Raw genomic sequence first — 55186 nt, forward strand, 5'->3', positions numbered from 1 at the left:
GGCCGGATCCTCTATACGATGCAGGGCGCGGCCGACCTGCCGGGCGACTATATCGAGACCGATCTGGCGGCTGAGGATCTGGGAGATCTAACCGGCTGGGCGGTGATCGGCGGCGCGCAGGTCCGGATCTCGCTGGAGCCGCTGCGGGAAGAAGCCCGGATGGCGCTGACGGCCTGGATCACCACGGCGCGCGCGCGCCTGATAACCGCGCTTCCGGGGCAGGATATGATCTATCTCGCCAAAGAGGCCGAGGCGCGGGCCTGGGTGGAGGCCAGTGCGCCGGACATGGCAGGTTTCCCGCTGCTCGCGGCCGAGATAGGGATCACGGCCCCCGATGCCGACCAGCTGGCGCAGCTCTGGCTCAATATGGCGGATCTCTGGCGATCTGCCGCCGCCGGCCTCGAGGCGCTCCGCCTCTAGACGCAGGCCGCCATCGCAGAAGCCACGACGCCCGAAGATATCACGGCGGCGCTCGCCGTGATCACCGCTTAACCCCGTGAAAGGAGACAATAATGGCCACGCCCAAAGACACCAACGCCCTCGACATCGCCCAACTTGACGCGCTGCGCGTCAACATCGAGGCGCTCCCGGCCGAGATCGACGGTATCGATCTTTCACAGCCCCGCCAGACTGCGCTGATCCAGCTCGATCAACTCGCAACTTCGGTCAAGATCCTTCGCAAACTCAGCACCTGAAGAGAAGAAACATGGCCCGCAAACCATCGTCCTCCACGAAGCCCGACCATCCCGTCCCTCCGGGCATCGCAATGCCGGCAGTCTATACCAACCATGCCCATGTCTCCTGGGCGGGCGGGGTGATCCGTCTCACCATGAGCGAGGCCATGGACGGCCAGATCATCCCCCGCTCTGCACTCCTGATCACCGTCGATCAGGCGCAGGAGCTGCAAAGCCTCATCGGACAGGCACTGTCGGCGCTGACGCCGAGGGCTGCCGAAGCAGTTTGTTCTGTCACTGAAGCTGGCTGAAAGGCCCAGCTGATGCACTGACCGGCCTCAAGGGAGGCCAGAGGGGGCGGCAACCCGTCGCTTTGAGCCCATAGCCGCCGTTCGTTCTATCTCAGGAACTGAGATAAGCGATGATCCTGGAGGAGAGCTGCATCGTACATTGCAAACACCGAGTTTGCGAATGGTGTGCCAATCACATCGCTCCTTTCAGCGATTATCTTTGCCAGACCGGTCGCAGCGGGACGTTGTTGCGCGTCAATCACCATGACAGCCGGTCCATTCTCACCTTGAAAGTGGATGAGTGCGACCGCACAGCGACTTAGCGGGCCCTCCTCCTCGTCCTCTCCCCAAGGCCCTACTATTAAATCGAAATTCGCAGGATGCGTCGCGAGTGGTGCGCCGGGCGTCCATTGCATGAAATATGACGCCAGGGTTCCGGCATCTTTCAGGTGTAGATAGCCCGAGACCTGACGACTAATGCCGCCACAGCATTCACATGTTGACATGTGTTCTTCCAAGGGCTCTGCGATGAGATCGCCTGCCTGGATGTGTAAATTATCAAAATACTGTCGTTGCTGCTCGTTCATGTGCTCTCTGGTCAAGAAGTTGCGTCTAACCTGCAAAGGTCAACGTAGCCGCACTCATCCTGAAGTAAAGGCGCCGACCGTCCACTTCGTCCCGCATAGCTGACACGCTACCCAACATGAACCGGGCTGACGCTGGGTGTTTAACCCTAGCTTTAAGAGGGCGTTCAACCCGTGCCGGGAAGGGCGCTCAGGCCTCGTTTTCAAAACTCGCCTGGTGCAAGTTCTGTTGTCAAACAGTGCAACTTTCGCTGTCACGCTACAGCTGTCACGCTACAACCCACATGCTGCACAAAGTGATTGATGAACCCGGATGACATCATTGCTTGACATGACAAAGTAAATCAGTCAGGAATGCCCGCAGATCAGCCAGGCTCTTCGCGAGCGCAGCCATAAACTCTCTTAGAGGCGATGGAGAAGACCATGACCCGACCTGCAACGGGCGACCGGCTTCCTTTGGCGGAGATGCTGCGCCAGGCGGCGGCCGGAACGGCCCCTTCGGCGGCGCTGGAAGCTCTGATCGAACGCGTAGGGGCAGTGAAATGAACGCCCATACCGAGACCGCTCTGACCCCATGGCTGCAAAATGACGCGACGCCGGTGCATGATGCGCGTGTGCTGACGGATGGTGGTTCGCTGGCAAAGATCGTGCTGGATGGCCAGGTTTACACCCTGCGCATCACGCGCCAGGGCAAGCTGATCCTGACCAAGTAACCTCCTGCTTTCCCGGGCAAAGTCTGCGGGCTTTGGCAGATCAGACATTTATCGAGCAACCAGTCCTGAATGGCGGGGGAATCCGCCTCAGACTTTCCCTCGTCCGGCAGCTCTCCCTCGTGCTGTCGAACGGGGGAATTTTATGTGTGGCAAAGGGATACCGGCGGGGACCTGGCTGGATCCCACCGGGTCAGCCGCCGGTATGGCTCATATGCCGGCTCATCTGGCCCCGGATCAGACCCTGGCCCGCCTCAGCGGAGGCACTGTCTGCCTGGCGGCCATAGTCGAAATCATGGCCTTTGGGCTTGCGGGCAATCGCCTCGCGGATCGCGGCCTCCAGCGGGGCCGGATCGTCCGGATGCAGCCGCAGCGGCGCGCGCAGATCGGCCATATCCTCCTGGCCGAGGCACATGTAAAGCTCGCCCGTGCAGGTCAGCCGCACCCGGTTGCAGCTTTCGCAGAAATTATGCGTAAGCGGGGTGATGAAGCCGATCTTTTGTCCGGTCTCATTGATCCGGACATAGCGCGCCGGGCCGCCGCTGCGTTCCAGCAGATCGGTGAGGGTAAAGCGTTCCGCCAGCCGGGCGCGCAGCGCACGCAGGCTCCAGTACTGATCGAGGCGGTTTTCCTCGCCCATCTCGCCCATCGGCATCACCTCGATGAAGGTGAGGTCATGGCCTTCGCGGGCGCACCAGTCGAGGAGCGGGAAAAGTTCGTCCTCGTTAAAGCCTTTCAGGGCCACGGTATTGATCTTGACCCGCATCCCGGCGGCCTTTGCGGCAGAGATGCCGTCAAGCACCTGGGCCAGCCGCCCCCAACGGGTGATGGCGGCGAATTTCTCAGGCACCAGAGTGTCGAGCGAGACATTGATCCGCTTCACCCCCAGATCGGCCAGAGGCTGCGCGAAACGGGCAAGCTGGCTGCCATTGGTGGTCAGCGTCAGCTCTTCCAGAGCGCCGCTTTGCAAATGCCGCGCCATCGCCTCGAAAAACGTCATGATGCCGCGACGGACCAGCGGCTCGCCGCCCGTCACCCGCAGTTTCGACACGCCAAGCCTGATAAAGCCCGAACAAAGCCGGTCCAGCTCTTCCAGCGACAGAAGCTCGGCCTTGGGCAGGAAGGTCATATGTTCCGCCATGCAATAGGTGCAGCGGAAATCACAGCGATCCGTCACCGAGACCCGCAGATAGCGGATGGCGCGCGCGAATGGGTCGATGAGCGGAGCCGTGTTGTTCATGTGATCAAAATAGGGGCGGCGGGCCTGTGCCACAAGCTGCAATCGCAGGCCAATCGGGGAGTTGCAGGCAAGGGGCGGGACGCCTATTCTGCCCTTATGATGAAACGCGCCCTTCTCCTCCTGTCGCTGTCCCTGGCTGTGCCGGGATGTTCCGTTTTCGAAGGGTTCGGCAAAGGGCGTGACGCCCCTGCGGCGAATCCGGGCCTTGCGACCGAATTCGCGCCCGCGGTCACGACCACCGCACTCGGGGCGAGCGGTCACAGCGCTGCGGCGCTGGACAAGACCTCGGATGCGGAAAAGGCGGCAGCGCTTGCCAAACCGGTCGCTTCGGGCGAACGCGAACTGGGCAAGGCGGTGGTGGCTCTCGGGCCGCCCGCTGAAACCGGCCTCTGGGTGCAAAGCGTGCTGGTCCAGACCAAAGGTCAGGGCCGGGTCGTGGCCCCTGGCGGGAAATCGCTCGCGGTCGAGCTGCGCCCGGGCAGTGGCGGCGCGCTGATGTCGCTTTCGGCCTATCAGGCGCTTGGCCTGCCGCTGACCGGCCTGCCCGAGCTGACGCTTTACGGCAACTGAGCCGCGCGGGCTTCAGTCGGCTATTTCATAGGGCAGCAGATCGCGGGTATTCGGATCGACCCTGAGCCGGCGTTCCAGCGGCGGAACCGAGCGCTGGTGGCAATTCATCCGCTCGCAGATCCGGCAGGAGATCCCGATCGGCTCGAACCGCCCGCGCGGGTCAAGTCCGTCGGAATAGACCAGCTCCGGCGCATGCTGGATCTCGCAGCCCAGGCCAATCGCATAACGGCGCACCGGCGCGAGGAAGGCGCCGGCGGGTTTTGAGACTTCGCGTGCGAGGTTCAGATAGCGCACCCCATCCGGCGTTTCGACAAATTGGCGCAGGAATTTCCCAGGCGTTTCAAAGGCCTGGTGTACGTTCCACAAGGGACAGGCGCCGCCGAACCGCGCGAATTGCAGCCGTGTCGCGGAATGACGCTTGGTGATGGTTCCGGCCTGATCGACGCGGACAAAGAAGAACGGGATGCCCTTGGAGCCCGGCCGCTGCAGGGTCGAGAGCCGATGCGCCACCTGCTCGATCGAGGCACCAAAGAGATCGGCAAGCCGCTCCAGATCATGGCGTGTCTCGCGCGCGGCCTGCAAAAATGCGCGGTAGGGCAAAAGTGCGGCCCCGGCAAAGTAATTCGCAAGCCCGATCTTGGCGATATCGCGCGCCTCGGGCGTCGAGAACCGCGCCAGATCCAGCGTCGCTTCCAGCAGATCATTCTGGGTGATCAGCGCCAGCTGGTGCAACAGCTGAAACCGCTGCGTCGCATCCTGGGCGTGGCCCGAGATCACCAGCCGCCGCGTTGACGGGTTGTAATGGCGGACAGGCACGCCGGCCTCATAATGCAGCGAGACGCCGCGCTGGCGCAGCAGATCCTGGGCCAGCCGCACCACATCGCGCTTTGGCTCTGCCGACCCGGCAAAGATCTCGGCGGCGCGGTCGACCGCATCAATATAGTTGTCGCAATAATGGAAGAAGTCGCGCACCTCTTCCCAGGGGCTGGGTTTCAGCCCGATATCTTCGCGCCCCAATGCCTCATCCAGCGAGGCCAGCCGCTCATGGCTTTGCCGGTAGGCACGGTGCAGGTCGAGAAACGCCCGGGCTAAGGCCGGCGCATTCGAGGCCGCAAGCCGCAGATCCGCCAGCGGCGGGTTAGAGGCGGTGAAAACCGGATCTGCCAGCGCCTCGCGCATATCGGATACCAGCCGCTCGCTCTCGCCCACCGTCAGCTCGGTGACATCGAGCCCGAATTCCTGCGCCAGCGCCAGCACCACCGCTGCCGAAACAGGGCGGTGATTGTTCTCCATCTGGTTCAGATAGGGCAGCGAGACGCCAAGCTTATCGGCAAAGGCCTTTTGCGTCAGGCTCAGCCGCCCGCGGATCTCGCGCAGCTTCACCCCGGCATAGAGTTTTTGCGTGGCCATATCGGGCTCCGTATTTGCAAATCGCAAGTTCTATTTGCAAAGATAGGTGGTCAAGCGGATTCGCGGCCTGCTGGCGCTATCATCTCGCAGAATCTGGTGCTGCCCATGGCCTGGCAGGCAGGGGCAGGGTGGTCAGGTGATTTCCATAAAGGACCCGCCCATGGCACAGATCGAAATCCGCCCGCTCCGCGCCTCGGATGAACCCGAATGGCGCCGCCTCTGGGCCGATTACCTGACCTTTTACGAAACCTCGGTGCCGGAAGGGGTGTACCGATCCAGCTTTGAGCGCCTCCTCGGCGACGATCCGCAGGATTTCTCGGGCCTGATCGCGCTGGTGGATGGCAGGCCGATGGGGCTCACGCATTTCCTCTTCCACCGCCATGGCTGGAAGATCGAGAATGTCTGCTATCTGCAGGATCTCTATGTCGCCCCCGAAGCGCGCGGCACCGGCCTCGGGCGAAAACTGATCGAAGCGGTCTACCGTATCGCCGATGAAAAAGGCGCCCCCGGCGTCTACTGGCTGACGCAGGAGTTCAATACCACCGCCCGCCAGCTTTATGACCGCATCGCAAAAGTGACGCCATTCATCCGCTATTCGCGCTGAAGAGCCTCATTTTCTGCCTCTGAATACTCCCGGGGGGCGGGGGCTGGCCCCCGCCTCTGCCATCATCCGGCAGCTCAGCCGTTGCCGCGCCGCGTGAACAGCCCGGCATCCTGCGCTGCACGCCGCAGGGCGTTGGATTTATTGACAGTTTCCTGGTATTCCGCCTCCGGGTCGCTGTCATAGACAACGCCGCCCCCGGCCTGGATGTAGAGCTTTTCATCCTTCAGCACCGCCGTGCGCAGGGCGATACAGAAATCCATCTCGCCATTGGCCGCGAAATAGCCGCAGCCGCCGCCATAGACGCCGCGCTTTTCCGGCTCCAGCTCGTCGATGATCTCCATCGCCCGCACTTTCGGTGCGCCCGAGACCGTGCCCGCAGGCAGCCCCGCCAGCAAGGCCGACAAAGCATCCTCGCCCTCGCGGATCTGTCCCACCACATTCGAGACGATATGCATCACATGCGAATAGCGTTCGATCACGAATTTCTCGGTCGGCCGCACGGTCCCCATCTGCGCCACACGGCCCACATCATTGCGCCCCAGATCCAGCAGCATCAGATGTTCGGCCAGCTCTTTCTGATCGGCCAGCAGATCGGCCTCCAGCGCATTATCCTCTTCCACCGTCGCGCCGCGCTTGCGGGTTCCGGCGATGGGACGGATCGTCACCTCGCCATCCCTGAGCCGCACCAGGATTTCGGGGCTGGCGCCGACCACCTGATAGGGGCCGAAATTGAAGAAGAACATGAAGGGCGACGGGTTTGTGCGCCGCAATGACCGGTAAAGCGCGAAGGGCGGCAGCGGGAAATCCATCGTCCAGCGCTGCGAAGGCACCACCTGGAAAATATCACCGGCGCGGATATAGTCCTTCGCTTTCGCGACCGCTGCCTTATAGCCGTCATGGCTGAAATTCGAGGTCAGCTCGCCGGAGATCGCCACACCGTCGATCTCGCGCTGCACTGCCGGCGCCCGGTCAAGATCGCGCAGCGCATCCATCACCCGCTCGGCCGCCTGGGCATAGGCTGCGCGGGCAGAGACGCCCTTTTCATACCAGGCCGGAGCCACCACGATCACTTCGCCGCGCACCCCGTCCAGCACCGCCACGACCGAGGGACGCATCAGAACCGCATCGGGCAGGCCAAGCGGATCAGGATTCACATCCGGCAGATGTTCCACCAGCCGGATCATGTCATAGCCAAGATAGCCGAACAGCCCGGCAGATGCCGCCGGCAGATCATCGGGCATGTCGATATGGCATTCGGCGATCAGGGCACGCAGCGTGTCGAGCGGATGGCCTTCAAGCGCGGTGAACCCATCCGGATCAAACCGCGCCGAGCGGTTGATCTCGGAAGATTCTCCCCGGCACCGCCAGATCAGATCGGGCTTCATGCCGATGATCGAATAGCGACCACGCACCTCGCCGCCGGTCACCGATTCCAGCATGAACGTGTCTTTGCGCGCCTCGCCTAGCTTGAGCATCAGCGAGACCGGCGTATCCAGATCCGCGGCAAGCCGGGCCCAGATCAGCTGGTTTTTCCCCTCTCCCCAGGCTTTCTCGAAGGCGTCGAAGGAGGGTTCCAGTTTCATTGCAGGCTCGAATTCACTTGGTTGATGGCGTTTTGATTGAGGGTCATGCCCGCTTTATCCGCCACGCTGGTCGTGAAGGCGGTGAAAGCATCCTGCGCGACCGCCTGTTCCAGCTGCGAGGAAATCGCGGCTTTCAGCGCTTCGGCCTCATCGCCGGTTTCCGCCGCAGCGGTCACGTGATCCAGCCGCAACAGGCCGATAAAGCTGCCGTCCTCGATCAGTCGGATATCACCGGCCTTCATCGCGAAGGCGGCTTCCAGCACCGAGGCCGGGATGTTTTCCGTCGTGGCCCCGTCGCGCGAGGTCTCGGCCACGGTCTCTACCGTGCCCAGCGTCGCGAAATCGGTGCCGCTTTCGGCGGCGGTTTTCAGCTCCAGCCCGCGCGCATCCAGTGCGGCGCGAAGGTTGCTTTGCTGCAGCGCCGCCAGCACTTCAGACCGCGCCTCGTCAAAGGGGATCGGCGTCGGCGGTACCATCTCGACGAATTCCAGCGCCACGACACCGCCGTCATCCAGCGTCACCGCCTCGGGGAAATCGCCTTTTTTCAGGGCACCGGCAGCCGCGCGGAAGGCCTGATAGCCTTCGAGCTTGTTGCCGGTCTGCGCGCCCGGACCGGTGGCGATATAATCGATCTGGCCCAGTTCCATCCCGGTCTGGGTGGCAAGCTCGTCAAGGCTGGCGCCGCCGGCAAGGAGGTCGTCGATCTCGTCGATCTTATGATTGATCTCAAGGCGTGCGGCTTCCAGCTTCACTTCCTGGGCAAGATCGTCATGCGCTTCTTCAAATGTGGTCTCTTCGCCCGGCAGCACGCCGTTGATGCGGAAGAGGGCCGGACCAAGCGATGTTTCTGCCGGAATAACCGCGCCTTCGGCTGCGGCAAAGACCTCGGCCCCCGCCGAACCGAGTTCGGTCTCCGAGACATCGCCCATATCGACCGCAACCATCGACAGGCCGCGTGCGGTGACGAGATCTTCGAACGTGGCCTCGCCGGCAGTCAGCCGCGCCAGCGCCGCTTCGCGCGCTGCGTCATCGGGATAGACCAGCCGCTCGACAAGGCGGCGTGGCGGGATCACGAATTCCGAAATCCGCGCGTCATACATCTTGCGGATCGCCGCCTCATCGACCGGCAGGCCAGTGGCGATGGTTTCCGGGAGCAGCACCGCATAGCGCAGCCGCTTTGATTCCCCGCGGGTGAAATCGGCGATATTGGCATCATACCAGGCTTTCAGCGCCGCCTCATCGGGATCGGTCAAGGGGGTGGTGAGACTGGTTTCCGTCAGCCGGATCAGCGAGAAGCCGCGCCGCTCTGCCACCCATTTATAGATCGCATCGGTGGTGGCCTCGGGGGCGGTAAAGCCGCCGGTCACCGCGCCGGACAAAAGCGCGCGGGCCGCATCACGACGCAGGCTTTCCTCGAAATCGGCCTCGCGCCAGCCGGCACGGCTCAGCGCCTCACGGTAGACGGTACGGTCAAAGCTGCCGGAACTGCCGATAAAGGCGCGTTCTTTCATGACTTCCTGCGCGACAGTCGCGTCGCCCACCGAAAGCCCTGCCGAAAGCGCCGCATTGTCCAGAGCTGCGCGGGTCACAAGGCCCGCAAGCGCCTGGCGGTCGATGCCAAAGCTGATCGCCTGCTGCACCTGGATTTGCGTGCCGAATTGCTGCGACAGCTTTGCCGCCTCGTCGCGCACGGCCTGGGCGTAATCGCGCACCGGAATGTCGATCTTGCCGACCGAACCGATGGAATTGATGGTGCCGCCGAAATTGCTGACACCAAAGCCGCCAAGCCCGAGGATCAGCATGCCGGTCATCAGCCAGGTCAGGGCCGAGGTGCCCTTGTTCTTCTTTTTCGGCTGATCATCAGGGCTTTTGGCCATGTCGCGGGCTCCGGTCAGAACATTTGCGCCTGTCTAAGGGCAAGCGGGGTGTGGGGCAAGGGCAGGGGCGTCACGCTTTCGCGGGAGGCGGGTGCGTCAGGGCCGGAAGTCTTGCAGCCGGCGGAACATTTCGGCAATGCCGTCGCAATCGATATTGGCGAAAGCGATGCGGATCTGGCGGCGGCCGGCCTCGGAGCCTTCGGGCGTAAAGAAGGTGCCGGGCAGCATCAGGATGGCGCAGTCATCCACAAGCCGGCGGCACAGATCATCCGAGGCGAGGTCGAACGGGTGTTCCACCCAGGCAAAATAGGCGCCACATCCCATCAGCGTCCAGTCGGGCAGCGCAGTGAAGCCCTCAACCATCGCCGCGCGCCGTTTCAGGATCTCCTGACGCTCGCCCTCGACCCAGGAGCCGAGGTTGCGCATGCCCCAAAGCGCCCCGGTCTGCCCCAGCTGGTTCGGGCAGATGGCGATGGTGTCGAGCACTTTCTCGATTTCCGTGAGAAGCGCGGCAGAGGCGACAATCGCCCCCACGCGGTGGCCGGTCATCCGGTAGGCTTTCGAAAAGCTGTAAAGCTGGATCACCGTCTCGCCCCAGGCGGGATCTTCGAAAAGATCATGCGGGCGCCCGCCGGTCTGCGGCGAGTGGCGACTGTCGAAATCGCGATAGGTTTCGTCGATTACAAGCGCTATGCCATGCGCGCGGGCAAGATCATAAAAGGCCCTGAGCGTGGCGGACGGATATTCGACACCGCCGGGATTGTTCGGCGTGACCAGCACGATGGCACGGGTCTTCGGCCCAATCAGCGCTGCCGCTGCTGCCGGGTCCGGGATCAGCGAGGCCCCGGTGTCCAGCACACGGGTGGTCACGCCGCTCATATCAAGCCACATTTTGTGATTGAAATACCAGGGCGTGGGCAGAATGACCTCATCGCCCGGGCCCGCAAGCGCGGCGAGCGTCGCGCAAAAGGCCTGGTTGCAGCCCTGGGTGACCGCAACCTGGTCCGGAGCAATCGTGCCGGAATAGGCGCGGGAAAACTGAGCCGCGATCTCTTCGCGCAGCGCCGTCATGCCCAGAACCGGCCCATAGAGATGCGCGTCAGGGTCATTCAGCGCGGCATCGGCGATGGCCTGGCGCAATTCCAGCGGCGGGATCTCCAGCGGCGCGGCCTGGCTTACATTGATCAGCGGACGGTTCGCAGGAAAGCTCTTGCCCTGGATCCAGCGCCGCGCCTCCATCACCGGAGGCAGTTCGGTCGCGCCAAGATTTGAATTGAGCGGAAGAGACATGGCCGGCTCCTGTGCCTGATGGCTGATGTGGAGCGGGGGGCTGCCCGCCCCCCGGGCCCGTTTCGGGCCGCCCCCTGATGTTCTCAGGGGGTAAACAGCGCCTTTGAGGCGCAGGAGGGAGGCAGAACGCCCCCGGTCCCGATCAGTCGGTGCCGCGATAGGGCTGCACATATTGCAGCGCCATATCCCAGGGGAAGAAGATCCAGGTGTCCTGGCTGACCTCGGTGACATAGGTGTCGACCTGCGGCTTGCCATGCGGCTTGGCATAGACGGTGGCGAAATGCGCTTTCGGGTAAAGTCTGCGCACCAGTTCCAGCGTTTTGCCGCTGTCGACAAGATCGTCGACGATCAGGATACCGGCACCGTCTTCCATCAGCTCGGGCTGGGGCGATTTGGTCACCACCGCCGAGGCCTGGGCCTGGTGATTGTAGCTTTTCACGCTGATCGTATCGATCACGCGGATATCGAGCTCGCGCGCCACGATCATGGCCGGCACCAGCCCGCCGCGTGTGATCGCCACCACGGCGCGCCACTGGCCGCCTGCGCCCGGCCCCTTGCCGTCCAGCCGCCAGGACAAAGCGCGTGCATCGCGGTGGATCTGGTCCCAGCTGATATGGAACCCTTTCTCATGTGGCAGGCGGTCAGCGGCCATTGGCGTCCTCTGGTCAGGTAGCGGCGATTTTAAAGCTGAGTAGGGCGAGTATGCCGCCGAAACACCGGTCGATTACGGTTTTCAGCCGGGCATAGGCGCGGCGGGTGCGTTCAAGCGAGAAGAGCCGCGCAATCATAAGATTGAAGAGAACCTCGTTAAGGAAGACAGCGATCAGAAGCGCGGTCAGCCAGGGCCAGGTGGTGCCCGGCGGCACGGTGCCGACAAAGATGGCCCCGAAAAACACCGCGGCCTTGGGATTGGAGAACTGGGTGGCAAGCCCGAGCCAGAGCGCGGCCAGCGCGCCGCGCGGCGGCTGACTGCTGTTATCGCCCAGGGGTTCGGGCGCGTGGCGCCACATATTGAACGCGATCCAGAGAAGGAACAGCGCGCCCATGATCTTGAAGCCCCAGAACAGCGCCGGGGCGAGTTTGAAAAGCACTGCCAGCCCGAAAAGCGCTGCCAGTGCCCAGAACACCGCCCCGAAGCCGATGCCGCAGGCGAGAAAGAAGCTCGTGCGCATGCCCTCGGTCACAGCCGTTCTCGCTGTCATCAGAACCGCCGGGCCCGGAGAGGCCGCGGCGATCAGATGCAGGAAATAGGCTGCAAGGAATGCGCTGAGGCCCATCTCAGTCCTTCTTGCCGGTCACAACGTCGATATCGGGGGCATCAATCGCCTTCATGCCGACGACATGATAGCCCGCATCGACATGCAGGTTCTCGCCCGTAGTGCCGCTGCCCAGATCCGACAACAGATAGAGCGCGGATTTCCCGACCTCTTCCTGGGTGACATTGCGGCGCAGGGGCGAATTCAGCTCGTTCCATTTCAGGATATAACGGAAATCGCCAATGCCGGAAGCCGCCAGCGTCTTGATCGGACCGGCCGAGATCGCATTGACGCGGATCCCGTCACGGCCGAAATCTTCGGCCAGATATTTCACCGATGCTTCCAGCGCCGCTTTGGCCACGCCCATCACATTGTAATGCGGCATCACCTTTTCGGCGCCGTAATAGGTGAGGGTCAGCATCGCGCCGCCCCGTCCCATCATTGCGCCTGCGCGCCGGGCCACAGCGGTAAAGCTGTAGACCGAAATATCCATCGACATTGCGAAATTGGCGCGGCTTGTATCGGCATAACGCCCGCGCAATTCGTTCTTGTCGGAAAAGCCAATGGCATGAACCACGAAATCAATCGTGCCCCATTTTGCCTTAAGCCCGTCGAACAAAGCATCGAGCGATTCTTCGCTTGCCACATCACATTCGAACAGAAGCGGCTCACCCAGGCTGGAAGCCAGTGGCTCAACCCGTTTTTTAAGCGCTTCACCCTGATAAGAGAAGGCAAGTTCGGCGCCCGCTCCTGCCAGTGCCTGGGCCACGCCCCAGGCAATCGATTTGTCATTGGCAAGGCCCATGATCAGCCCGCGTTTGCCAGCCATCAGTCCGGTTGACATTCCTGGTCCCTCGCACACCTTTACGGTTTGATAGCGTTGACGTTTAGGCGGAAAGGCGGCCTGCCGCAAGGGCGGGAGACCGTTACCGTTGACGTAAGAACAGGAGCGGGCATCGATGGAACGGACCGGAATTTTCAAAGGCGACGATCCTTTTGCGATCGCGCGCAGCTGGCTGGCCGAGGCTGAAGCGTCAGAAATGAATGATCCGAATGCGATTGCGCTGGCGACGGTGGACGAGGCGGGGCTTCCGGATGTGCGCATGGTGTTGCTGAAGGAAATCGCGGCCGAATCCTTTGTCTTTTATACAAATTATACTTCGGTGAAGGGGCGCGAGATCGAGGCTTCGGGCAAGGCGGCTTTCGTTCTGCACTGGAAAAGCCTGCGCCGGCAGATCCGCGTGCGCGGCACGGTCACGCGTGAGGAAGGCCGGGTGGCCGATGACTATTACCGGAGCCGCAGCCTGACGAGCCGGCTTGGCGCCTGGGCCAGCCGGCAATCACAGCCCTTGTCCTCGCGTGAGGCGCTGATGGCCGAAGTGGCAAAAGTTACCGTGACGAAAGGGCCGATTCCGTCGCGGCCGCCATTCTGGGGCGGATTTCGCATCACGCCGCTGGAGATCGAGTTCTGGGCAGATGGCGCTTTCCGCCTGCATGACCGGTTCCGCTGGAGCCGTATCGGGGGCAGTGATGCAGAGGGCAGCGAAAGGGTTGCAAGCGGTTCGGGCGATTGGACAGTCCTGCGGCTCAACCCCTGATAAGTGCAGAAAAAGGTAAACAATTCTGTCGGATCATACGATTTCCTCTTGATCAGGCGGGGTTAAGCCTTCATCAACCGAAAAGGGCTTAATCTGGGGAGATAGTCCTTGTTATGACTGAAGAAGAGAAGGCCACGCAGGTGTTGCAGGGCCGGGTGAAGTGGTTTGATCCGGCTAAAGGCTTTGGCTTCATCGTCAGCGATATTACCAATGCCGATATCCTGTTGCACGCGAATGTTCTGCGCAACTTCGGGCAGAGTTCAGTCGCGGATGGAGCAGGAGTCACCGTACGGATCCAGACTACACCACGCGGTGTACAAGCGGTTGAAGTTCTTGCGATTGAACCTCCGGAAGGGCCTGTTGTGCCCCTGGGGGAACTGGCGGGTGAGCTTTCGGCAGCGGATTTATCTGTTCTGCCGATGGAGCCTGCACGTGTAAAATGGTTCGATAAAGCCAAGGGATTTGGCTTCGCCAATGCTTTCGGGCGGGCGGAAGACATATTCATCCATGTCGAGGTCTTGCGGGTCTCGGGTTTTGCGGATCTGATGTCAGGCGAGGCGGTGGCGCTCAAGGTGATTGAGGGCCGGCGTGGCAGAATGGCAGTGCAGGTGCTGAGTTGGGAACGTGCAATCGTCGCCCAGACGGGCGAAGCCGAATGATGGCGCGGGCGGTGGCGGTGCTGCCGCCCTGCTGTCTGGTCTTGTCGCAAACTACACATAAATCCCTGGAAAATTCGGACGGCACTCTGGCTGCAGCGCCGGAGTACGGCCTGTCTGGTCGCAGGCCGCGCGGGAACGCTCGTGCGCTGCTTTCGGCCATCCTGGCCGGGGTGATCCTGAGCGGTGTGGCTGTGCCAGGCCTGCCCTTTGCCGGCGCGGCACAGGCGGCGCAAACCTGTTCCCTGTCACGCATCGACCTGCGCCCGCCCGCGAAAGCAGGGCAGGGGGAACCCGAGAGCTTTTCCGTCGAAATCGCCGATACGGCCGCCAGCCGCGCTCAGGGTCTGATGTATCGCGAAAGCCTCGCGCCCGAGGCCGGGATGCTCTTCATCTATGAGACACCGCGTCGCGCCGAGTTCTGGATGAAGAACACGCTGATCCCGCTGGACATCATTTTCGCCGATTCACGGGGGCGGGTGACGGTGGTGCATGAAAACGCCGTCCCGGGCGATGAGACGCCGATTCCGGGCGGTGACAATGTTCTCTACGTGCTCGAGATCAATGGCGGGCTGGCAAAGAAAACCGGAATCGTTCCGGGCAGCGAGATGCGCCATCCGCTGATCAGCGCGGGTGCCTGGCCCTGTCGCTGACCATGTCGCAGCCTCGGCCCCGTCTTTGCCTCGCGCGTAACGGCGCTATCTGCGGCCCTGCCTTGAAATCTGGGTGACGCTGCCGGCTTGCGTGCGAGATCCGCCCGATCCGGGCGGCGGAGTATTGCAGGTCCGGATCCGACCCCGAGCCACCAGCGGTCGCCCGTCGAAGCGGAGGCGATGAGGGCGCTGTTCTGTCGGTGCCGTGAAGCCGCGACCGGCGCGGGCTTTCCGCTGCAGGTCTGGAGCGTGAAGGCGCCCTCTGTTCGGGCCCGGTGGCGAAGGCAATTGTCAGAGCGCAGCACAGGCCCGCCCCCGGCGCTGCCAAACCCGGCAGCCGGGTCAGATGATCTGGCCGAATTTCTGACATAGTAAAAAACAACGTACTCAGCGCCGGACTGAATCGGTTGCCCGCCGGGGCTCCGGCAGCATGAAGAAGGCCCCGCGCGGGCGGTATTATTTTTTATATTCAGCATCTTATATGGCGATCTCGCTTGGTGGTGCGGGAAGTGAAGGTTTTCGCGTATTGCCGTATGAACAGGCGACCAACAGGTGCGTGCAGAGCTTTCTGTGCCGGTTATTTCGGGTGAAGAGGTGGGGCCGTCAGGCTTCCTGTTCCGTGATTTGCGCCACAGATCGGAAGCCGATGGTGCAAAGCGCATTTTTATTGCAAACGGGGCTTTCCCTGCCGGTGGGAAACAGCTATCTGACTGCCAGTTCGGGGCGTAGCGCAGTCTGGTAGCGCGACGGTTTTGGGTACCGTAGGTCGGGAGTTCGAATCTCTCCGCCCCGACCAGCACTTAGCAGATCTAAGGCTTGTCCGTTTTGCAGTTCATTTTGCAAAACTGTTCACGATCCCTTCCTCGCGGCTTCCAGTTTCTTCGCGATTCCATCTGACATTTCAGGGGACAGGGCGGCGTATCTGCTGATCACTTCTCCTGCGTGCCTGATGCTCCATCCCATGCAGGTGGCGATCTCCTTCAGGCTGGCATCAGCCAACAGAAGCCTGGTCGCTGCCGTTCCTCGCGCATCATAAAAGCGAAGCTCTGGCCGGATCCCGAGTCGGTCACGCCGCTGGCGGACGGCATCCCCTGGGTAGTTTTCGTGTTCGTAGGGTTGGCCGTCCTTGTTGACGATGAAGTGTGCTAGCTCTTTCGGCGTATTTTCGATCAGGGCCGCGCCATGCGAGGTGTGACTGGAATCGATGCAAGCCGCTTCCGTTTGGCTGTCCAGATGACGACCTTCTGGCCGCCTGGCGTGGGGTGGATATGGGCGCGGCTGAGAGCGGCCAGATCACCGGGGCGAAGGCCCGTTTCCATAGCGCGATCAGAATGCGCGCGATATGAGTCGGAGCGCCTGTCACGAACGCGTCAATCTCGGCTTCGGTCCAGAGGATTTCCGAGCGATTAGAGCGATACATGGCCTTAAGTTTGGTCAAATGGTTTTGACGAGGGGCTGTACGGTCATGCGCCCAACCGACAATCCGCTGAGGGTGCCGCATCCGGTCGTCTCCGACCTTCCCGCCGATTTTGTCACGCCACTTTAGAACTGCCCCCCGGACCCTGGGGGTATCAAATATCGTGCGAGGCCCTGATCCTCGCGCCGACCATCGAGATCGCGGGGAACAGCTTCAAGCCTGCCACCGCGAAGGTCAGGGCAGACCCTGAACTTGACGCGCTCCTGCATGTGCAGGACAACCTGCGGACGATAACGCTCCGCACGACAAAAGCCGCGCTGAAGGTGGTCGCGGCAACCCAAACATGGGGCGGTCAGTGTCGCGGGACCGGCTGGTCGGCTGATCAGCGCCCTGGAAGGACCTGCCTCTGTTGCGCATGGTCATGACATGAGGCGCCATGAGGGCGCTGTGGTTCGAGACACCTCATGCCCGCCCCCATTTCAGATCAGCTGGGTGATGAGGCCTTATTGCAGGCCGCAGGCTCAGGCGGCTTTCTTGTCGCCTTCTCCATCCACTGCCGGGGCTTGCTTTTGGCTCAAAAGACCGGCGGCAACGAATAATGCTGAGGCAATCTGTTGCGCCGTTTCTGCAGTCATGGTGATCGCGGTGTGTTCCATCCGGGCTGTGGCAGCCGAGAATTCCAGTGAACTGGCAAGATCAAGCAAGCTCTTCGCGGGCATTCGTAAACTCCGTACCTGAGTAAGGTTACAGATATAAGCGTCCGACTGATGTTCTGTGAATGGGCCGGTCTGCATAGCTGGTGTGCGTGAAAGAGCGATCAAACATTGGCGATTTCCAACAATATATCGCCATGGCAGGGCGATCCCTGCTTGCACCAACAGGCGAAACTGTGGCCGCGCAGCGCGGGCAGGCGGCCCAGAACGGCTGGGCCACATCGCCTCTGGTGCAGCCATCGTTGCGGGGCAGGGTGCGCCCCTGATCGGCCACTGCTGGGCCTGCCGCCCGATGCGCCTGGAGCGGGGGGCGGGACCTCGGGCGGTTCCGTGGCCTATCTGACCGGCTCTCTCGGTGCCGCCATATGCGAGGTGATTATCCAGCCTATCCGTGCAGGGAGGCTGCCCCGTGACAATCCGTGACCCTGGCCCCGTTGTTCTCTGCCCGGCACAGGGATCATCCGGATGCCCGGCAGGCGGTGCTGATATGACCCCGACCGCCCGCAAGCGCCCGGAATGGATCGGAAAAACGCCTGAAACGGCTGTGCCATCCTGGGTCAAGTCCCGGGTTCTCGATGCGCAGGATGATTGTTGTGCCGAATGCCGCAATGACTTCTGCGCCCACCCGGTCCGGCGCGATGGGCCATCGGTGATGACCTGCGGCGCGAGGACGAGATCGCCCTGCCGGGGCGAGCTGTGCCGAAGCCGCCGCCATCAGCACGCCCGATCCCGGGCAAGGGCGCGACCGACCCATTACAGCTTCACCGAGGCGTTCACCAGCAAGCTGCGGGCAGACTGCCTGAACGCCCACAGGTTCAGGGATATTGCGGATGCCCGCGAAAAGTTGGTCTCCTGGCGCAGGGGCTAAAACGAAGCCGATCCCCACAGCGCGTTCAGTGACAAAGTATCGGTCGACATGCACAGTCCCGGTGGTGCAGCCAGTCCGCCCCCGTGCGCGGTGCCGCGAAGCGCCAGGTCGCTGCGCTCAAGGGGCGCGAGCAGAACAAAGGCCGGACAGACGCTACATCGGACTGAGGGAATTTCCGGCTGAGGGGATTTCCGGGGCAGGTCAGATGCAGCTTCTCATCCAGGGGAGGGGGAGCTCATCCTGGCTTGGGGGAAATCTCTTCAGCGCTCCTCTCCGACCATCTCTAGTCCAGATCCAAGTCCGAGTCGAGCGCCGGAACCGCCGCAGTGATGTGCTTTGCACAGCGGTGATTTGCTAGGGTCAGGACCCATTGATTGCGTTTTATTGCTGTGATTCAGAGGGTCTGAGGAGCCCCTTCTGATGAGCAATTTATTCTGGCTAACAGACACGCAGATGTCGCGGCTCTCGCCCTTCTTTCCCAAGAGCCATGGCCGTCCCCGCGTAGATGACCGCCGTGTTTTGAGCGGCATAATCTTCATAAATCGCAATGGCTTGCGCTGGTGCGACGCGCCCCGTGAATACGGCCCGCCGAAGACGCTCTATAACCGTTGGAAGCGTTGGAGCCGGATGGGGGTGTTCACCCGAATGATGCACGGTCTGGCGTCGGAGGCTGCCGACGAGAAGACTATCATGATAGATGCGACCTATTTGAAAGCGCACCGGACGGCTTCCAGCCTGCGGGTGAAAAAGGGGGGCCCGAAGATCAACGGGGCCGCCTCATCGGCCGCACCAAAGGCGGGATGAACACCAAATTGCATGCCGTTGCCGATGCGCAAGGCCGCCCGATCAGCCTGTTTGTCACAGCCGGGCCAGTCAGCGACTACAGCGGAGCCGCCGCTCTGCTGCGCAGCTTTCCAAAGGCCGAGTGGATGCTGGCGGATCGGGGCTACGATGCTGATTGGTTCAGAGATGCGTTGAAAGACAAGGGCATAAGCGCCTGCATCCCGGGCCGGAAAACCCGCAAAAAGACAGTTCGATACGACGAGCGCCGCTACAAACGGCGAAACCGCATCGAGATCATGTTTGGAAGGCTCAAGGACTGGAGGCGCGTGGCTACCCGCTACGACAGATGTCCCATCGTATTTCTCTCAGCCATCGCTCTCGCTGCAACCGTCCTATTCTGGCTTTGATAACTAATGAGTCTGGAGCCTAGCCGATAACGCAGCGTTCCGGAACATCACAGTTAGTGCGGGGCGCTGTGGTCCCGGTCGCGGCCAGGATCTGGCCGCAGACCATGCCTGCTGTGTCATCAACGACGATGTGCTGCATGAGGCGGCGCTGGTAGCGCGCCAGATCGGCGGCATGTCGGCGTGGGGGAAAGGACCGCTGTCCCCGGCCTATCCCGGGAGGTCCAGGCTGGGGTCAGCAATCCGGAGAGAGAGGCCTCAGAAGTCCCAGTCTTCGTCTTCAGTGGCAACCGCCTTGCCGATCACATAGCTCGAACCAGAGCCCGAGAAGAAGTCATGGTTTTCACTGTCAGGCGACAGCGCCGCGAGAATCGCCGGATTGACCTCGCAGACCGAGGGCGGGAACAAGGCCTCATAGCCAAGGTTTTGCAGCGCCTTATTGGCGTTGTAATGCAGGAAGGCCTTCACATCCTCGGTCAGACCAATGCCGTCATAAAGCTCTTCGGTATAACGCTGTTCGATCTCGTAAAGGTCAAACATCAGGGCAAAGGCGAAATCCTTCAGCTCTTCGCGCTTGGCTTCGGTCAGCTTCTCCAGACCGCGCTGGTATTTGTAGCCGATATAATAGCCATGCACCGCCTCGTCGCGGATGATCAGGCGGATCAGGTCGGCGGTATTTGTCAGCTTCGCGCGGCTCGACCAGTACATCGGCAGGTAAAAGCCGGAATAGAACAGGAAGCTCTCGAGGAAAACGCTCGCGATCTTACGCTTCAGCGGATCTTCCCCGGCCTTGTATTTCTCCAGCACGATCCGGGCCTTGGCCTGAAGATGCGGGTTCTCTTCCGACCAGCGGAAGGCATCGTCAATCTCTTTGGTCGAGCACAAGGTCGAAAAGATCGAGGAATAGGACCGCGCATGGACCGATTCCATAAACGCGATATTCGTCAGGCAGGCCTCTTCATGCTGCGTCACCACATCGGGCATGAGCGAGATCGCCCCAACCGACGACTGCACCGTATCCAGCAGCGTCAGCCCGGTGAAAACCCGGATCGTCAGCTCCCGCTCTTCGGGCCTCAGCGTCGACCAGGACTGCACATCATTCGACAGCGGCACCTTCTCGGGCAGCCAGAAATTCACCGTCAGCCGGTTCCAGACCTCGAGGTCCTTTTCATCCTGCAACCGGTTCCAGTTGATCGCTTTCAATACCGTTTTCGGCATCACATGATCCTTCATCGGGGAAGAACCTTTCATCTGTCTAAAAATATCCCACGGGGGTCCGGGGGTGTGAAACCCCCGGCGCTCAGCCAGACCTCACAGGGTGCAGGAAACGCAGCCCTGCACTTCGGTCCCTTCCAGCGCGGTCTGGCGCAGGCGGATGTAGTAGATCGTCTTGATGCCCTTCTTCCAGGCATAGATCTGCGCTTTGTTGATGTCGCGCGTGGTGGCTTCGGCCGGGAAGAACAGCGTCAGCGACAGGCCCTGATCGACATGTTCCGTCGCCGCCGCATAGGTGTCGATGATCGCTTCCGGCCCGATGTCATAGGCATCGCGGTAATATTCCAGGTTCTCATTCGACATGAAGGCCGCCGGGTAATAGACGCGCCCGATCTTGCCTTCCTTGCGGATCTCAATTTTCGCCACGATCGGATGGATCGAAGAGGTCGAGTTGTTGATATAGGAAATCGACCCGGTCGGCGGCACGGCCTGGAGGTTGCGGTTGTAAAGCCCGCTCGCCATGACATCGGCTTTCAGCGCTTCCCAGTCTTCACGGGTCGGCAGCGTCACACCCTCAAACAGTTCGGTGACTTTCTCCGACACCGGCAGCCAGTCGCGGCCGGTATATTTGTCAAAGAAAGTGCCATCGGCATATTTCGACTTGTCGAAGTCTTTGAAACTCTGCCCATGCTCACGCGCCAGCAGGTTCGAAGTGCGGATCGCGTGATAGGCGACAGCGGCAAAATACACGCTGGTGAATTCGACACCTTCGGGCGAGCCGTAATGCACATGCTCGCGCGCCAGATAGCCATGCAGGTTCATCTGGCCCAGCCCGATGGCATGGCTTTCATCATTGCCGCGGCGGATCGACGGGACCGAGTCAATCGCCGACATTTCCGACACGGCGGTCAGGGCGCGCACGGCCGCTTCGACGGTCTTGCCCAGATCCGGGCCGTCCATTGCCGCCGCAATGTTCAGCGAGCCGAGATTGCAGGAAATATCCGTGCCGAGGTGATCATAGCTCAGATCCTCGTGGAAGGTGGACGCCTCGTTCACCTGCAGGATTTCCGAGCAGAGGTTCGACATGGTGATGCGCCCGTGGATCGGGTTCGCCTTGTTCACCGTGTCTTCGAACATGATGTAAGGGTAGCCGCTCTCGAACTGGATCTCGGCGATGGTCTGGAAGAATTCCCGCGCGTTGATCTTCTTCTTCTTGATCCGCTTGTCATCGACCATCTCGTCATATTTCTCGGTGACCGAGATCTCCGAGAAGGGGACGCCGTAGACCTTCTGCACATCATGCGGCGAGAAGAGATACATATCCTCGTTGTTCTTCGCGAGCTCGAACGTGACATCCGGGATCACCACGCCAAGCGACAGCGTCTTGATGCGGATTTTCTCGTCGGCATTCTCGCGCTTAGTGTCGAGGAAACGCAGGATATCGGGGTGGTGTGCGTTCAGATAGACCGCGCCCGCCCCCTGACGCGCGCCCAGCTGGTTCGCGTAGGAGAAGCTGTCTTCCAGAAGCTTCATCACCGGGATGACGCCGGAGGACTGGTTCTCGATCCCCTTGATCGGGGCGCCGGCCTCGCGCAGGTTCGTCAGCATCAAGGCCACGCCACCGCCGCGTTTCGACAGCTGCAGCGCCGAATTGATCGACCGCCCGATCGATTCCATATTGTCTTCCAGCCGCAGCAGGAAGCACGAGATCAGCTCGCCGCGCGACATTTTTCCTGCGTTCAGGAAGGTCGGCGTTGCGGGCTGGAAGCGGCCCGAAAGGATCTCGTCCATGAAGGACATCGCCAGTGCCTCATCGCCACGCGCGAGCGCGAGCGCGACCATGACCACGCGATCCTCGTAACGCTCAAGGAAGCGCTGACCGTCGCGGGTCTTCAGCGTGTAGCTGGTGTAATATTTGAACGCGCCGAGGAAGGTCGGGAAACGGAACTTCTTCTCATAGGCCGCATCCCAGATCTGGCGCTGGAAATTGCGCGAATACTGATCCAGCACGTCGGGCTCGTAATAGCCCTCATCGACCAGATAGCGCAGCTTTTCATCCAGGTTGTGGAAGAAGACCGTGTTCTGGTTCACATGTTGCAGGAAATATTGCTTCGCCGCCATGCGGTCGGCGTCGAAGCGGATTTTGCCTTCCCCGTCATAGAGGTTCAGCATTGCGTTCAGCGCATGGTAGTCCAGCGCCGGCTTCACGCCATTGTCGAGCATTCCATCCCCCAGAATAGATCAAGCCCGCGCCGGACGCGGGCGATGTCGGTTTCCGTGCCGGCCAGCTCGAAGCTGTAGAGAACCGGCACATTGCATTTGGCAGCTATAACCCGGCCCGCAAGGGCATAGGTCTGTCCGAAATTTCGGTTGCCCCCGGCGATCACTCCGCGCAGACCGGCGCGCCGCTCAGGGTCATTCAGAAAGCGGATCACCTGTTTCGGGACCGCGCCACGCCCCTCGCCATCGGCGAATGTCGGGCAGATCAGAACGAAATCCCCGCCCGGATCCGGCATAGGATCCTGCGGGGATATTGGGATACGCAGCGCCGTGCCATAGCGGCCAGCGCTGACTTCTTCCAGGCGCGTGACGAAACGCAGGGTATTGCCCGAGGCAGAAGAGAAAAAGACGAGCCCGGGCACGGAGACCCCCTCAGCTGGCGAGGCGGCCGATCATATCGGGACGAAAGCCAGCCCAATGGGCGTCACCGGCGATGACGACGGGGGCCTGGCGATAGCCGAGTGCCACGACGCGATTCATCGCATCGGCATCTTCGGTCAGATCGATGATGGAATAGGACAAGCCTTTGGCGTCGAGCGCACGGGTGGTTGCGGTGCACTGAACGCATGCGGGTTTGGAGTAAACGGTGATGGTCATTGCCTGATCCTTCTACTGTCCCATGTGGCTGCGGTTCACTGAGAAACGGCCAGCGGAAAACATCCGCCGGGTCATATTCTCGCGCCCGTCGCACGGTTTTGTTGCCTTCACTTTGCCCTGGGATCCTGCCGCGGCTATGGTCTTCCCGAAGGTTTCCCCCCGGAGTTTCCCCTGGCCGTTCCTGCCGCTGGCTGCGCCCGGAAATGCCCCGGTTTCCCCGGGTTTCGGACGCGTCGCAGGCTGCAGGTTTGCTCCCGGAACATCTGCATATTGATCCCCGATTTGCCCTGCTGTCAACATCTTGTGTTATTGAAATGCCAGCCGTGACCGGAACGACTCAGAGTTGAAAAGCCGCTGAAATCAGAGGAAATCGTTGCTTTGCCGTGGGCGCATGGCGGAAATGTGTGCCCCTAAACCCACAGAGCCGGGCTGCGCAATATTTCGCCTTGCACAATATCCAGGAGCAGGGGCGACCCCTGGTTGTGCCGCTTCGTGGACAGAATGGTGCACATCTCTGGGGATAAGCCGGTTGACCCAGCGGAAGGCACTGCAGCTGCCGGTCGCGCCCGCCGGGCCGTCACCAAATTGATTCGAAGCTCCTGGGGGCAGGTTCTGGTTCGCGGTATTTCAGGCTGCGGGGGCGGGCGGGATGGAATAGGTCATATTCGCCCGCGCCACCGGATCCTCGACCCCGTCCGAGAAAATCAGCGCATCCGCCACCGCCAGCACACGGCCAAGTTTCAAAAGCCGCACATCGCAGTAAAGCCCGCGCCCGGCGGCCGGCTTGCGCATGAAATCGATGGAACATCCCGTGGTGACCGCAAGCGCCACCGGCCCGATCCTCGACAGGATGGCAAGGTAGACTGCCACATCGGCAAGCGCGAACATCGTGGGGCCGGATACGGTGCCGCCCGGGCGCAGATGGCGTTCGGCCACTTGCAGCCGCAGCCGGATGCCCTGATCTGTCACCGCATCGACGGTGAAATCCGCCGCCACCTGGCCGAAATCGCGGGTGACAAAGTCGTTCAGCGCGGCTCTGTCCATCAGGATCGGTTTCGTCATCGGTGTTCTCCCATATCTGCGCGCGGTGCCCGGCGGGGAGAGTAGCTGTCTCAGACGCACCGGCAAGGCTGCCGATGCGTCATTTCTGTCAGGATTTCTGTCAGGCCGGGCTCTTCTCAGACCTCAACCGTGATCTTGCCCATCGGGTTCGAACAACAGGCGAGGATCCAGCCCTCGGCAATCTCGTCATCCGAGATGCCGCCATTATGGACCATATGCACATCACCTGCGGTTTTCTTCACCTTGCAGGTACCACAAAGGCCAAAGGTGCAGCCCGAGGGGATATTGAGCCCCGAGCGTTTCGCGACGGCCAGCACCGTATCGGTCTCGGCGCAGCGCGCGGTGACGTTCGACGCCGCAAAGGTGATCTGCGCGCCGGCATCCGCATCCGGGATCACATCTTCGATCACCGGCGCCTCGGCTTCGGAACTTACCGGGGCGCCAAAGCTCTCCTGATGGTAATGTTCCATATCGAAGCCAAGCGAGACCAGCATGTCGCGCACCGCCTGCATGAAGGGCTCCGGCCCGCAGCAGAAGACCTCGCGCTCCAGATAATCCGGCGCCATCAGGCCCAGCATGATCTGCGACAGGCGCCCCTGATAGCCGGACCAGGTCTGGAACGGGTCTGGCTCTTCAACCGTGAACCGGAGTTTCAGCCCCGGCACGCGGTCGGCAAAGCCTTCCAGCCGTTTCTTCAGCAGGATCTCTGACGGGCGTTTCGCGGCATGTACGAAGGTGATGTCGGGCATCTCGCCCGAATCCCAGGCCCAGGTCGTCATCGACATCATCGGCGTGATGCCTGATCCCGCCGAGATAAAGAGGTATTTCTTTGCGGGATGCCGGTGCGAGCTGAAAATCCCCGCCGGGCCGTAAGCTTTGATCTTCATCCCCGGCTTCAGGTGATCGAGCATCCAGCGCGTGCCGATGGATGTCGCCTGGGCTTTCACCGTGACCGAGATCGACAGCGGCCGCGACGGCGAAGACGAGATCGTATAGGTGCGCTGCACATTGCCCTTCGCGCCCTTTTTCGGATCAACCGGCAGGTCGAGCGTCACGAACTGGCCCGGCTGATAGTCAAACCAGGCGCCCGAGGGCGCGCGGAAGGTGAAGGTGGCAGTATCCGGCGTCTCGGGCACGACCATGGCGCATTCAAGATGCTCCGCATCGTCCCAGGGTTTCGCGGACCAGTTAAGCTGTTGCCTTCCCATGATTTATTCCGCCGCCAGTGCCGGGCCTGTGCCGGAAACAGGGCCAAGGCGTTGCGTCATGATGCCCGCATACCAGTCCACGAACTGCATCACCCCTTCTTCCTGGATCGGGGAATAGGGCCCTGGTTCATAGGCGGGCGAGAGAATGCCCTTCTGGTTTTCTTCGACCACCTGGCGGTCTTCGTCATTGGTGTTGAGCCAGACACGGGTCAGGGTTTCGAGATCATAATCAACGCCCTCGACCGCATCCTTATGGACCAGCCAGTTGGTGGTCACTTGCGTCTCGGTCGGGCTGATCGGCAGGATGCGGAAGACGATGGCGTGATCGCCAAGGAAATGGTTCCAGCTGTTCGGGTAGTGGAAGAACAGAAGGCTGCCGGCATCGTTGAAGGGCATGGTGCCCATGCGTTTCGCCACCGCCGCCTTTGTCGACATCGTATAGCTTTCGGCGCCGTTGAGCAGCGGGATGCGGGCGAGCCGCCATTGCATCTGCGGATGGTTGGTGAAGCGCGAGGGCAGGCCGGCCGCCTCGCAGCGTTTCCAGTGTTCGATGATGTCGGGCGAGGCCGAATCGGGTCCCTCCATTGCCGTCATGCGCGGGTTGTCGGAATAGGTCCGGCACAAAGACGGGTGCGCGCCGCCGCAATGATAGCATTCGCGGTTGTTCTCGATCACCAGCTTCCAGTTGCCGTTTTCGACGATGGTAGAGCTGAAAGCGACCTTTGCATCCGCGAGCCCCGAGGGGGCCAGATACGACATCAGCTTCGGCGCGAGGTCGGAAATGGGAGGGGGCACATCGGCGAGACAGATGAAGACCATGCCGCCAAGATCGACACAGTGCACCTTCTTCAGCCCGAATTTCGAAGGGTCGAAATCCTCGCCCATATCGCGGGCGAAAATGAGCTTGCCCTCGAGGTCATAGGTCCATTGGTGATAGGGGCAGACAAGGTTCGTCGTCGAGCCATTGGTCTTCGCGCAAAGCCGCTGACCGCGATGGCGGCAGACATTGTGGAAAGCGCGGATGCGATTGTCTTTGCCTTTGATGATCACCACCGGATAGGCGCCGACCTGAAGCGTGGCAAAGGCGCCGGGTTTCTCCAGCTCGCAGCCCGGAATGGCAAAGAGCCATTCACGATACCACAGATGTTGAAGATCAGCCTCCAACACCCCGGGATCGCAATATAAATCGCGCTCTAAGGCATAGCCGCTCTGGCGTGCCATAAGGCGGGAAAGGGTCTCGGACTGGCTCAGCATTCGCTGTCCTTCGCGTTAGCCCGCGCGCGCTGCGCGGGCAGGTTTGACATGCGATGGACAACAGGCGGCGAAGGGCCCGCGCGGGGATGGACCCGCGAGCCTGTTGCCGCTTCGCCGCCCACCGCGGCTCGACATCTCGTGCAAGGCTGGTTTCCGGGCTTGGCGAGCGGTCTTTTCAACCCTGGTCGCGACACCTTCCCGGGCTCCTCCGCCCAGTGGTCCTTGTCGCGCCTCTCAGCCTCTACCGTTGCGGGGGCAGCGCCGGCTTTGACCCCTTGCGGGACCGCACCGGCTTCCCAATTCTCCGCTGTCGCCAGCGGCACCTTGCGAGGCTGAATTGATCACAGTGCGGCGGCCGGGATTGTCTGTTTGCGACATGTCGCAAAGCGGAACAGACAGCGGCCCTGCAAGCAGCCTCATTCGCGCTGAAAGCGGGATTTTGCCGGTTGCCAAACGAAAATGCTCCGCTTAACGATTGAGCAACTTACTCGTTGGGGTGTCCCGGGAAACCGGGGCTGAGAGGCCGCAAGGCTAACCCATCGAACCTGATCCGGTTCATACCGGCGGAGGGAACGGGTGGTCTGATCGTGTCTCTGGCGGCCCGTTGCGGCCTGCCCGGGCGCCAGTCTCCCCAAATCTTTTCGCCGGTCATTGGGGGCATGATGACGGCGATAGCTTTGACCATAGCGGGGTCTGATTCCGGCGGCGGCGCAGGGATCCAGGCGGATCTCAAAAGTTTCGCGGCGATGCGCGTTTACGGGGCCAGCGTGATCACCGCGATTACGGCGCAGAACACCCGCGCGGTGACAGCGGTGATGGCCCTGCCGGCGCAGATGGTCCGGGCGCAGCTTGATGCGGTGTTCGATGATCTTGCCGTGGGCGCGGTGAAGATCGGGATGCTGGGCGATCCGGAACTGGTCTCGACCGTAGCGGCGGCGCTGAAGGGGCGTGATCTGGCCCTGGTGGTTGATCCGGTGATGGTGGCGAAATCCGGAGACCGGCTGCTCGCGGCCGAGGCCGTCGCTGCGCTGCGGGAGGAGCTTTTGCCGCTCGCGACGGTTTTGACCCCGAACCTGCCCGAAGCGGCCGATCTTCTGGGCGAAACCCAGGCCAGCAGCCATGGGGCGCAGGAAATACAGGGGCGCGCGCTCCTGTCGCTTGGACCGGCCTGGGTGCTGATGAAAGGCGGTCATGCCGGGGGGACAGAGTGTCGCGACCTGCTGATCGGCCCTGAACCCCATGTTTTCACGGCAGAACGCCAGCAGACCAAAAATACCCATGGCACCGGGTGCAGCTATGCCGCAGCGATTGCGGCAGGGCTGGCGCAGGGGATGACAATCCCCGATGCGGTGGCGCGGGCGCATCGCTGGCTTCAGGGGGCGATCCGGGCAGCGGATACGCTGCGGGTCGGATCGGGCCATGGGCCGGTGCATCATTTCCACGCGCTCTGGCCGCAATCATGAGCCGTATCCATATCCTCGGGGCCGGTGTCATGGGCCTTGTGATGGCCAGTGAACTTACGGCGCGCGGCCATGAGGTCACGATCTCGGACCCTGCCGGAGGCCCCGGGCCGCAGGCCTGTTCCTGGTGGGCCGGCGGTATGCTGGCGCCGCATTGCGAGGCGGAATCGGCAGAGGAACCGGTCGAACGGCTGGGGGCCGGCGCGGCCGGCTGGTGGCAATCCCATACCGGGCTGGTCACCGGGGCCGGGACGCTGGTTCTGGCCGATCCGCGTGACCGGGGCGATCTGGCGCGCTTTGCGCGGCTGACCAAAGGGCATCAGACCATTGGCGGTAATGAGATCGGGCAGCTTGAACCCGATCTGGAAGGCCGGTTCCGCGAGGGGCTCTTCTTCAGAACCGAAGCGCATCTGCCCCCGCGCGCGGCGCTTGGCGAACTGGCCCGCCGTCTCGCGGCCCGGGGGATCGTGGTGTCTCCCGAGCCGTCAGAGGCGCCGCTGACCATCGACTGCCGGGGGCTCGCGGCGCGCGACAGTCTCAGCGACCTGCGCGGTGTGCGCGGCGAGATGCTGTTGATCCGCTGCGAGGGCGTGAACCTTTCGCGACCGGTCCGCCTGCTGCATCCCCGCATCCCGCTTTACATCGTGCCGCGCGGCGACGGGCATTTCATGCTGGGCGCCACGATGATCGAAAGCGGCTGGCGCGGCCAGGTGACGCTGCGGTCGATGATGGAGCTGATGGCGGCGGCCTGGACGATCCATCCCGGTTTTGGCGAGGCCGAGCTGATCGCGACAGGGGCCGATGCGCGCCCCGCTTTCCCCGACAATCTGCCCCGGATCCGGCGCCGGGGCGATGTGATCTTTGCCAATGGTCTCTACCGCCACGGCTTCCTCCTCTCGCCCGCCTGCGCGCGGATGGTGGCGGAACATCTCGAGACCGGCGCACAGCCCGAGTTCATGGATGAGGTGAGGACATGAGAGTTTTCGTGAATGGAGAGGCAAGGCTGACCGGGGCGCGCACCCTGGCGGCTTTGCTCGAGGAACAGGGCTTTGGCGTAGCCGTGGCGACTGCGGTGAATGAAGTCTTCATCGCCAAAGCCGCGCGGCTGGAAACAGAAATACAAGAGGGCGACCGTGTCGAAGTGCTCGCCGCCATGCAGGGGGGCTGAGATGCCGGTATTCTACGGAACTGCTGTTGAAAGCGCGCTGATGCTGGGCACGGCGCAATATCCCTCGCCGAAGATCCTGGAAGACGCGTTTCGCAGCTCTGAGGCCGGGATCGCCACCGTCTCATTGCGCCGCGAACAGCGAGATGGCGGTGACTTCCGCGCGCTTGTGGCAGATCTGGGCGCGAAGATCCTGCCTAATACCGCTGGCTGCCATACGGTGAAAGAGGCCGTGACCACGGCCCATATGGCGCGCGAGCTGTTCGCGACCGACTGGATCAAGCTTGAGGTGATCGGCCATACCGATACGCTGCAACCCGATGTCTTCGGACTGGCAGAGGCCGCCCGCATCCTGATTGCCGACGGGTTCAAGGTCTTTCCCTATACGACCGAGGATATTGGCGTCTGTGCGCGTCTGGTCGAGGCCGGCTGTGAGGTGCTGATGCCCTGGGGCGCGCCGATTGGCTCGGGGCGGGGGCTGATGAACGAATATGGGCTGCGCGTGCTGCGGGCAGAGTTTCCCGATCAGGTTCTGGTGGTCGATGCCGGGATCGGGCTGCCTTCCCATGCGGCACGGGCGATGGAGCTGGGCTTTGATGCTGTGCTTCTGAATACGGCGGTGGCCAAGGCCGGTGACCCGGCGCGGATGGCCGGGGCCATGGCCGGGGCGATCCGGGCGGGCAGGGCGGCCTATCTCGCGCAGCCGATGGAGCCGCGCGATATGGCCGCGCCCTCGACGCCGGTAGTTGGGAGGGCGTTTCTCGCATGACCCTGCCGCGTTTCTATCCGATTTTCGACTCTGCTGCCTGGGTGGCGCGGATGCTGCCGCTTGGGGTCCGCCTGGTGCAGCTGCGCGTGAAGGATCGCAGCGCTGATGAGACGCGCCTTGAGATCCGCGAGGCGCTGGATCTGTGCCGCGCGCATGATGCCATCCTTGTGGTCAATGATCACTGGCAGCTTGCAATTGAAGAAGGCTGTGGCTGGGTCCATCTCGGACAGGAGGATCTTGATGCCGCCGATCTGGTAGCGATCCGGCGGGCCGGGCTGCGGCTCGGTATCTCGACCCATGACGAAGAAGAACTGGCGCGGGCGCTGGCGCTGGGCCCGGATTACATCGCGCTGGGGCCGGTCTGGCCGACGATCCTGAAACAGATGAAATGGCATCAGCAGGGGGTGGAAAAGCTTGCCGACTGGAAGGCCCGGATCGGGGATATCCCGCTGGTGGCGATCGGCGGTCTGACGCCCGCGCGCGCGACAGAGGCCTTTGCCGCCGGGGCGGATCTGGTTTCGGTGGTGACCGATATCACACTGAACCCCGACCCTGAGGCACAGGTGCGGCATTGGCTCGGGGTGACGGGATGAGCCGCTATGCGCGCCAGACCCTGCTGCCCGGGATCGGGGCCGGGGGGCAGGCGGCTTTCGCCGCAGCGCATCTGCTGGTCGTGGGGGCCGGGGGGCTGGGCGTGCCGGTGCTGCAATATCTGGCCGGTGCCGGTATCGGGCGTATCACGGTGATCGATCCGGACCGGGCCGAGGAAAGCAACCTTCACCGACAGCCGCTTTATGCGGGTGGCATCGGCGCGCCGAAGGCTGCACTTGCGGCAACTGCGCTGCGGCTCCTGAACCCTGACTGTCAGGTGACGGCGCTGGTGGCGCATTGCGATCCAGCAACTGCACCCGACCTGGTGGCGGCGGCCGATCTTATCCTCGATTGCGCCGATAGTTTCGCGGCAAGCTATCTGCTGTCTGACCTGTGCCACCGCGCCCAGAAGCCGCTGATATCGGCCTCGGCGCTGGGGCTTTCGGGCTATGTCGGCGGGTTTTGCGGCGGCGCGCCTTCGCTCAGGGCGGTGTTCCCCGACCTGCCGGAAACCTTTGCGACCTGCGCCAGCGCCGGTGTGCTGGGCCCGGTTGTAGGGATGCTGGGCACCGTCATGGCGCAGATGGCGCTGGCGCATCTGGCGGGGATCATGCCATCGCCGCTTGGCCAGCTGATCCGCTTTGACATGGCGGGCTGGCGCTTCAGCAGCTTTCGCTTTGACACCGCGCCCGAGCCGGAGACGGCTTTCCCTTTCATCGCGAGGGCTGCGATCCGCCCCGGCGATTACGTGATCGAGCTGCGCGACCGCGCCGAGGCGCCGCGCGCGGTCACCCCCGCGGCCCATCGCATCGCGCCCGACCAGATCACGGGGGCCACGCCCGCGCCACATGAGCGCATCGTTCTCGCCTGCCGCTCCGGCCTCAGGGCCTGGCGCGCGGCGGCGCAACTCCACCCGATTTTTCCCAATGAGATCGTGCTGATCGCCGATCCGCCCCTGACGGAGACCGAGATATGACCCGTTTCGCCCTGGCCCTGCTGGCCGGTATCGCGCTGACCGGACCCGCCCGGGCAGACGACCGTATGACCCTGATCCTTGACTGGTATGTGAACCCCGACCATGGCCCGGTGATCATCGCCCGGGAAAAGGGCTTTTTCAAAGAGCAGGGGCTGGAGGTTGAGATCATCGCGCCTGCCGACCCGACGGAGCCTCCGAAACTGGTCGCGGCGGGCCAGGCCGATCTGGCGGTCTCCTATCAGCCGCAGCTGCATCTCCAGGTTCATGAAGGGCTGCCGCTGGTCCGTGTCGGCACCCTGGTCGCGACCCCGCTCAATTGCCTGATGGTGGCGGCAGACGGGCCGGTGCAGAGCCTTGGCGATCTCAGGGGAAAGCGGATCGGCTATTCGGTTTCGGGCGTCGAATCTGCGCTGCTGTCGGGGATGCTGGCCAGCGCCGGGCTGACGGCGGGGGATGTCGAAATGGTCAATGTGAACTGGTCGCTGACGCCGTCGCTCCTGACGGGTCAGGTCGATGCAGTGATCGGGGCGTTTCGCAATTTTGAAATGACACAGATGCGGCTGGCGGGTGGCAACGGGCGCTGTTTCTACCCCGAAGAGGCCGGGATCCCCGCCTATGATGAGCTGATCTTCGTGGCCCATACCGGGTTTGACCAGGACCGCGTGACCCGCTTTCTGACCGCGATCGAGCGTGCGACGGCCTATATGATCAACCATCCCGATGCCGCATTCGAGGCTTTTGCCGCCACCGCGCCGGACCTGTCCGATCCGCTCAACACCGAAGCATGGGCAGCTACATTGCCGCGTTTCGCCCATTCTCCGGCGGCGCTGGATCATGGGCGCTATGCCAGGTTCGAGGCGTTTTTGCTGCAATCGGGCCTGACGGACACGCTTTTGCCGGTTTCGAAACTGGCCGTTGATCCGGGGGCGGCAGAATGAGCGCAGCAGATTACGGAGCCGGATTTGCGGCCCTGCGAAGCGCCTGTCCCGATGACTGGAACGCCTATACGCGGCACGCGTTTCTTGACGCGCTGCACGATGGCTCGCTGCCGCGCGCCGATTTTCTCAGCTATCTGCGCCAGGATTATGTTTTCCTGATCCATTTCGCCCGGGCCTGGTCGCTTGCAGTGGTCAAGGCCGGCAATCTGGCCGAGATGCAGGCGGCCAGCGCGACGGTCCATGGCCTTCTGCATCACGAGATGGCGCTGCATATCCGGCTCTGCGCTGCGGCGGGAATATCGGCGGCAGATCTTGCCGCCACCGAAGAGGCGACCGGCAATCTGGCCTATACCCGCTATGTGCTGGATGCCGGGCTGAGTGGCGATTTCCTCGATCTGCTGGCGGCGCTGCTGCCTTGTGTGCTGGGCTATGGCGAGATCGGCGCGCGGCTGATCGCAACCGCCGGTGAAACGCCCTATCGTGACTGGATCGAAACCTATGGCGGCGAAACCTATCAGCAGATCTGCCGCGAGGCGGGGGCGCTTTTTGACATGGCCATCCGCGACCGCCTGGGCGAGGCCGCGCAGACCCTGCCGCGCTGGCGCCAGCTTGAGCGCCATTTCCGTGTTGCCACGCGGCTTGAGGCCGGGTTCTGGCGCGCGGGCCTTGCGTGATGCAGCTTTCAGGTGAGGCCTGGATCGGCCGCGAGCGCCTTTTCCCGCCCTTGCGGCTGGAGCTGGCGGCGGATGAATGGCTGGTGCTGCTTGGCCCGTCGGGCGTGGGCAAGACCACGCTTTTGCGGCTGATCGGCGGACTTCCGGTCGGAGCGGAGTTTCGCGGTCAGATCACCGGCCGCATGCCGGTCGCGCTGATGGCACAGGATCCGGGGCTGATGCCCTGGGCCACGGTGGCGGCGAATATCACGCTGGGCGCCACGCTGCGCCGCGAGACGCCGGACCGCGCGCGGCTCGCGTCAGTGCTGGAACAGACCGGCCTTGCCCCCCATGCGGCAAAGCGTCCGGCCGAGCTCTCGGGCGGGCAGCGGCAGCGGGTGGCACTGGCACGGGTATTGATGGAGGACCGGCCGCTGGTGCTGCTGGATGAGCCGTTTTCGGCGCTGGATATCGGGCTGAGGCTCCGGATGCAGGATCTTGCGGCGCACCTGTTGCGTGACCGGACCGTGATGATGATCAGCCATGATCCGGTCGAGGCCGCACGGCTCGCGAACCGGGTCCTTCTGATGACGCCGGCGGGTCTTGAGGACATCGCAGCCCCCGCAGGTCGGACACCGCGTCCGAGCGACGCGCCAGAGGTTCAGAATGCCGCGACTGCGCTGACCCGGCGGCTGGTGGCGCTGGCATGATCCGGATTTCTGTTACCGTTCTGGTTCTGCTGGCGCTCTGGCAGGGGGTGATCCTTGCCACCGGCCTGCCGCCCTTTCTGCTGCCTTCACCCGGGGCGGTGGCCCGGGCGCTCTGGACCCACCAGGGGGTACTTGCGACAGCTTTCCTGAAAACGCTGACCGAGACCCTTGCGGGTTTCGCGCTTGGCGCGGTGATCGGATGCGGGCTCGCGCTGCAGATGGCGGTGTCGGGGCGGCTGCGGAGTTGGCTTGGCCCGGTGGTCGTGGTCTCGCAAACCATTCCGATTTTTGCGCTGGCGCCGATCCTGACGCTCTGGCTGGGATATGGCATGGCGCCGAAACTGGCGGTGGTGGCGCTGGTGACATTCTTCCCGGTTGCAAGCGCCTTTCATGACGGGCTGACCCGCGTGCCCCAGGCGCGGCTGGATCTGGCGCGGGTGATGGGGGCGGGGCGATGGGCGATGCTGATCCGGATCCGATTGCCTTCGGCGCTGCCGGATCTGGCCACGGGGCTGCGGCTTGCCGCAGTGCTGGCGCCGGTGGGGGCGGTGATCGGCGAATGGGTCGGCGGATCTGAGGGGCTTGGCGCAGTCATGCTGCATGCGAATGGCCGGATGCGGATCGACCTTGTCTTCGCAAGCCTCGCGCTGGTCGTCGCATTGTCGCTGGGCTTCCAGCGGCTGATCGCCGGGCAGGTTGCCGCCCGGCTGGAGCGTTATGCCGGCTGAAAGAGGGCGGGGCTTTCGGCCCCGCCGATCACTCCACCGTCACCGATTTCGCGAGGTTTCGCGGCTGATCCACATCGGTGCCTTTCGCAATCGCGGTATGATAGGCCAGCAGCTGCGCCGGCACTGCGTAAAGGATCGGCGCCCAGACCGGGTCGACTTCGGGCAGCGTCAGCTGCGCCCAGGTGCCCTGTCCCGCATGGGCAATGCCCGCCGCATCCGACAGCAAAAGCACCTTGCCATGCCGCGCCATTACCTCTTGCATATTCGACACTGTCTTGTCGAAGAGCGGGTCCGAGGGCGCCATCACGATCACCGGCACATTGGCATCGATCAATGCGATGGGGCCGTGTTTCAGCTCGCCCGATGCATAGCCTTCGGCGTGTATATAGCTGATTTCTTTCAGCTTAAGTGCACCTTCCAATGCCATCGGATACATCGGCCCGCGCCCGAGGAAGAGGATGTCGCGCGCCTCTGCCAGCTCGTTCGACACCGTCGCGATCTGGTCTGACAGCGCCAGTGCCGCATTCAGCAGCCCTGGCAGATTGCGCAGACTGACGATGCGCGCGGTCAGCTCCTCTGCCGTGATCCTGCCCCGGTCAGAGGCGGCTTTCAGCGCCATCAGCGCCAGCACCATCAGCTGGCAGGAAAACGCTTTCGTCGAGGCGACGCCGATCTCGGCGCCCGCAAGGATCGGCAGCACCAGATCGCTTTCGCGCGCGATCGAGGAGGTCGGCACATTCACGACCGAGACCACCTTCGCCACTTTTTCCTTCACATAACGCAGGGCGGCCAGAGTATCGGCGGTCTCGCCCGACTGGCTGACAAACAGCGCCATCGAGCGATCCGAGAGCACCGGCTCGCGGTAGCGGAACTCGGATGCGACGTCGATTTCCGCCGGGATGCCGGCGATCTGCTCAAACCAGTATTTCGCGACATGGGTGGCATAGCTTGCCGTGCCGCAGGCCACCATCACGACCCGGTCGATATTGGTGAAATCGAGACCCTCGGGCAGGTTCAGCGCCGGGCTGGCGCTTGATCCGGTATAATGGCGCAAAGCATCGGCCAGCACGACCGGCTGTTCGGCGATTTCCTTGGCCATGAAATGCTTGTAGCCGCCCTTTTCCACCCGGGTGGCGCCCAGCTGGATGCGGGTCTCGGCCCGGTTGGCGCGGCGGCCTGCGGCGTCGAAAATCTCGGCGCCCTTGCGGGTCAGCACCGCCCAGTCACCCTCTTCGAGATAGGTGATGCGGTCGGTCATCGGCGCCAGCGCTATCGCGTCTGATCCGACAAACATCTCGCCCTCGCCGCGCCCGATGGCGAGCGGGCTGCCCTTGCGGGCGCAGATGATCAGGTCATCCTCACCCTCGAACAGCATGCAAAGCGCGAAGGCGCCATCGAGCCGGGGCAGGGTCTCACGCGCGGCCTCGATGGGAGTCGCGCCCTTGTCCATGCTGCGTTTCAGCAGCAGCGCAACCGTTTCGGTATCGGTCTCGGATTCCTGGACATAACCGTCTTCCGCCAGCTCGCTGCGCAGCGCGCGGAAATTCTCGATAATGCCGTTATGAACCACCGCCACGCCACCTGCACGGTGGGGATGCGCGTTGACCACTGTCGCGGCGCCATGGGTCGCCCAGCGGGTATGGCCGATGCCGGATTTCCCTGCCAGCGGCTCATGCACCAGCAGATCCGAGAGGTTCACCAGCTTGCCCACCGCGCGGCGGCGGTCCAGCCGCCCGCTGTTCACCGTGGCGATCCCTGCGGAATCGTAGCCGCGATATTCCAGCCGCTTCAGCCCCTCGACCAGCAGCGGCGCCACTTCGTTATTGCCCAGAACACCAACTATGCCACACATGGGATTATCCTCTGCTCTTCGCGGCTTTGATCGCGCGAAGCTTTTCCATCAGTTTCAGCGCGAGACCGGGCTTGCTGACCTGTTTCGCGCGGCCCAGAGCCACGGCACCGGCGGGCACGTCTTCGGTGATCACCGAACCCGATCCCGTCAGCGCATCATCGCCTACCGTCACCGGCGCGACCAGCATCGTGTCCGATCCGATAAAGGCGCGTTTGCCGATCCGGGTGCGATGTTTCATCACGCCGTCGTAATTGCAGGTGACGGTGCCTGCGCCGATATTGGTGAACTCGCCCACATCGGCATCGCCGATATAGGTCAGGTGGCCGACCTTGACGCCTTCATCGAGAATGGCGTTTTTGATCTCGACGAAATTGCCGACATGAACATCTTCCGCCAGTTCGGCACCGGGGCGCAGGCGCGCAAACGGCCCGACATCGGCCCCGCGCGAGACATGGCAGCCCTCAAGATGGCAAAACCCCTTGATTTCCGCGCCGGATTCGATGGTGACACCGGGGCCGAACAGGACATTCGGACCGATGATCGCATCGCGGCCAATGATGGTGTCGAGCGCGAAGAACACGGTTTCGGGCGCGGTCAGGGTGACGCCGGTCTCCAGCGCCTCTGCTCTTGCCCGGGCCTGGAAGGCGGCTTCGGCTTCGGCCAGTTGCGCGCGGGTATTGACGCCGAGCGTCTCGGCCTCGTCGCAGACAACCACAGTGGCGGTGAGGCCTTTCGAGCGCGCGATCCCCACCACATCGGTGAGGTAATATTCGCCACTGGCATTCGCATTGCCGATTTCCGCGATCAGCGCGAAGAGGTCTTTCGCCGAGGCGCAGATCACGCCCGAATTGCACAGGGTGACCGCCCGTTCGGCCTCATTCGCATCCTTATATTCGACGATGCGTTCCAGGCTTTCGCCCTCGGTGATCAGGCGGCCATAGCGGCCGGGGTCGGCAGCCTGGAAGCCGAGCACCACCACGGCATTCCTTGCCCGCGCCTCGAGCATCGCCTCGAGGGTTTCTGCGCGGATAAAGGGGGTGTCGCCGTAAAGCACGATCACATCGCCCGGTTGGCCTTCCAGCGCAGCACGGGCCTGGTCGACCGCATGGCCGGTGCCTTTCTGTTCCTCCTGGCGGGTGATCACCACATCAGGGTCGAATTTCAGTGCAGATGCGGCGACCTCGTCACCGCCATGGCCCACCACAACGATGGTCGCGACCGGAGAGAGCGTGGCGCTCGCTGCCATCGCGTGATGCAAAAGTGGCGCGGCGGCGACCTTATGCAGGACCTTCGGAAGATCCGAATTCATGCGCGAGCCCTGGCCTGCCGCCAGGATGATGAGCGAGACCTGCATTCTGCCCCTTCCTTTTGTTTAAGGGCCGTTCTACCGAAGCCAGACAGGCCCGCCAAGGGGGGCGGCGGTCACAGAGGATTGCGGCATGTTGCAAGATCGGCTTTCGCCCGGGAAAGCGCCGGAAGGCGCCCGCAGGCATCGAATGCGTGACGATGGCGCCTGCGTGGTCTTTGACCTTGACGGCACGCTCGCCGATACCAGCGCCGATCTGCTGGCGGCGGCCAATGCCTGTTTCACCGAAATGGGGCAAGGCGCGCCGCTGACATCGGCTGACAGTCTGACGGCGTTTCATGGCGGGCGCGCGATGCTGCGGCTCGGCTTCGGGCGGCTGGGACAGGTGGTGCCCGAGGGCGCGGCGATGGAGCGGCTTTATCCCGAGCTGTTGCGCCATTACCGCGACGCGATTGCGGTGCAGACGCGGATGTATCCCGGCGCGGTCGAGACGGTCGAGGTGCTGCGCATGGCCGGCTATAAGGTTTCGGTCTGCACGAATAAGCCCTACGCGCTGGCAGAAGAGCTTCTGCGCCAGCTTGGAGTGCGCGATCTGTTCGGCGCGCTGGTGGGCGCGGATACTTTGCCGGTGCGAAAGCCCGATCCGGCGCCCTATCATCTGGCGGTGGAGCGCGCGGGCGGGGTGGTCGGGCGCTCGCTGCTGATCGGGGATACCGAGACCGATCTGCTGACCTCGCGCGCGGTGGGGGTGCCGTCGGTTCTGGTGACATTCGGACCTGAGGGCGCGGGGATCGCGCGGCTGGCGCCGGATGCGCTGCTCGATCGTTATGAGGATCTGCCGGGGATCGTGGCGCGGCTGATCGGGTAGAGGGGGCCTGCCCCCTCGCGGCTTTGCCGCTCACCCCCGGGATATTTAAGGACAGATGAAAGGCGGGAGGAGGGGCCGGCTTTTATGTTGCCGGAATGGGAGGCGGGCTGTGAAGATTGCCGGCGAGCGCGGTCTTTTGGCAGGGGCGATCCTGGAGGGCTGCGTTTCAGACAGAAAAAGGCCCGGCGCGGGGGCCGGGCCTTTGTTCAGTGGGAGGTCAGGGATCAGGCCGGGATCGCCATGCCTTTGCCGCGGGCGAGATCGCGCATTTTCGCCTGGAGTTTCTCGAAGGCGCGGACCTCGATCTGGCGGATGCGTTCGCGCGAGACGCCGTAGCTTTCCGACAATTCCTCGAGCGTGACCGGCTCATCGGCGAGGCGACGCTGCATCAGGATGTCTTTCTCGCGGTCATTCAGCACTGACATCGCCTCAGTCAGCATCTCGCGGCGGGTGTCGAGCTCGTCCTTTTCGGCATAGGCGCCGGCCTGGTCGCTGTCTTCATCTTCGAGCCAGTCCTGCCATTGCGTGGCGCCATCGCCATCACCGCCGATCTGGGCATTGAGCGAGGCATCCGAGCCGGACAGACGGCGGTTCATCTGAACCACCTCATCTTCGCTGACCGACAGATCCTTTGCGATCTGGGCGAGGTTTTCGGGGCGCAGATCACCCTCTTCCAGCGCGCCGACCTTGGCCTTGGCCTTGCGCAGGTTGAAGAACAGTTTCTTCTGCGCCGAAGTGGTGCCCATTTTCACAAGGCTCCAGGACCGCAGGATATATTCCTGGATCGCGGCGCGGATCCACCACATCGCATAGGTCGCGAGACGGAAGCCCTTTTCCGGATCAAAGCGTTTGACCGCCTGCATCAGCCCGACATTGGCCTCGGAGATCACTTCGGCCTGGGGCAGACCATAGCCGCGATAGCCCATGGCGATCTTGGCGGCGAGCCGCAGATGCGAGGTCACCAGCTGGTGTGCTGATTTCGGATCCTGGCGTTCGGTCCAGGCCTTGGCCAGCATATATTCCTGCTCGGGTTCGAGGAGCGGGAATTTTCGGATTTCCTGGAGATAGCGGTTCAGGCCCTGTTCAGGGCTCGGTGCAGGAAGGTTGGTATAGGTGCTCATGCATTTGCCCCCTGTTTTCTCTTCCGGTGCCATCAGCCCCCGGAGGATGATTTCACTTATGATCCGGGGATCCTCCTTACAAGGGAGCGATCCGTGGAAGATGAACGTGAGATGGGGCGTTTGGATCCCGATAATAAGAATTGTGTCGATCGGTTCACGGGAATGTCAGGGCGCGGGCAGTGCGGGGGCGCAGTATGGTGTCTCGCGGCGCGCCGGGGCAGAACCCGGGGGCAGAACCGGGGGCAGAAAATCCCGGCAAACCGGGGAGGAGCCGTCAGAATGGAAAAGCCGCGCATTTCAAAGGTGATGCTGCCCGCAGGCGAGCCGGGGGTGGCGCTGGAGCTTGTCGTGGCGCGGCCATCGCGGCCCGGGCCCTATCCGGTCATGCTGTTCAACCATGGCTCGACCGGCAGCGGGCGGAGCCCGGCCATGTTCCGGCGCAGCATCAGCCCGGCGGTGATCAGCAACTATTTTACAGTCCGGGGCTGGATGGTGGTCTTCCCGCAGCGGCGCGGCCGGGGGAAATCGGGAGGGCGCTACGGGGAAGGGCTTGCCGCAGATGGTTCGGGCTATTCCTGCGAGGCGGAGATCGCGCTTGCGGGGTTCGAGCGGGCGGTCGAGGATCTTGACGCGGTGATGCGCGGGCTCTTGCTCTGGCCGGATGTCGACCAGGGGCGGCTGGTGACTGGCGGCGTGTCGCGCGGCGGGATCCTCGCGATTGCATTCGCCGGAATGCGGCCAGGCCTGTTTCGCGGCGCGGTCAGTTTCAATGGCGGCTGGCTGGGGCGGGCCTGTCCGGCGCTGGACCAGGTCAACCCGATGCTGTTTGCGCGTGGGGCTGGCGGGGCGCATGAGACGCTGTGGCTGCATGGCAATCAGGACCAGTATTACCGCATTACTCACTGCCGCAGCAATTTCGAGGTCTTTCGGGCCGCAGGCGGGCAGGGGCGGTTTGTGGCTTTGCAGGCCAGTCATGCGCTGATGTTCAGACCCGCGCTCTGGCAGCCGCATATGGATCTCTATCTTGAGGCGCGGGTGGCGGAATGATCCTTTCGCCCCGTCTGACCACTACCGGGTGGCGGTCAGGGGGCTGGGGTGACCTCGATCTCCTGGCGCAGGCTGCCATCCTGGTTGAAGATGAGGATGCGGCCTGCGCCGGTGACAACGCCGATCCAGTCCGGGCCGGGCACAACCGAGGCCGCAATCTCGCCCGCGGGCAGCTGCAAGGCCGCGGGCAGGGGCGCTGTCACCGCAGGTGTATCGGATAAAGGCGCGCGCAGGCGCGTGACAAGCAGCAGGGTCACGGTTATGACACCCGCGATCATGCTCAGCATCAGCACGATCACCAGCGCCTTCAGGAAACGCAGCGAGGGCGGCAGCGCAATTTCTTCCGCATTCTCCTTCGGGGCCTGAGCCATGACTGAACCTTTCACACCTGAATCTTTTCTCGACGACGACGATCTTGCGGCTATGGCCCCGGAAGGCCCGGCTCAGGGCGGGCTGATCACCGTCACCCTCGGCCCGGATGCCGCGCCGCGCCTTGATAAGGCGCTCAGCGCCGCTGTGCCAGAGGAAGCGGCATTGTCGCGCTCGAGGCTCGCGCGACTGATCGAGGCGGGCGCTGTGAGCCGCGCGGGGGTGGTGGTCACCGATCAGAAGGCGAAGACGGCATCAGGCGAGGTCTGGGAGATCCGTATAGGCCCGGCCGAGGCGGTGGAAACCCTTGCCGAAGCGATTCCGCTGACGGTGATCTGGGAAGATGACGATCTGATCGTGATCGACAAGCCGGCGGGGATGGTGGTGCATCCGGCGCCCGGCACGCCTTCGGGCACCCTGGTCAATGCGCTTTTGCATTATTGCGGCGACCGCATTTCGGGGATCGGCGGCGAACGCCGGCCCGGCATCGTGCACCGGATCGACAAAGAGACCTCGGGGCTGATTGTCGCGGCGAAATCCGACCGGGCGCATCACGGGCTCGCGGCACAGTTCGAGGCCCATACGGTCACGCGCCATTACCTCGCGATCTGCAACGGGGTGCCGGAAGGGTCGGATCCGAGGCTGCGCGGCACGCGCGGGGTCAGTTTTGAACCCGGCGGCGTGATCCGGATCGCGACGAACCTCGCCCGACACCGCACCGACCGTCAGAAACAGGCGGTGACCTGGCCGCCAGAGGGGCGCCATGCCGTGACCCGGACCCGGGTGGTCGAGGGGTTTTCAGGGCAGGCGGCCCTGGTCGATTGCTGGCTCGAGACCGGGCGCACCCATCAGATCCGCGTGCATCTGACCTGGGCGGGCCATGGTCTGATCGGCGATCCGACCTATGGCGGGCGGCGTAAACTGTCGGAGAAACTTCTCGGAGAGGCCGCGCTGGCCGCCGCCGCCTTTCCGCGCCAGGCGCTGCATGCGGCAAGCCTCGGGTTCGACCATCCGGTGACAGGTGAGCGGCTGGAGTTCCGCTCCGACCTGCCCGAAGATATGGCGGCGCTGCTCGGGGCGCTGCGTGCGGCGGGGACGCCCGGCTGAGGGCGGCTCCGCATCCCCGAAAGAACCGGCGGTGGGAGGCGGATGCTATTCCTCTTTCCAATCAGGTTTGCGGCGATTAGAAAAAGGAAATTCCGGTTTCTTTCAGGTTTTGCGCCTGAGGCCTTTTCCCGGCCAGAGACTGACGCTTTGGCGCAGAAAATGCGGCAGGATCAGACTGACCGGGGCAAGTGGAACGCGGATCGAAATTCTGCGGCCGGACCCGTTCCTGTCGTCAGATCACCGGCGGGACGCCCCCGCAAACGCGAGGACAGATGCGCACCATTACCACGACCGAAGAGCTTGCGTCATTTTGCGCAGCGGCCAAATCAGCCCCCTATGTCACCATCGACACCGAATTCCTGCGCGAGCGCACCTATTGGTCAAAGCTGTGCCTGATTCAGATGGCGCTTCCGGGCAAGGACGGCGACGCGGTTCTTGTTGATCCGATCATCGGCGAAGAAATGTCGATGGAGCCGCTTTATGACCTCTTCCGCCATGAGGCGACGGTGAAGGTCTTTCATGCGGCGCGCCAGGATCTGGAGATCTTTTTCGTCGAAGGCGGCGTCTTCCCGGTGCCGCTGTTCGATACGCAAATCGCCGCCATGGTCTGCGGTTTCGGCGAGCAGGTCGGCTATGAAACGCTGGTCAGGAAGATCGCGCGGGCCAATCTCGACAAGACCTCGCGGTTCACCGACTGGTCGCGCCGGCCTTTGTCTGACGCACAGAAGGAATATGCCCTGGCCGATGTCACCCATCTGCGGGTGATCTATGAATGGCTGGCGGCGCAGCTGAAGAAGAACGGCCGCGCGCCCTGGGTCGAGGAAGAGCTGGCGGTGCTGACCGATCCGGCGACCTATACGGTGCATCCGGATGAGGCCTGGAAGCGGATCAAGACCCGCACCTCGTCCGGGCGGTTCCTGGCCATTGTGCGCGAACTCGCGAAGTTCCGCGAAAGCTGGTCGCAAGGGCAGAACGTACCGCGCTCGCGGGTGATGAAGGATGACGCGCTGCTGGAGCTTGCCTCGACCCGCCCGACCTCGATGGAGGAGCTCGGTCGCTCCCGACTCCTGCTGCGCGAGGGCAGAAAGCCCGAGATCGCCGAAGGAATTCTTGCCGCGATCCAGGCCGGGATGGAGGCGCGGACCGAAGACCTGCCCAGGGTCGTGCAGCAACCCGATCAGCCGCAGACCAATGGGGCGCTGGCGGATCTGTTGCGGGTGCTGCTAAAAGCGAAATCCGAACAGCTGGGCGTCGCGCCCCGGCTGATCGCGGCCGCCTCGGATCTGGATGCTATTGCGGCAGGCAAGCGCGATGTCGAAGCGCTGAAAGGCTGGCGCGGCGAGGTCTTTGGTGACGAGGCATTGCGGCTGTGCAAGGGCGAGATCGCGCTGACGGCCAAAGGCACGGAAATCCGTACGATCCGGATCTGATCATCGGCCTGGAACTGTGACAAAAGAAGAAGGGGGGGGCTGTCTGCCCCCCGGTCCGCTGCGCGGCCCTCCCCCCGAGGATATTTAAGGACAGATGAAAGACGCTTTCTTTTCACGTGTCTGAAAATATCCCCGGGGGAGGCCGAAGGCCGTGGGGGCAGGCAGCCCCCATCCGCGATCAGCGACCGGCGGAACGGGCGTCATTCGCGCCCTGGACCACGATCTTACGCACATTGGCCAGTCTGATCTTCGACAGGTGCAGCGCCACGGTCACTTCTCGCGAGCGTTGCGTATTGACGGGCTGCGTCTCGAACGGGGGCGAGATGCGGAAATCCAATACAAGAACACCTTCCGGCGTTACCGGTTGCGGCACAAGTGACGCCTCCCACCAGCCCTGGGTCGGCGTCAGCCCCGTCGCCCGGACGATCGCGCCCGAGGAGACCTGCTCGATCTTCATATCAAGCACCGTCTGGACCCGTTCACGACTGTCCTGAGGTGTCTCCTTGATCACCACCTTTTCCGCAGGCTCTGATGTCCCGAACCAGTTGAACGGGTTCAGCCGGCTGTCTCTCATTCCGCCACAGGCGGCAAGCGTCAGCAAAAGGCAAACAGCGGTCGCTTTGCGGATCATCCGTCATTCTCCATCTTCCACCCCTTCGGTATCGTGAAAGTGGCGCTTTGAAAAGCCGCCGCAGCAGAACCTTGTCCGCATCCTTGCCACGTCAGCACTCTGGACCTTGCCCGCGCGTGGCGCTAGGCCAGACTGGCAGAAGGAGAACCGCCATGGCCACGCCCGCATTCGAGGAAATTGCCGAGACCCTGGAATTCCTGGACGACTGGGAAGAGCGCTACCGGCATGTCATTGAATTGGGCAAGGCGATGCCGGCGCTGGATGCCAGTTTCCATGTTCCCGCCTATAAGGTCGAGGGCTGCGCGAGCCAGGTCTGGCTGCGCCCGCAGATCACGCCGGAGCGGTTCGACTTCCAGGGTGACTCGGATGCGATGATCGTCCGCGGGCTGATCGCGATTCTGCATGCGCTTTACGCGGGCCTGACGCCGGCCGAGGTCCTCAGGGTCGATGCGCAGGCAGAATTCGCGCGGATCGGGTTGAGGGAAAACCTCTCGGCGCAGCGCTCGAACGGGCTGCGCGCGATGATCGGGCGCATTCGCCTTCTTGCCGGCGCCTGATCGGGGCAACTGATCAGAGTGCGGCGCAGGCGGCTTCCAGCCAGGCCCGGGTCGGCGCGGTGACGCGCGGCCCGATCAGCGCCAGCACTCTTGCGTGATACTGGTCGAGCCAGGCGCGCTCATCCGCCGACATCTGTGCCTTATGGATCAGCCTTCGGTCAAAAGGCGCCCAGGTCAGCGTGTCGAAACAAAGCTGGTCACGGTTGTCGCCAAGGGCAGGGGCCTCTGTCACCACGATCAGGTTTTCAAGCCGGATGCCGAAAGCGCCTTCGCGGTAATAGCCCGGCTCATTCGAAAGGATCATCCCCGGCTCCAGCGGAACTTCCGAGATCCGTGAGATTCGCTGCGGCCCCTCATGCACCGAAAGAAAAGCGCCGACCCCATGCCCGGTGCCGTGATTGTAATCAAGGCCGCGCGTCCAGAGGAATTGCCGCGCCAGCGGATCGAGATCGCGCCCGGCCAGCCCGCGCGGCCAGCGCGCGGTCGAGACCGCGATCATGCCGCGCAGCACAGCCGTATAACAGCTGCGCGCCTCATCACCCGGGTCGCCGATCGCGATGGTGCGGGTGATATCGGTGGTGCCGTCCAGATATTGCGCACCGGAATCGACCAGCAGCAACTCGCCATCGCGCAAAGCGCGGTCGGTTTCTTCCGTCACCCGGTAATGGATGATCGCCCCGTCTGAACCGGCGCCGCAGATCGTGTCAAAGCTGATGTCATGGAGCAGATTGGTCGCGCGGCGAAACCCCTCCAGCGCCTCGACCACTGCTATTTCGGTCAGATCGCCGGGCGCGTTGGCGTCAAGCCAGCACAGGAATTCGCAGATCGCGGCTCCATCGCGCAGATGCGCTTCGGCGGTGGCCGCAATTTCGGTCGCGTTCTTGCGCGCCTTCGGCAGAAGACAGGGATCGGGACCGGCGCTGACCGCAATGCCGTCCTCCGCCAGCTCATACCAGACCGCCAGCGGCGCTGATCCCGGATCAAGCCGCACGGGGCCGGAAAGCAGGCGCAGCGCCGGCGCGAAAGCGGCGGGCGGGCGCAACGTGACCTCGGGGCCCAGAATCGCCCGCAGCTCCGGATCAAACTTCGCAGGTTCCGCAAAGAGACTGACGCGGCCATCGGCAAAGATCACGGCGAAAGCCTGCACCACCGGATTGCGCGGCACATCGCCGCCCCGGATGTTCAGCAGCCAACAGATCGAATCGGGCAGGGTGATCACCGCCGCCGCTTCACCGCGCGCGGCCAGCGCCGCCCCGATCCGGTGGCGCTTGCCAGCGGCGCTCTCGCCGGCCAGCGCTTCGGGATGCGCAAAGGCTGCCACACAGGGCGCGCCCGGCCGGTCGGCCCAGATCCGGTCGATCAGATTGCCACAGGGCCTGAGCGTCACAGCGCTGCCCTCAAGCGCGTGTTCCAGCCGGTGGATCTCATCGCGCGTATGCAGCCAGGGGTCGAAACCGATCACGCCAGCTGCAGCAGTGCCCCGGATCCACTCCGCAGCCTGAATTTCCGGCCAGGGAACCGGCGTGAAATGCGCCAGATCGACCTGGTCTTTAACCTGGGTCCGATACCGCCCGTCGATGAAGACCCCGGCCCGATCCGTCAGCGCCACACAGAACCCGGCCGATCCGGTGAACCCCGTCAGCCAGGCCAGCCGCGCATCGCAATCGGCGACATATTCCCCCTGATGTGCATCGGCGCGCGGCACGATGAAGCCCCGAAGCCCTTCCGCCGCCATGACCTGCCGCAACGCCGCAAGCCGCCCCGGCCCCTCTTCCGGTGAGGCTGGATTGTCAAAGCTCTGAAACATCGCGGCAGCCCTTTTCATCTGTCCGAAAATATCCCGGGGGAGGAGCCGGAAGGCGACGGGGGCAGCGCCCCCTCAGCCCGTTTTCCGCAGTCCGGCCCGTTTGGCTGCTTTCGGATCCTTGTCAAAAAGCCCCGCCAGCTGCTCTGTCATGGCTCCCGCCAGCTGCTCGACATCGGTGATGGTGACCGCACGCTGATAATAGCGCGTCACATCATGGCCGATCCCGATCGCGATCAGCTCGACCGCGCGGCGCTTTTCCACCATCGCGATCACATCGCGCAGATGTTTCTCAAGGAAGCTCGCCGGGTTCACCGACAGGGTCGAATCGTCAACCGGCGCACCATCCGAGATCACCATCAGGATGCGCCGCGCCTCGGGGCGTGCCAGCATCCGGCGATGCGCCCATTCCAGTGCCTCGCCATCGATGTTTTCCTTCAGGAGCCCTTCTTTCATCATCAGGCCGAGATTCGGGCGCACCCGCCGCCAGGGCGCATCGGCACTTTTATAGATGATATGGCGCAGATCATTCAGCCGGCCCGGCTGCTGCGGACGGCCCTCGGCGAGCCACTTCTCACGGCTCTGGCCGCCCTTCCAGGCACGGGTGGTAAAGCCGAGGATCTCGGTCTTGACCTGGCAGCGCTCCAGCGTCCGTGCGAGCACATCGGCGCAGATCGCGGCGATCGAGATCGGCCGCCCGCGCATCGATCCCGAATTGTCGATCAGCAGCGTCACCACCGTGTCGCGGAACTCGGTATCCTTTTCCCATTTGAACGAAAGCGGCGTGGTCGGGTTCGCGACAACCCGTGCAAGCCGCCCGGCATCCAGCACGCCTTCTTCGAGATCAAAGAGCCATGACCGGTTCTGCTGCGCCTGCAGACGCCGCTGCAATTTGTTCGCCAGCCGCCCCACTGCGCCTTTCAGCGGATCAAGCTGCTGATCGAGATAGGCCCTGAGCCGTTCCAGCTCTGCCGGTTCCGCCAGTTCTTCGGCGCGGATCTCTTCGTCAAACTGGGTCGTGTAGACGGTGTAATTCGGATCGGCATCGGAATGGGGCGCGGGGGGCGGCGGCTCCAGGGGCGCCTCGCCCTCGGGCATCTCGGTCTCGTCGCCAAGCTCCATCTCGGCATTGTCATCCATCTGGACCTGAGCCTGAGATTCGTCCTGCTGTTCTTCCTGGGATCGCTCGGGCGAGGCCTCGGCCTCTTCGCCCTGCTCCTCCTCGCCATCCTGTTGATCGGGGCTGTCCTGATCCTCTTCGGCCTCGTCACCGGCCTCGTCATCATCGGGACGATCCGGGTCATCGCCCAGCTGATCGCCATAGCCAAGATCCTGGATCACCTGGCGCGCCAGCCGTGCGAAAGCCGACTGATCTGAGAGCACCTCATCAAGGCTTCCCAGCGTGCCGCCGGCCTGTTCCTCGATAAAGCCGCGCCAGAGCGACATCACATTCTCGGCGCCCGCAGGCAATTTACGCCCGGTCGCGAGCGCGCGGACCAGATAGCCCGCCGCGACCGGCAAAGGCGCATCCTGGGCTGAACTGATCTGCGAATACCCCTTGCGATCCGCCTCCTGGCCGATTTTCGCATCGATATTGGTGGCGGTGCCGGGCATCACACGGGCGCCCATCGCCTCGCAGCGCGCGGTCTCCATCGCCTCGTAAATATCGCGGGCCAGCTGTCCGACCGGCGCATATTTCGCCGCCGTCTTCTCATCATGAAACTTGCGCCGCATCGCGAAAGCATCCGCTGTGCCACGGGCGAGCATCACCTCGTCCCGCGTCATACGCCGCGACACCTGCGGCAGCCGGACGCCATCGCGGTTCATGCCGGGCGGGTCGACCGAATAGGAAACGGTCATCTCCGGGTCGTCGGCCAGCACCTTCGTGGCCTCGGCAAGGGCTTTTTTAAACGGATCGGCGGGATTATCGGCGGGCTTGTTCATGGATGGACCCTGTCACCGGCGCGGGTGGAGATGCAAGGGAAATACCAGGGACCGGGAAGGGGGCTGTCTGCCCCCCGGTCCGCTGCGCGGCCCTCCCCCCGAGGATATTTAAGGACAGATGAAAGACGCTTTCTTTTCACTTGTCTGGAAATATCCCCGGGGGGAGGCCGAAGGCCGCGGGGGGCAGGCAGCCCCCCGTCTTCTTCTTACTTCATTGCCATCGAGGCAGCGGATTCCGGCAGTTCTTCATTGAAGCAGCGCTGATAGAACTCGGCGACGGTCTGACGCTCCAGCTCATCGCATTTGTTCAGGAAGGAAAGCCGGAATGCGTAGCCGACATTGCGGAAGATCTGCGCGTTCTGGGCCCAGTTCAGCACGGTACGCGGCGACATCACGGTCGAGAGATCGCCGTTCATGAAGGCGGTACGGGTGAGGTCGGCCACTGTTACCATCTGGCTCATGGTCTTGCGGCCCTCGGCCGTGTTGTAATGTGGGTTCTTCGCCAGGACGATGGCGGTTTCCGCATCATGTGACAGGTAATTCAGCGTGGCGACCAGCGACCAGCGGTCCATCTGGGCCTGGTTGATCTGCTGCACCCCGTGATAGAGGCCGGTCGTATCGCCAAGGCCTACGGTGTTTGCCGTGGCAAACAGGCGGAAGGACGGATGCGGCGTGATGATCTCATTCTGATCGAGCAGCGTCAGCTTGCCATCATGTTCCAGCACGCGCTGGATCACGAACATCACATCGGCGCGGCCGGCATCATATTCGTCGAACACAATCGCCACCGGGTTGCGCAGGGCCCAGGGCAGGATGCCCTCCTGGAATTTCGTCACCTGGCGGCCATCTTCCAGCTTGATCGCATCCTTACCGATCAGGTCGATCCGGCTGATATGGCTGTCGAGGTTCACCCGCACACAGGGCCAGTTCAGCCGCGCGGCGACCTGTTCGATATGGGTCGATTTCCCGGTGCCGTGATAGCCCTGGATCATCACCCGGCGATTATAGGCAAAGCCTGCCAGAATCGCGAGCGTGGTATCGGGGTCGAATTTATAGGTGCTGTCGATCTCGGGCACGCGATCTGTGCGATCGGCGAAGCCTTTGACCCGCATATCGGTATCGATGCCGAACACCTCGCGGACAGAGATCTCTTCGGTCGGCTTGATCGCATTATCGGGCATGGTTACGTCCAGATTTCGGGCAAATTTCAGGCGGTCCCGAGTTCATGGAACATTACGCACAGACGTGCAAGAGCGGCTTTGGTCGGGAGACTGTAACCGCCAACGGGGCGAGCCTCAGCGGTGATGCCCCAATTTTCGGCTCCGCAAACCTCGCCTGCGGGGGATGGCAGATGGGCGCCGGGCTTTTCTCAGCCTGGCATGGCGCTGTTGCTGCCGGCCGTGCACCGCTCACAGATCACGACGGCAGCGACAAGCACGATCAGCGACAGGCTTGCATGTTGCAGGAGAAACGCTGCCAGCGCGGGCAGTGCAGTCAGCAGTTCAGCCAGCGCCCTGGGCAGCGAAGGCACAAGTTTCGCGCCGATCTGTCCCGTCACGGTCAGCGGCGCGACAAGGCGATCAAAGCTCAGCCCCGCGATCAGGGCGCTGACGCCGTAAACCGGGATGATGAGCGCCGAAGTGATCTGCGGCCACCAGCCTGCCCGTCGCCAGAGCGGGGTGAAAAGCGCCGCGGCAATTGCCGCGAAGCCAATCAGAAACCAGGGCGTCGAGGTTTGGCCATACAAGTCCAGCACCCGCGCCGGCTCTTCCGCAAGGGCAACGCCAAGCGCCAGCGCAAATAAGGTCGCCAGCGCAATGACTGCGGCATTCTGCATTCTGCTCATTTTGCCCGCCCGTCCTCATATGGCTTGCGGCCGCAAATGCCTGTGGCGATGCCTCGCAAAGCCGGCTCAGTCGCGGAAATAGCGGCTGTCCTTGATCTGATCCCAGGCCCAGACCACCTCTTGCAGCATCTCTTCCTGGCTGCGGTCGCCGCCATTCATATCGGGATGAAGAACCTTGATCAGGCCTTTGTATTGCTTGCGGATTTCCGTTTTGGTCATGGTGTCGCGGGAATCGAGGATCTCCAGCGCTTTGCGCTCGGTTGGCGGCAGCTTCCGCGTCGCGCCGGTCGAGGCGGTCGAGGGCGCCGACCGGGTGCCCTTTTCGCCAAGGATTTCCAGCGGGTCATTCACCCCCATCCGGGCCCAGGCATTGCCGTCATCCTTTTTGGAAAACGGTTTGGTCTCACGTTCCCAGAGCCGGTCCTTCTCGACGATGCGTCTGAATTCCTCATCCGAGGTGCCGTCAAAGAAGTTCCACTTCAGATTGTATTCGCGAATATGGTCCTTACAGAACCAGAAAAATTCATCGAGCTGCTCACGCGATTTCGGCGCACGGAACTCGCCGCCTCTGTCGCAATCAGGGTAGTCACAGCGATGCGTCGAGGTTGCAGCCGCAGAGACACCGGCGCGGCGGCCGGCGGATTTACGCTTCTTATCCGTGGAAACACGGAGATCGAATTCGAATGGGTTCTTACTGACCATTGGATAGAGGGCCTTATGCTGCCTTTCCGACTCGGGCGGCCAAGTTTAGGTGATTTACCGGCGGATTGAAGAGGGGGTGGGTGAAAATGCCCGTGATTGACGAAATCGAGACAAAGCTGCGCGCGGCCTTCGCGCCGGAGGAGCTGGAAGTGCTGAATGAGAGCCATCGCCATGCCGGGCATTCCGGCGATGATGGCACGGGAGAGACGCATTTCGCGGTACGCATCCGCGCCGGTGTTTTCGCACCGATGAGCCGGATTGCCAGGCATCGCGCGGTGCTGGCGGCGCTTGGTGATATCCCCGGGCGCATCCACGCGCTGGCGCTGGATATCGGCTGAATCCGGCTTACGGGCCGGGGGGGACTGCTGCCCCGGCTGCGGATATGCGAGCCTTTCTTTACATGGATATGCAGGGAGGAAGCCATGCAGTTCAATCCCGAGACCGATTTGCGGATCGAGCGCCGCTTTCAGGCCGCGCCCGACCGCATCTGGCGCTGTCTGACCGAGCCCGCCCTGATCGAAGCCTGGTTCGCGCCGCGCCCCGTTGTCACCCGCGATGTCAGCTTGGATCTGCGGCCGGGCGGCTCCTTCCGTTCGGTGATGGATGTGCCGGGGCATGGCGAGATGCCGGGTCATGGCTGCGTGCTTGAGGTGGTTCCCGGGCGGCGCCTCGTCTGGACCGATCTGATGCGCGGTGGCTGGCATCCGAATGATGGCAGCTTTGGTTTTACCGCAGTGATGGAGGTCCTGCCCGACGGTGCGGGCTCGCTTTACCGCGCCAATGCGCTGCACCGCACGGCGGCCCAAAAGGCAGAGCATGAGAAAATGGGCTTTCACGAGGGCTGGGGCGCGGCTGCCGATCAGCTGGGAGAGCTTGCGCTGACGCTTTAATCCCCAGATGCGGCAGTGGGGCTGCGGCTTGCCAGCCTGTTAGGCCGCCACGAGGCTCGCGCAGTCAGCCCCATCTGGCCCGCGACCTCTGCTACCTGCGCGGAACGCCAGCCAGAGGCGCAACAGACAACGTAAAGCCAGTCTTCGGCCAGCCAGGGCTTGTGCCAGGGGCTGGCAGCATCGATCCAGGCTGCCCGCATGCCGCGCAGGGCAGGCCGGGCGCCGGAGATCAGCGCCTCGCGCTCCGGTTGGCGCAGGTCTCGGATATCGACAAACACCGCATCTCTTCCCGCCAGCAGTGTCGTAGCGGCGTCGGCTGCCATGGTGGTGGTCGCGACATTGGTCAGCGCCAGAAGATCGCGATATCCCCGTTTTTCGCGCGGCTCTGTTATGGACTTCGCCCCTGATTCTGCTGCCATTCTGCCAGGCCGGGCACCGTCTGGCGAGGGTGCAGATGAAGGAGCGTTTTGCCATGACCCGGATCCCGCCTCCTGTTTCAACCCCGCGTCTGGCTGCGCTGGCCGTGGTGGCACATGAGGGAAGGGTGCTGCTGGTGCGGCGCCGGAACCCGCCTGATCAGGGGCTCTGGGGCTATCCCGGCGGCAAGGTGGAGTTCGGCGAGCGCGTCTGCGACGCGGCCCTGCGCGAGCTGGCCGAGGAAACCGGGATCATCGCGTCTGTCATGCGCCAGCTGCCCGGGCTTGATATCATCGGGCCGGCGCAGGCGGGCACAGCGGGGGTGGCCTGGCATTATTTCCTGGTGCCGGTGGTCTGCCGCTACCTTTCGGGCCAGGTTCTGGCGGCGGATGATGCAGAAGAGGCCGCCTGGTTCCCCTGGGACACGGTGCTGGCCCGCGGCCTTCCGATGAGCGCGGATGTCGATGCGGTTCTGCGCGCGGCGCTTCACGAGGCAGCGACTGCCGCCCCCTGAACTGATCTTCAGGCCGGCCCCTTGTAACCGTCGGGGCAGGGGTCCAGGTATTCGTATATAAGGAAAGGGAAATCGCCATGACCGCCGATCATTCCAGCCCCGACGTGCCCCCCGTTGCCGAGCCATCTGTCGCAGAGACCCCCTCCGCTGATGCGGGTTCGGACAGGGCCCAAGACCCGCGCACCGTCTGGCTTGCCGATTACCGCCCCTTCAGCCATCTGATCGACCGGGTCGGGCTGACCTTCCAGCTTGCGCCGAAATCCACTAAAGTTACGGCAAAGCTGCATCTGCGCCCCAATCCCGAGGCGAAGGGCCGCCATGTGCTGCGGCTTGACGGCGAGGATCTGCGGCTGATCTCGCTGCGCCTTGACGGGGCGCTGCTGGATCTGACCCCGGACGAGAGCGGGCTGACCATTCCCGCCGACCTTCTGCCCGATGGTCCCTTCACGCTGGAAACGCTGGTCGAGATCGATCCGGTCTCGAATACCGCGCTTGAGGGGCTTTACATGTCGAACGGCATGTATTGCACGCAATGCGAGGCCCAGGGCTTTCGCAAAATCACTTTCTACCCCGACCGTCCCGATGTGATGGCGCGCTTTCATGTCCGCATCGAAAGCGATCTGCCGGTGCTTTTGTCCAACGGAAATCCGGCGGGGCGCGGCGGGTCCTGGGCGGAATGGGATGACCCCTGGCCCAAACCCGCCTATCTTTTTGCGCTGGTGGCCGGTGATCTCGTGGCGCATCACGACAGCTTCACCACGCGGTCAGGCCGCGCCGTCGATCTGGAGATCTGGGTCCGTCCGGGTGATGAAAATCGCTGCGCCTGGGCGATGGACAGCCTGATCCGTTCGATGAAATGGGACGAAGAGGTTTACGGGCGCGAATATGATCTCGACGTTTTCAACATCGTCGCCGTCGATGATTTCAACATGGGCGCGATGGAGAATAAGGGGCTGAACATCTTCAACTCCAAATTCGTGCTGGCCAGCCCCGAGACCGCCACAGACGACGATTTCGGCCGGATCGAGGCGATCATCGCGCATGAATATTTCCACAACTGGACCGGCAATCGTATCACCTGCCGCGACTGGTTCCAGCTTTGCCTGAAAGAGGGACTGACGGTCTTCCGCGATCAGCAATTCTCGGGCGATATGCGGTCCCATGCCGTGAAACGGATCGAGGATGTGGCGCTGCTCCGCGCCCGGCAGTTCCGCGAGGATCAGGGGCCGCTGGCGCATCCGGTGCGGCCCGAAAGCTTTGTCGAGATCAACAATTTCTACACCGCCACCGTCTATGAAAAAGGCGCCGAGCTGATCGGAATGCTGAAGACCCTGGTCGGTGATGCGGCCTGGGATCAGGCGCTTGATCTTTATTTCACCCGCCATGATGGCGATGCCGCGACCATCGAAGACTGGCTGAAGGTCTTTGAAGACGTGACCGGCCGAGATCTGAGCCAGTTCAGCCGCTGGTATCACGAGGCCGGCACCCCACGTCTGAACCTTTGCGAAAGCTTTGAAAACGGGCGCTATACGCTGACCTTCCGCCAGAACAGTCCGGCGACGCCCGGCCAGGCGCAGAAGACGGCGAAGGTGATCCCGATTGCGGTCGGGCTCCTCGCGCCGGACGGGTCCGAGGTGGTGCCGACCCGGGTGCTCGAGATGACAGATACCGAGCAATCCTTCACATTCGACGGGCTTGCGGCGCGCCCGGTGGCCTCTGTCCTGCGCGGGTTCTCGGCGCCCGTGGTGCTGGAGCGTGAGACCACAGCGTCCGAGCGCGCCTTCCTGCTCGCCCATGACAGTGACCTCTTCAACCGCTACGAAGCGGGGCGCTCGCTCGCGCGCGAGATGCTGACTGATCTGGTGCGGGGCAAGGATGACCTGCTGGCCGGCTGGATCCGGGCTCTGGTGCCGCTGATCCGCGATCAGAGGCTTGATCCTGCCTTCCGCGCGCTTTTGCTGCGCCTGCCGGGCGAGGATGATCTGGCCCAGGCGC

Annotated in this window: 59 protein-coding genes, 1 tRNA gene, 1 pseudogene and 2 riboswitches (1 of these 63 cut by a window edge); of the genes and pseudogenes, 32 read left to right on the forward strand and 29 right to left on the reverse strand. The window is 63.1% G+C overall.

All coding sequences use genetic code 11. The features are described 5' to 3' along the window. The 3 genes from M3484_RS00005 to M3484_RS00015 form a co-directional block, all read left to right on the forward strand. A partial coding sequence (locus M3484_RS00005) for a hypothetical protein (RefSeq protein ID WP_249495247.1) occupies positions 1–420 on the forward strand: 420 nt, incomplete at its 5' end. Between the two features lie 92 nt (positions 421–512). Beyond that, positions 513–695 (forward strand): hypothetical protein, encoded by a 183-nt coding sequence (locus M3484_RS00010; protein ID WP_092896708.1) that lies wholly within the window; start codon positions 513–515, stop codon positions 693–695. A gap of 11 nt (positions 696–706) precedes the next feature. Then, complete coding sequence (locus M3484_RS00015; protein ID WP_249495248.1) at positions 707–985, forward strand: hypothetical protein; 279 nt, start codon at positions 707–709, stop codon at positions 983–985. A gap of 86 nt (positions 986–1071) precedes the next feature. Here M3484_RS00015 and M3484_RS00020 read toward each other — a convergent pair whose 3' ends face one another. After that, a complete protein-coding gene (locus M3484_RS00020; protein WP_092896712.1) occupies positions 1072–1551 on the reverse strand; it encodes a hypothetical protein in 480 nt (159 codons plus the stop codon). Between the two features lie 420 nt (positions 1552–1971). Here M3484_RS00020 and M3484_RS23520 point away from each other — a divergent pair, with 420 nt between their 5' ends. Both M3484_RS23520 and M3484_RS00025 read left to right on the forward strand, forming a co-directional pair. After that, positions 1972–2094: a hypothetical protein gene (locus tag M3484_RS23520; RefSeq protein WP_283177623.1), complete on the forward strand. Its 123-nt coding sequence runs from the start codon at positions 1972–1974 to the stop codon at positions 2092–2094. Then, the gene (locus tag M3484_RS00025) at positions 2091–2261 is read left to right on the forward strand and encodes a hemin uptake protein HemP (RefSeq protein WP_092896714.1); all 171 of its coding nucleotides are present in this window, start codon (positions 2091–2093) and stop codon (positions 2259–2261) included. Before M3484_RS23520 ends, M3484_RS00025 begins: the two co-directional genes overlap by 4 nt. Before the next feature lie 190 nt (positions 2262–2451). Here the strand turns inward: M3484_RS00025 and moaA are convergent, their stop codons facing one another. Next, positions 2452–3498 carry a GTP 3',8-cyclase MoaA gene (gene moaA / locus M3484_RS00030; RefSeq protein ID WP_249495919.1) on the reverse strand — a complete coding sequence of 349 codons (1047 nt, stop codon included), beginning with the start codon at positions 3496–3498 and terminating at the stop codon, positions 2452–2454. Between the two features lie 99 nt (positions 3499–3597). On the opposite strand from moaA, the gene M3484_RS00035 reads away from it, so the two are divergent. After that, entirely contained in the window at positions 3598–4068 is a 471-nt protein-coding gene (locus M3484_RS00035) for a hypothetical protein (RefSeq protein WP_143040437.1), read from the forward strand. Positions 4069–4080: 12 nt separating this feature from the next. On the opposite strand, the gene M3484_RS00040 is transcribed toward M3484_RS00035, so the two are convergent. Continuing rightward, positions 4081–5478, reverse strand: a complete 1398-nt coding sequence (locus M3484_RS00040; RefSeq protein WP_249495249.1) for a helix-turn-helix domain-containing protein — start codon at positions 5476–5478, stop codon at positions 4081–4083. Between the two features lie 160 nt (positions 5479–5638). Here M3484_RS00040 and M3484_RS00045 point away from each other — a divergent pair, with 160 nt between their 5' ends. Continuing rightward, the gene (locus M3484_RS00045; RefSeq protein ID WP_249495250.1) at positions 5639–6082 is read left to right on the forward strand and encodes a GNAT family N-acetyltransferase; all 444 of its coding nucleotides are present in this window, start codon (positions 5639–5641) and stop codon (positions 6080–6082) included. A gap of 74 nt (positions 6083–6156) precedes the next feature. On the opposite strand, the gene trpE is transcribed toward M3484_RS00045, so the two are convergent. The 6 genes from trpE to fabI all read right to left on the reverse strand — a co-directional run bounded on the left by trpE (position 6157) and on the right by fabI (position 12932). Next, entirely contained in the window at positions 6157–7665 is a 1509-nt protein-coding gene (gene trpE, locus M3484_RS00050; RefSeq protein ID WP_249495251.1) for an anthranilate synthase component I, read from the reverse strand. Next, positions 7662–9542: a peptidylprolyl isomerase gene (locus tag M3484_RS00055; protein WP_249495252.1), complete on the reverse strand. Its 1881-nt coding sequence runs from the start codon at positions 9540–9542 to the stop codon at positions 7662–7664. Before M3484_RS00055 ends, trpE begins: the two co-directional genes overlap by 4 nt. Before the next feature lie 96 nt (positions 9543–9638). Further along, positions 9639–10832, reverse strand: coding sequence for an aminotransferase (locus M3484_RS00060; RefSeq protein WP_249495253.1), 1194 nt, complete (start codon positions 10830–10832; stop codon positions 9639–9641). A gap of 142 nt (positions 10833–10974) precedes the next feature. Next, the gene (gpt, locus tag M3484_RS00065; protein WP_092896728.1) at positions 10975–11484 is read right to left on the reverse strand and encodes a xanthine phosphoribosyltransferase; all 510 of its coding nucleotides are present in this window, start codon (positions 11482–11484) and stop codon (positions 10975–10977) included. A 13-nt stretch (positions 11485–11497) separates the two neighbouring features. Beyond that, positions 11498–12109 (reverse strand): LysE family translocator, encoded by a 612-nt coding sequence (locus M3484_RS00070; RefSeq protein ID WP_249495254.1) that lies wholly within the window; start codon positions 12107–12109, stop codon positions 11498–11500. Between the two features lies 1 nt (position 12110). After that, complete coding sequence (fabI, locus tag M3484_RS00075) at positions 12111–12932, reverse strand: enoyl-ACP reductase FabI (RefSeq protein ID WP_092896745.1); 822 nt, start codon at positions 12930–12932, stop codon at positions 12111–12113. Positions 12933–13047: 115 nt separating this feature from the next. On the opposite strand from fabI, the gene pdxH reads away from it, so the two are divergent. The 5 genes and pseudogenes from pdxH to M3484_RS00100 form a co-directional block, all read left to right on the forward strand. Further along, complete coding sequence (gene pdxH / locus M3484_RS00080; RefSeq protein WP_249495255.1) at positions 13048–13686, forward strand: pyridoxamine 5'-phosphate oxidase; 639 nt, start codon at positions 13048–13050, stop codon at positions 13684–13686. Between the two features lie 113 nt (positions 13687–13799). Continuing rightward, on the forward strand, positions 13800–14345 hold the full coding sequence (locus tag M3484_RS00085; protein WP_092896749.1) for a cold-shock protein: 546 nt from the start codon (positions 13800–13802) through the stop codon (positions 14343–14345). After that, positions 14342–14995: a DUF192 domain-containing protein gene (locus M3484_RS00090; protein WP_249495256.1), complete on the forward strand. Its 654-nt coding sequence runs from the start codon at positions 14342–14344 to the stop codon at positions 14993–14995. The genes M3484_RS00085 and M3484_RS00090 overlap by 4 nt, the downstream gene beginning before the upstream one ends. 719 nt (positions 14996–15714) lie before the next feature. Further along, positions 15715–15791 (forward strand) — tRNA-Pro (locus tag M3484_RS00095). Between the two features lie 788 nt (positions 15792–16579). Then, positions 16580–16747, forward strand: a pseudogene (locus tag M3484_RS00100) (terminase large subunit); the annotation flags it as partial. Between the two features lie 186 nt (positions 16748–16933). Here the strand turns inward: M3484_RS00100 and M3484_RS00105 are convergent. Next, complete coding sequence (locus tag M3484_RS00105; RefSeq protein ID WP_249495257.1) at positions 16934–17131, reverse strand: hypothetical protein; 198 nt, start codon at positions 17129–17131, stop codon at positions 16934–16936. Between the two features lie 98 nt (positions 17132–17229). Next, positions 17230–17361, reverse strand: coding sequence for a DUF4326 domain-containing protein (locus tag M3484_RS23860; RefSeq protein WP_502942424.1), 132 nt, complete (start codon positions 17359–17361; stop codon positions 17230–17232). 1052 nt (positions 17362–18413) lie between these two features. On the opposite strand from M3484_RS23860, the gene M3484_RS00110 reads away from it, so the two are divergent. Further along, a protein-coding gene (locus M3484_RS00110) for an IS5 family transposase (RefSeq protein ID WP_249495258.1) occupies positions 18414–19183 on the forward strand; the annotation gives its coding sequence in 2 pieces (ribosomal slippage) (positions 18414–18750 and positions 18750–19183; 771 coding nt in all). 255 nt (positions 19184–19438) lie between these two features. Here the strand turns inward: M3484_RS00110 and nrdF are convergent. The 7 genes from nrdF to M3484_RS00145 form a co-directional block, all read right to left on the reverse strand. Then, a complete protein-coding gene (nrdF, locus tag M3484_RS00115; RefSeq protein WP_253188210.1) occupies positions 19439–20431 on the reverse strand; it encodes a class 1b ribonucleoside-diphosphate reductase subunit beta in 993 nt (330 codons plus the stop codon). 60 nt (positions 20432–20491) lie between these two features. After that, positions 20492–22618 carry a class 1b ribonucleoside-diphosphate reductase subunit alpha gene (nrdE, locus tag M3484_RS00120; protein ID WP_092896770.1) on the reverse strand — a complete coding sequence of 709 codons (2127 nt, stop codon included), beginning with the start codon at positions 22616–22618 and terminating at the stop codon, positions 20492–20494. Next, on the reverse strand, positions 22600–23037 hold the full coding sequence (nrdI, locus tag M3484_RS00125; protein WP_249495259.1) for a class Ib ribonucleoside-diphosphate reductase assembly flavoprotein NrdI: 438 nt from the start codon (positions 23035–23037) through the stop codon (positions 22600–22602). Before nrdI ends, nrdE begins: the two co-directional genes overlap by 19 nt. Before the next feature lie 10 nt (positions 23038–23047). After that, entirely contained in the window at positions 23048–23272 is a 225-nt protein-coding gene (nrdH, locus tag M3484_RS00130; RefSeq protein ID WP_092896774.1) for a glutaredoxin-like protein NrdH, read from the reverse strand. Between the two features lie 627 nt (positions 23273–23899). After that, a complete protein-coding gene (locus tag M3484_RS00135) occupies positions 23900–24334 on the reverse strand; it encodes a PaaI family thioesterase (RefSeq protein WP_249495260.1) in 435 nt (144 codons plus the stop codon). A 116-nt stretch (positions 24335–24450) separates the two neighbouring features. Further along, positions 24451–25542: an FAD-binding oxidoreductase gene (locus tag M3484_RS00140; protein ID WP_283258252.1), complete on the reverse strand. Its 1092-nt coding sequence runs from the start codon at positions 25540–25542 to the stop codon at positions 24451–24453. Between the two features lie 3 nt (positions 25543–25545). Further along, on the reverse strand, positions 25546–26796 hold the full coding sequence (locus M3484_RS00145) for an aromatic ring-hydroxylating oxygenase subunit alpha (protein ID WP_249495261.1): 1251 nt from the start codon (positions 26794–26796) through the stop codon (positions 25546–25548). Positions 26797–26923: 127 nt separating this feature from the next. Continuing rightward, a riboswitch (cobalamin riboswitch) is annotated at positions 26924–27138 on the reverse strand. Positions 27139–27278: 140 nt separating this feature from the next. Next, a riboswitch (TPP riboswitch) is annotated at positions 27279–27385 on the forward strand. A gap of 73 nt (positions 27386–27458) precedes the next feature. Here M3484_RS00145 and thiD point away from each other — a divergent pair. From thiD to M3484_RS00195, 10 genes are read left to right on the forward strand one after another with little or no spacing between them, the layout of a single operon-like run. Beyond that, positions 27459–28259, forward strand: coding sequence for a bifunctional hydroxymethylpyrimidine kinase/phosphomethylpyrimidine kinase (gene thiD, locus M3484_RS00150; protein ID WP_249495262.1), 801 nt, complete (start codon positions 27459–27461; stop codon positions 28257–28259). Continuing rightward, the gene (locus M3484_RS00155; RefSeq protein WP_249495263.1) at positions 28256–29233 is read left to right on the forward strand and encodes an FAD-dependent oxidoreductase; all 978 of its coding nucleotides are present in this window, start codon (positions 28256–28258) and stop codon (positions 29231–29233) included. Before thiD ends, M3484_RS00155 begins: the two co-directional genes overlap by 4 nt. Beyond that, positions 29230–29424 (forward strand): sulfur carrier protein ThiS, encoded by a 195-nt coding sequence (gene thiS / locus M3484_RS00160; protein WP_249495264.1) that lies wholly within the window; start codon positions 29230–29232, stop codon positions 29422–29424. Before M3484_RS00155 ends, thiS begins: the two co-directional genes overlap by 4 nt. A 1-nt stretch (position 29425) precedes the next feature. Further along, positions 29426–30190 carry a thiazole synthase gene (locus M3484_RS00165; RefSeq protein ID WP_092896784.1) on the forward strand — a complete coding sequence of 255 codons (765 nt, stop codon included), beginning with the start codon at positions 29426–29428 and terminating at the stop codon, positions 30188–30190. Then, positions 30187–30783, forward strand: a complete 597-nt coding sequence (locus M3484_RS00170; RefSeq protein ID WP_249495265.1) for a thiamine phosphate synthase — start codon at positions 30187–30189, stop codon at positions 30781–30783. Before M3484_RS00165 ends, M3484_RS00170 begins: the two co-directional genes overlap by 4 nt. Further along, entirely contained in the window at positions 30780–31757 is a 978-nt protein-coding gene (locus M3484_RS00175; protein WP_249495266.1) for a HesA/MoeB/ThiF family protein, read from the forward strand. Before M3484_RS00170 ends, M3484_RS00175 begins: the two co-directional genes overlap by 4 nt. Further along, positions 31754–32695 (forward strand): ABC transporter substrate-binding protein, encoded by a 942-nt coding sequence (locus M3484_RS00180; protein ID WP_092896790.1) that lies wholly within the window; start codon positions 31754–31756, stop codon positions 32693–32695. The genes M3484_RS00175 and M3484_RS00180 overlap by 4 nt, the downstream gene beginning before the upstream one ends. Then, complete coding sequence (locus M3484_RS00185; protein ID WP_092896792.1) at positions 32692–33369, forward strand: TenA family protein; 678 nt, start codon at positions 32692–32694, stop codon at positions 33367–33369. Before M3484_RS00180 ends, M3484_RS00185 begins: the two co-directional genes overlap by 4 nt. Then, entirely contained in the window at positions 33369–34058 is a 690-nt protein-coding gene (locus M3484_RS00190; protein WP_249495267.1) for an ABC transporter ATP-binding protein, read from the forward strand. Before M3484_RS00185 ends, M3484_RS00190 begins: the two co-directional genes overlap by 1 nt. Further along, entirely contained in the window at positions 34055–34786 is a 732-nt protein-coding gene (locus tag M3484_RS00195; RefSeq protein WP_249495268.1) for an ABC transporter permease, read from the forward strand. Before M3484_RS00190 ends, M3484_RS00195 begins: the two co-directional genes overlap by 4 nt. 28 nt (positions 34787–34814) lie before the next feature. Here M3484_RS00195 and glmS read toward each other — a convergent pair whose 3' ends face one another. Both glmS and glmU read right to left on the reverse strand, forming a co-directional pair. Then, positions 34815–36638, reverse strand: coding sequence for a glutamine--fructose-6-phosphate transaminase (isomerizing) (glmS, locus tag M3484_RS00200; protein WP_249495269.1), 1824 nt, complete (start codon positions 36636–36638; stop codon positions 34815–34817). A gap of 4 nt (positions 36639–36642) precedes the next feature. After that, the gene (gene glmU / locus M3484_RS00205) at positions 36643–37992 is read right to left on the reverse strand and encodes a bifunctional UDP-N-acetylglucosamine diphosphorylase/glucosamine-1-phosphate N-acetyltransferase GlmU (RefSeq protein WP_249495270.1); all 1350 of its coding nucleotides are present in this window, start codon (positions 37990–37992) and stop codon (positions 36643–36645) included. 142 nt (positions 37993–38134) lie between these two features. Between glmU and M3484_RS00210 the strand changes: the two genes are divergently transcribed. After that, the gene (locus tag M3484_RS00210; protein ID WP_249495271.1) at positions 38135–38812 is read left to right on the forward strand and encodes an HAD-IA family hydrolase; all 678 of its coding nucleotides are present in this window, start codon (positions 38135–38137) and stop codon (positions 38810–38812) included. Positions 38813–39036: 224 nt separating this feature from the next. On the opposite strand, the gene rpoH is transcribed toward M3484_RS00210, so the two are convergent. Further along, positions 39037–39933 (reverse strand): RNA polymerase sigma factor RpoH, encoded by an 897-nt coding sequence (gene rpoH, locus M3484_RS00215; RefSeq protein WP_092896802.1) that lies wholly within the window; start codon positions 39931–39933, stop codon positions 39037–39039. 279 nt (positions 39934–40212) lie between these two features. On the opposite strand from rpoH, the gene M3484_RS00220 reads away from it, so the two are divergent. Further along, complete coding sequence (locus M3484_RS00220) at positions 40213–40980, forward strand: alpha/beta hydrolase family protein (RefSeq protein WP_249495272.1); 768 nt, start codon at positions 40213–40215, stop codon at positions 40978–40980. Positions 40981–41015: 35 nt separating this feature from the next. On the opposite strand, the gene M3484_RS00225 is transcribed toward M3484_RS00220, so the two are convergent. Continuing rightward, positions 41016–41351: a DUF6476 family protein gene (locus tag M3484_RS00225; protein ID WP_249495273.1), complete on the reverse strand. Its 336-nt coding sequence runs from the start codon at positions 41349–41351 to the stop codon at positions 41016–41018. On the opposite strand from M3484_RS00225, the gene M3484_RS00230 reads away from it, so the two are divergent. After that, on the forward strand, positions 41350–42456 hold the full coding sequence (locus M3484_RS00230) for an RluA family pseudouridine synthase (protein WP_249495274.1): 1107 nt from the start codon (positions 41350–41352) through the stop codon (positions 42454–42456). The genes M3484_RS00225 and M3484_RS00230 overlap by 2 nt on opposite strands. Positions 42457–42728: 272 nt before the next feature. Further along, positions 42729–43886: a ribonuclease D gene (gene rnd / locus M3484_RS00235; RefSeq protein ID WP_092896808.1), complete on the forward strand. Its 1158-nt coding sequence runs from the start codon at positions 42729–42731 to the stop codon at positions 43884–43886. A gap of 178 nt (positions 43887–44064) precedes the next feature. Here rnd and M3484_RS00240 read toward each other — a convergent pair whose 3' ends face one another. Further along, positions 44065–44517, reverse strand: coding sequence for a hypothetical protein (locus M3484_RS00240; protein ID WP_249495275.1), 453 nt, complete (start codon positions 44515–44517; stop codon positions 44065–44067). A 152-nt stretch (positions 44518–44669) separates the two neighbouring features. Between M3484_RS00240 and M3484_RS00245 the strand changes: the two genes are divergently transcribed. Further along, entirely contained in the window at positions 44670–45074 is a 405-nt protein-coding gene (locus tag M3484_RS00245) for a SufE family protein (RefSeq protein ID WP_249495276.1), read from the forward strand. Between the two features lie 13 nt (positions 45075–45087). On the opposite strand, the gene M3484_RS00250 is transcribed toward M3484_RS00245, so the two are convergent. From M3484_RS00250 to M3484_RS00270, 5 genes are all read right to left on the reverse strand, one after another. Beyond that, complete coding sequence (locus M3484_RS00250; RefSeq protein WP_249495277.1) at positions 45088–46899, reverse strand: aminopeptidase P family protein; 1812 nt, start codon at positions 46897–46899, stop codon at positions 45088–45090. A 54-nt stretch (positions 46900–46953) separates the two neighbouring features. Beyond that, complete coding sequence (gene cobT, locus M3484_RS00255) at positions 46954–48822, reverse strand: cobaltochelatase subunit CobT (protein WP_249495278.1); 1869 nt, start codon at positions 48820–48822, stop codon at positions 46954–46956. 206 nt (positions 48823–49028) lie between these two features. Continuing rightward, positions 49029–50003, reverse strand: a complete 975-nt coding sequence (cobS, locus tag M3484_RS00260) for a cobaltochelatase subunit CobS (protein WP_249495279.1) — start codon at positions 50001–50003, stop codon at positions 49029–49031. Positions 50004–50191: 188 nt separating this feature from the next. Further along, positions 50192–50668 carry a hypothetical protein gene (locus tag M3484_RS00265; RefSeq protein WP_249495280.1) on the reverse strand — a complete coding sequence of 159 codons (477 nt, stop codon included), beginning with the start codon at positions 50666–50668 and terminating at the stop codon, positions 50192–50194. Positions 50669–50734: 66 nt separating this feature from the next. Next, positions 50735–51370 carry a J domain-containing protein gene (locus tag M3484_RS00270; RefSeq protein WP_092896825.1) on the reverse strand — a complete coding sequence of 212 codons (636 nt, stop codon included), beginning with the start codon at positions 51368–51370 and terminating at the stop codon, positions 50735–50737. A gap of 86 nt (positions 51371–51456) precedes the next feature. Between M3484_RS00270 and M3484_RS00275 the strand changes: the two genes are divergently transcribed. After that, complete coding sequence (locus M3484_RS00275; RefSeq protein ID WP_249495281.1) at positions 51457–51708, forward strand: BolA family protein; 252 nt, start codon at positions 51457–51459, stop codon at positions 51706–51708. Between the two features lie 84 nt (positions 51709–51792). Continuing rightward, positions 51793–52260 (forward strand): SRPBCC family protein, encoded by a 468-nt coding sequence (locus M3484_RS00280; RefSeq protein ID WP_249495282.1) that lies wholly within the window; start codon positions 51793–51795, stop codon positions 52258–52260. Here M3484_RS00280 and M3484_RS00285 read toward each other — a convergent pair. Then, positions 52257–52679: a rhodanese-like domain-containing protein gene (locus M3484_RS00285; protein ID WP_249495283.1), complete on the reverse strand. Its 423-nt coding sequence runs from the start codon at positions 52677–52679 to the stop codon at positions 52257–52259. The two genes, M3484_RS00280 and M3484_RS00285, sit on opposite strands and share 4 nt — an antisense overlap. A gap of 53 nt (positions 52680–52732) precedes the next feature. Between M3484_RS00285 and M3484_RS00290 the strand changes: the two genes are divergently transcribed. Continuing rightward, positions 52733–53191: an NUDIX hydrolase gene (locus M3484_RS00290; RefSeq protein WP_249495284.1), complete on the forward strand. Its 459-nt coding sequence runs from the start codon at positions 52733–52735 to the stop codon at positions 53189–53191. A 77-nt stretch (positions 53192–53268) separates the two neighbouring features. Next, positions 53269–55186 carry the 5' portion of an aminopeptidase N gene (gene pepN / locus M3484_RS00295; RefSeq protein ID WP_249495285.1) on the forward strand. 734 nt of this gene lie beyond the right edge of the window, so only the first 1918 of its 2652 coding nucleotides appear in the window; the start codon lies at positions 53269–53271; its stop codon lies off the right edge, out of view.

Origin of the sequence: Pseudomonas sp. GX19020, from assembly GCF_023371075.1 — a bacterium.
Taxonomy (GTDB): domain Bacteria; phylum Pseudomonadota; class Alphaproteobacteria; order Rhodobacterales; family Rhodobacteraceae; genus Pseudogemmobacter.

Bases quoted from the DNA above. Each gene is read 5' to 3' on its own strand.
- M3484_RS00010 (WP_092896708.1), top strand. From the start codon at position 513: ATGGCCACGCCCAAAGACACCAACGCCCTCGACATCGCCCAACTTGAC.
- M3484_RS00015 (WP_249495248.1), top strand. From the start codon at position 707: ATGGCCCGCAAACCATCGTCCTCCACGAAGCCCGACCATCCCGTCCCT.
- M3484_RS00020 (WP_092896712.1), bottom strand. From the start codon at position 1,551: ATGAACGAGCAGCAACGACAGTATTTTGATAATTTACACATCCAGGCA.
- M3484_RS23520 (WP_283177623.1), top strand. From the start codon at position 1,972: ATGACCCGACCTGCAACGGGCGACCGGCTTCCTTTGGCGGAGATGCTG.
- M3484_RS00025 (WP_092896714.1), top strand. From the start codon at position 2,091: ATGAACGCCCATACCGAGACCGCTCTGACCCCATGGCTGCAAAATGAC.
- moaA (WP_249495919.1), bottom strand. From the start codon at position 3,498: ATGAACAACACGGCTCCGCTCATCGACCCATTCGCGCGCGCCATCCGC.
- M3484_RS00035 (WP_143040437.1), top strand. From the start codon at position 3,598: ATGAAACGCGCCCTTCTCCTCCTGTCGCTGTCCCTGGCTGTGCCGGGA.
- M3484_RS00040 (WP_249495249.1), bottom strand. From the start codon at position 5,478: ATGGCCACGCAAAAACTCTATGCCGGGGTGAAGCTGCGCGAGATCCGC.
- M3484_RS00045 (WP_249495250.1), top strand. From the start codon at position 5,639: ATGGCACAGATCGAAATCCGCCCGCTCCGCGCCTCGGATGAACCCGAA.
- trpE (WP_249495251.1), bottom strand. From the start codon at position 7,665: ATGAAACTGGAACCCTCCTTCGACGCCTTCGAGAAAGCCTGGGGAGAG.
- M3484_RS00055 (WP_249495252.1), bottom strand. From the start codon at position 9,542: ATGGCCAAAAGCCCTGATGATCAGCCGAAAAAGAAGAACAAGGGCACC.
- M3484_RS00060 (WP_249495253.1), bottom strand. From the start codon at position 10,832: ATGTCTCTTCCGCTCAATTCAAATCTTGGCGCGACCGAACTGCCTCCG.
- gpt (WP_092896728.1), bottom strand. From the start codon at position 11,484: ATGGCCGCTGACCGCCTGCCACATGAGAAAGGGTTCCATATCAGCTGG.
- M3484_RS00070 (WP_249495254.1), bottom strand. From the start codon at position 12,109: ATGGGCCTCAGCGCATTCCTTGCAGCCTATTTCCTGCATCTGATCGCC.
- fabI (WP_092896745.1), bottom strand. From the start codon at position 12,932: ATGTCAACCGGACTGATGGCTGGCAAACGCGGGCTGATCATGGGCCTT.
- pdxH (WP_249495255.1), top strand. From the start codon at position 13,048: ATGGAACGGACCGGAATTTTCAAAGGCGACGATCCTTTTGCGATCGCG.
- M3484_RS00085 (WP_092896749.1), top strand. From the start codon at position 13,800: ATGACTGAAGAAGAGAAGGCCACGCAGGTGTTGCAGGGCCGGGTGAAG.
- M3484_RS00090 (WP_249495256.1), top strand. From the start codon at position 14,342: ATGATGGCGCGGGCGGTGGCGGTGCTGCCGCCCTGCTGTCTGGTCTTG.
- M3484_RS00105 (WP_249495257.1), bottom strand. From the start codon at position 17,131: ATGCCCGCGAAGAGCTTGCTTGATCTTGCCAGTTCACTGGAATTCTCG.
- nrdF (WP_253188210.1), bottom strand. From the start codon at position 20,431: ATGAAAGGTTCTTCCCCGATGAAGGATCATGTGATGCCGAAAACGGTA.
- nrdE (WP_092896770.1), bottom strand. From the start codon at position 22,618: ATGCTCGACAATGGCGTGAAGCCGGCGCTGGACTACCATGCGCTGAAC.
- nrdH (WP_092896774.1), bottom strand. From the start codon at position 23,272: ATGACCATCACCGTTTACTCCAAACCCGCATGCGTTCAGTGCACCGCA.
- M3484_RS00135 (WP_249495260.1), bottom strand. From the start codon at position 24,334: ATGACGAAACCGATCCTGATGGACAGAGCCGCGCTGAACGACTTTGTC.
- M3484_RS00140 (WP_283258252.1), bottom strand. From the start codon at position 25,542: ATGGGAAGGCAACAGCTTAACTGGTCCGCGAAACCCTGGGACGATGCG.
- M3484_RS00145 (WP_249495261.1), bottom strand. From the start codon at position 26,796: ATGCTGAGCCAGTCCGAGACCCTTTCCCGCCTTATGGCACGCCAGAGC.
- thiD (WP_249495262.1), top strand. From the start codon at position 27,459: ATGACGGCGATAGCTTTGACCATAGCGGGGTCTGATTCCGGCGGCGGC.
- M3484_RS00155 (WP_249495263.1), top strand. From the start codon at position 28,256: ATGAGCCGTATCCATATCCTCGGGGCCGGTGTCATGGGCCTTGTGATG.
- thiS (WP_249495264.1), top strand. From the start codon at position 29,230: ATGAGAGTTTTCGTGAATGGAGAGGCAAGGCTGACCGGGGCGCGCACC.
- M3484_RS00165 (WP_092896784.1), top strand. From the start codon at position 29,426: ATGCCGGTATTCTACGGAACTGCTGTTGAAAGCGCGCTGATGCTGGGC.
- M3484_RS00170 (WP_249495265.1), top strand. From the start codon at position 30,187: ATGACCCTGCCGCGTTTCTATCCGATTTTCGACTCTGCTGCCTGGGTG.
- M3484_RS00175 (WP_249495266.1), top strand. From the start codon at position 30,780: ATGAGCCGCTATGCGCGCCAGACCCTGCTGCCCGGGATCGGGGCCGGG.
- M3484_RS00180 (WP_092896790.1), top strand. From the start codon at position 31,754: ATGACCCGTTTCGCCCTGGCCCTGCTGGCCGGTATCGCGCTGACCGGA.
- M3484_RS00185 (WP_092896792.1), top strand. From the start codon at position 32,692: ATGAGCGCAGCAGATTACGGAGCCGGATTTGCGGCCCTGCGAAGCGCC.
- M3484_RS00190 (WP_249495267.1), top strand. From the start codon at position 33,369: ATGCAGCTTTCAGGTGAGGCCTGGATCGGCCGCGAGCGCCTTTTCCCG.
- M3484_RS00195 (WP_249495268.1), top strand. From the start codon at position 34,055: ATGATCCGGATTTCTGTTACCGTTCTGGTTCTGCTGGCGCTCTGGCAG.
- glmS (WP_249495269.1), bottom strand. From the start codon at position 36,638: ATGTGTGGCATAGTTGGTGTTCTGGGCAATAACGAAGTGGCGCCGCTG.
- glmU (WP_249495270.1), bottom strand. From the start codon at position 37,992: ATGCAGGTCTCGCTCATCATCCTGGCGGCAGGCCAGGGCTCGCGCATG.
- M3484_RS00210 (WP_249495271.1), top strand. From the start codon at position 38,135: ATGCGTGACGATGGCGCCTGCGTGGTCTTTGACCTTGACGGCACGCTC.
- rpoH (WP_092896802.1), bottom strand. From the start codon at position 39,933: ATGAGCACCTATACCAACCTTCCTGCACCGAGCCCTGAACAGGGCCTG.
- M3484_RS00220 (WP_249495272.1), top strand. From the start codon at position 40,213: ATGGAAAAGCCGCGCATTTCAAAGGTGATGCTGCCCGCAGGCGAGCCG.
- M3484_RS00230 (WP_249495274.1), top strand. From the start codon at position 41,350: ATGACTGAACCTTTCACACCTGAATCTTTTCTCGACGACGACGATCTT.
- M3484_RS00225 (WP_249495273.1), bottom strand. From the start codon at position 41,351: ATGGCTCAGGCCCCGAAGGAGAATGCGGAAGAAATTGCGCTGCCGCCC.
- rnd (WP_092896808.1), top strand. From the start codon at position 42,729: ATGCGCACCATTACCACGACCGAAGAGCTTGCGTCATTTTGCGCAGCG.
- M3484_RS00240 (WP_249495275.1), bottom strand. From the start codon at position 44,517: ATGATCCGCAAAGCGACCGCTGTTTGCCTTTTGCTGACGCTTGCCGCC.
- M3484_RS00245 (WP_249495276.1), top strand. From the start codon at position 44,670: ATGGCCACGCCCGCATTCGAGGAAATTGCCGAGACCCTGGAATTCCTG.
- M3484_RS00250 (WP_249495277.1), bottom strand. From the start codon at position 46,899: ATGAAAAGGGCTGCCGCGATGTTTCAGAGCTTTGACAATCCAGCCTCA.
- cobT (WP_249495278.1), bottom strand. From the start codon at position 48,822: ATGAACAAGCCCGCCGATAATCCCGCCGATCCGTTTAAAAAAGCCCTT.
- cobS (WP_249495279.1), bottom strand. From the start codon at position 50,003: ATGCCCGATAATGCGATCAAGCCGACCGAAGAGATCTCTGTCCGCGAG.
- M3484_RS00265 (WP_249495280.1), bottom strand. From the start codon at position 50,668: ATGAGCAGAATGCAGAATGCCGCAGTCATTGCGCTGGCGACCTTATTT.
- M3484_RS00270 (WP_092896825.1), bottom strand. From the start codon at position 51,370: ATGGTCAGTAAGAACCCATTCGAATTCGATCTCCGTGTTTCCACGGAT.
- M3484_RS00275 (WP_249495281.1), top strand. From the start codon at position 51,457: ATGCCCGTGATTGACGAAATCGAGACAAAGCTGCGCGCGGCCTTCGCG.
- M3484_RS00280 (WP_249495282.1), top strand. From the start codon at position 51,793: ATGCAGTTCAATCCCGAGACCGATTTGCGGATCGAGCGCCGCTTTCAG.
- M3484_RS00285 (WP_249495283.1), bottom strand. From the start codon at position 52,679: ATGGCAGCAGAATCAGGGGCGAAGTCCATAACAGAGCCGCGCGAAAAA.
- M3484_RS00290 (WP_249495284.1), top strand. From the start codon at position 52,733: ATGACCCGGATCCCGCCTCCTGTTTCAACCCCGCGTCTGGCTGCGCTG.